Annotated in this window: 47 protein-coding genes, 1 tRNA gene and 2 pseudogenes; 27 read left to right on the forward strand and 23 right to left on the reverse strand. The window is 48.8% G+C overall.

Annotation, left to right across the window (positions count from 1 at the left end):
- Nucleotides 1-359: 359 nt before the first annotated feature.
- The 4 genes from leuS to RIF25_RS14090 are packed head-to-tail and all read left to right on the forward strand — an operon-like array spanning nucleotide 360 to nucleotide 6,305.
- Nucleotides 360-2,939: a leucine--tRNA ligase gene (leuS, locus tag RIF25_RS14075; protein ID WP_322879163.1), complete on the forward strand. Its 2,580-nt coding sequence runs from the start codon at nucleotides 360-362 to the stop codon at nucleotides 2,937-2,939.
- A 10-nt stretch (nucleotides 2,940-2,949) separates the two neighbouring features.
- Complete coding sequence (locus RIF25_RS14080; protein WP_322879164.1) at nucleotides 2,950-3,378, forward strand: hypothetical protein; 429 nt, start codon at nucleotides 2,950-2,952, stop codon at nucleotides 3,376-3,378.
- Nucleotides 3,372-4,100, forward strand: a complete 729-nt coding sequence (locus RIF25_RS14085) for an HAD-IA family hydrolase (RefSeq protein ID WP_322879165.1) — start codon at nucleotides 3,372-3,374, stop codon at nucleotides 4,098-4,100. The genes RIF25_RS14080 and RIF25_RS14085 overlap by 7 nt, the downstream gene beginning before the upstream one ends.
- Before the next feature lie 15 nt (nucleotides 4,101-4,115).
- A complete protein-coding gene (locus tag RIF25_RS14090; protein ID WP_322879166.1) occupies nucleotides 4,116-6,305 on the forward strand; it encodes an O-linked N-acetylglucosamine transferase, SPINDLY family protein in 2,190 nt (729 codons plus the stop codon).
- Between the two features lie 79 nt (nucleotides 6,306-6,384).
- Here RIF25_RS14090 and RIF25_RS14095 read toward each other — a convergent pair whose 3' ends face one another.
- The 8 genes from RIF25_RS14095 to efeO form a co-directional block, all read right to left on the reverse strand.
- Complete coding sequence (locus RIF25_RS14095) at nucleotides 6,385-7,290, reverse strand: glycosyltransferase family 2 protein (RefSeq protein WP_322879167.1); 906 nt, start codon at nucleotides 7,288-7,290, stop codon at nucleotides 6,385-6,387.
- Nucleotides 7,280-8,494, reverse strand: a complete 1,215-nt coding sequence (locus RIF25_RS14100) for a glycosyltransferase family 4 protein (protein WP_322879168.1) — start codon at nucleotides 8,492-8,494, stop codon at nucleotides 7,280-7,282. Before RIF25_RS14100 ends, RIF25_RS14095 begins: the two co-directional genes overlap by 11 nt.
- Before the next feature lie 34 nt (nucleotides 8,495-8,528).
- Complete coding sequence (locus RIF25_RS14105) at nucleotides 8,529-10,991, reverse strand: glycosyltransferase family 4 protein (protein ID WP_322879169.1); 2,463 nt, start codon at nucleotides 10,989-10,991, stop codon at nucleotides 8,529-8,531.
- Nucleotides 10,988-11,929 carry a glycosyltransferase family 2 protein gene (locus RIF25_RS14110; RefSeq protein WP_322879170.1) on the reverse strand — a complete coding sequence of 314 codons (942 nt, stop codon included), beginning with the start codon at nucleotides 11,927-11,929 and terminating at the stop codon, nucleotides 10,988-10,990. The genes RIF25_RS14105 and RIF25_RS14110 overlap by 4 nt, the downstream gene beginning before the upstream one ends.
- 606 nt (nucleotides 11,930-12,535) lie before the next feature.
- Nucleotides 12,536-13,402 (reverse strand): alpha/beta fold hydrolase, encoded by an 867-nt coding sequence (locus RIF25_RS14115; protein WP_322879171.1) that lies wholly within the window; start codon nucleotides 13,400-13,402, stop codon nucleotides 12,536-12,538.
- 77 nt (nucleotides 13,403-13,479) lie between these two features.
- Nucleotides 13,480-13,737, reverse strand: coding sequence for a hypothetical protein (locus RIF25_RS14120; RefSeq protein ID WP_041431235.1), 258 nt, complete (start codon nucleotides 13,735-13,737; stop codon nucleotides 13,480-13,482).
- 77 nt (nucleotides 13,738-13,814) lie between these two features.
- Nucleotides 13,815-15,056: an iron uptake transporter deferrochelatase/peroxidase subunit gene (efeB, locus tag RIF25_RS14125; RefSeq protein ID WP_322879172.1), complete on the reverse strand. Its 1,242-nt coding sequence runs from the start codon at nucleotides 15,054-15,056 to the stop codon at nucleotides 13,815-13,817.
- A gap of 19 nt (nucleotides 15,057-15,075) precedes the next feature.
- Nucleotides 15,076-16,062: an iron uptake system protein EfeO gene (gene efeO / locus RIF25_RS14130; RefSeq protein WP_322879173.1), complete on the reverse strand. Its 987-nt coding sequence runs from the start codon at nucleotides 16,060-16,062 to the stop codon at nucleotides 15,076-15,078.
- A gap of 359 nt (nucleotides 16,063-16,421) precedes the next feature.
- Between efeO and RIF25_RS14135 the strand changes: the two genes are divergently transcribed.
- From RIF25_RS14135 to RIF25_RS17385, 11 genes and pseudogenes are all read left to right on the forward strand, one after another.
- Nucleotides 16,422-17,093, forward strand: coding sequence for a Fe2+-dependent dioxygenase (locus RIF25_RS14135; protein WP_322879174.1), 672 nt, complete (start codon nucleotides 16,422-16,424; stop codon nucleotides 17,091-17,093).
- Nucleotides 17,094-17,189: 96 nt separating this feature from the next.
- Nucleotides 17,190-20,132, forward strand: a complete 2,943-nt coding sequence (gcvP, locus tag RIF25_RS14140; RefSeq protein ID WP_322879175.1) for an aminomethyl-transferring glycine dehydrogenase — start codon at nucleotides 17,190-17,192, stop codon at nucleotides 20,130-20,132.
- A 124-nt stretch (nucleotides 20,133-20,256) separates the two neighbouring features.
- Nucleotides 20,257-20,724, forward strand: a pseudogene (locus RIF25_RS14145) (DUF29 domain-containing protein).
- A gap of 90 nt (nucleotides 20,725-20,814) precedes the next feature.
- Entirely contained in the window at nucleotides 20,815-21,414 is a 600-nt protein-coding gene (locus RIF25_RS14150) for a thylakoid membrane photosystem I accumulation factor (protein ID WP_407682435.1), read from the forward strand.
- 160 nt (nucleotides 21,415-21,574) lie between these two features.
- The gene (locus tag RIF25_RS14155; protein WP_322879177.1) at nucleotides 21,575-22,534 is read left to right on the forward strand and encodes an orange carotenoid-binding protein; all 960 of its coding nucleotides are present in this window, start codon (nucleotides 21,575-21,577) and stop codon (nucleotides 22,532-22,534) included.
- Nucleotides 22,535-22,783: 249 nt separating this feature from the next.
- Nucleotides 22,784-23,572 (forward strand): fatty acid desaturase, encoded by a 789-nt coding sequence (locus RIF25_RS14160; RefSeq protein ID WP_322879178.1) that lies wholly within the window; start codon nucleotides 22,784-22,786, stop codon nucleotides 23,570-23,572.
- 220 nt (nucleotides 23,573-23,792) lie between these two features.
- Complete coding sequence (locus tag RIF25_RS14165; RefSeq protein ID WP_322879179.1) at nucleotides 23,793-24,122, forward strand: hypothetical protein; 330 nt, start codon at nucleotides 23,793-23,795, stop codon at nucleotides 24,120-24,122.
- Between the two features lie 494 nt (nucleotides 24,123-24,616).
- A complete protein-coding gene (locus tag RIF25_RS14170) occupies nucleotides 24,617-25,258 on the forward strand; it encodes an LON peptidase substrate-binding domain-containing protein (RefSeq protein WP_322879180.1) in 642 nt (213 codons plus the stop codon).
- A 264-nt stretch (nucleotides 25,259-25,522) separates the two neighbouring features.
- Nucleotides 25,523-26,422 (forward strand): ion channel, encoded by a 900-nt coding sequence (locus tag RIF25_RS14175; protein WP_322879181.1) that lies wholly within the window; start codon nucleotides 25,523-25,525, stop codon nucleotides 26,420-26,422.
- Between the two features lie 90 nt (nucleotides 26,423-26,512).
- The gene (gene ispE / locus RIF25_RS14180) at nucleotides 26,513-27,451 is read left to right on the forward strand and encodes a 4-(cytidine 5'-diphospho)-2-C-methyl-D-erythritol kinase (RefSeq protein ID WP_322879182.1); all 939 of its coding nucleotides are present in this window, start codon (nucleotides 26,513-26,515) and stop codon (nucleotides 27,449-27,451) included.
- Nucleotides 27,452-27,706: 255 nt separating this feature from the next.
- Nucleotides 27,707-27,844: pseudogene (locus RIF25_RS17385) on the forward strand (IS630 transposase-related protein); the annotation flags it as partial.
- A 14-nt stretch (nucleotides 27,845-27,858) separates the two neighbouring features.
- Here RIF25_RS17385 and RIF25_RS14185 read toward each other — a convergent pair.
- Nucleotides 27,859-28,866 carry a WD40 repeat domain-containing protein gene (locus RIF25_RS14185; protein ID WP_407682438.1) on the reverse strand — a complete coding sequence of 336 codons (1,008 nt, stop codon included), beginning with the start codon at nucleotides 28,864-28,866 and terminating at the stop codon, nucleotides 27,859-27,861.
- 28 nt (nucleotides 28,867-28,894) lie between these two features.
- Entirely contained in the window at nucleotides 28,895-29,881 is a 987-nt protein-coding gene (locus RIF25_RS14190; RefSeq protein ID WP_322879184.1) for a WD40 repeat domain-containing protein, read from the reverse strand.
- A 209-nt stretch (nucleotides 29,882-30,090) separates the two neighbouring features.
- Between RIF25_RS14190 and RIF25_RS14195 the strand changes: the two genes are divergently transcribed.
- The 3 genes from RIF25_RS14195 (at nucleotide 30,091) to RIF25_RS14205 (ending at nucleotide 33,141) form a co-directional block, all read left to right on the forward strand.
- Nucleotides 30,091-30,867 carry a class I SAM-dependent methyltransferase gene (locus tag RIF25_RS14195; RefSeq protein WP_322879185.1) on the forward strand — a complete coding sequence of 259 codons (777 nt, stop codon included), beginning with the start codon at nucleotides 30,091-30,093 and terminating at the stop codon, nucleotides 30,865-30,867.
- A 77-nt stretch (nucleotides 30,868-30,944) separates the two neighbouring features.
- Entirely contained in the window at nucleotides 30,945-32,066 is a 1,122-nt protein-coding gene (locus RIF25_RS14200; protein ID WP_322879186.1) for a DctP family TRAP transporter solute-binding subunit, read from the forward strand.
- Between the two features lie 67 nt (nucleotides 32,067-32,133).
- Complete coding sequence (locus tag RIF25_RS14205; protein WP_322879187.1) at nucleotides 32,134-33,141, forward strand: WD40 repeat domain-containing protein; 1,008 nt, start codon at nucleotides 32,134-32,136, stop codon at nucleotides 33,139-33,141.
- Between the two features lie 115 nt (nucleotides 33,142-33,256).
- On the opposite strand, the gene RIF25_RS14210 is transcribed toward RIF25_RS14205, so the two are convergent.
- Nucleotides 33,257-33,790: a GlcG/HbpS family heme-binding protein gene (locus tag RIF25_RS14210; protein ID WP_322879188.1), complete on the reverse strand. Its 534-nt coding sequence runs from the start codon at nucleotides 33,788-33,790 to the stop codon at nucleotides 33,257-33,259.
- Nucleotides 33,791-33,902: 112 nt separating this feature from the next.
- On the opposite strand from RIF25_RS14210, the gene RIF25_RS14215 reads away from it, so the two are divergent.
- Complete coding sequence (locus RIF25_RS14215; protein ID WP_407682436.1) at nucleotides 33,903-35,267, forward strand: UDP-N-acetylmuramoyl-tripeptide--D-alanyl-D-alanine ligase; 1,365 nt, start codon at nucleotides 33,903-33,905, stop codon at nucleotides 35,265-35,267.
- Here RIF25_RS14215 and RIF25_RS14220 read toward each other — a convergent pair.
- Complete coding sequence (locus RIF25_RS14220; RefSeq protein WP_322879190.1) at nucleotides 35,264-36,220, reverse strand: pentapeptide repeat-containing protein; 957 nt, start codon at nucleotides 36,218-36,220, stop codon at nucleotides 35,264-35,266. The genes RIF25_RS14215 and RIF25_RS14220 overlap by 4 nt on opposite strands.
- A gap of 262 nt (nucleotides 36,221-36,482) precedes the next feature.
- Between RIF25_RS14220 and ftsH3 the strand changes: the two genes are divergently transcribed.
- Both ftsH3 and RIF25_RS14230 read left to right on the forward strand, forming a co-directional pair.
- Nucleotides 36,483-38,321, forward strand: a complete 1,839-nt coding sequence (ftsH3, locus tag RIF25_RS14225) for an ATP-dependent zinc metalloprotease FtsH3 (protein ID WP_322879191.1) — start codon at nucleotides 36,483-36,485, stop codon at nucleotides 38,319-38,321.
- A gap of 237 nt (nucleotides 38,322-38,558) precedes the next feature.
- Nucleotides 38,559-39,794 (forward strand): hypothetical protein, encoded by a 1,236-nt coding sequence (locus RIF25_RS14230; RefSeq protein WP_322879192.1) that lies wholly within the window; start codon nucleotides 38,559-38,561, stop codon nucleotides 39,792-39,794.
- A 160-nt stretch (nucleotides 39,795-39,954) separates the two neighbouring features.
- Here RIF25_RS14230 and tilS read toward each other — a convergent pair whose 3' ends face one another.
- Together tilS and ccsB are read right to left on the reverse strand one after the other, a co-directional pair.
- A complete protein-coding gene (gene tilS, locus RIF25_RS14235; protein ID WP_322879193.1) occupies nucleotides 39,955-40,944 on the reverse strand; it encodes a tRNA lysidine(34) synthetase TilS in 990 nt (329 codons plus the stop codon).
- 21 nt (nucleotides 40,945-40,965) lie between these two features.
- Nucleotides 40,966-41,973, reverse strand: a complete 1,008-nt coding sequence (ccsB, locus tag RIF25_RS14240) for a c-type cytochrome biogenesis protein CcsB (RefSeq protein WP_322879194.1) — start codon at nucleotides 41,971-41,973, stop codon at nucleotides 40,966-40,968.
- Between the two features lie 191 nt (nucleotides 41,974-42,164).
- Between ccsB and RIF25_RS14245 the strand changes: the two genes are divergently transcribed.
- From RIF25_RS14245 to RIF25_RS14260, 4 genes are all read left to right on the forward strand, one after another.
- Entirely contained in the window at nucleotides 42,165-42,656 is a 492-nt protein-coding gene (locus RIF25_RS14245; RefSeq protein WP_322879195.1) for a DUF29 domain-containing protein, read from the forward strand.
- Between the two features lie 71 nt (nucleotides 42,657-42,727).
- Nucleotides 42,728-43,618, forward strand: a complete 891-nt coding sequence (locus tag RIF25_RS14250; protein WP_322879196.1) for an alpha/beta fold hydrolase — start codon at nucleotides 42,728-42,730, stop codon at nucleotides 43,616-43,618.
- Nucleotides 43,619-43,680: 62 nt separating this feature from the next.
- Nucleotides 43,681-44,016 (forward strand): photosystem II reaction center protein Psb28, encoded by a 336-nt coding sequence (psb28, locus tag RIF25_RS14255; RefSeq protein WP_172636078.1) that lies wholly within the window; start codon nucleotides 43,681-43,683, stop codon nucleotides 44,014-44,016.
- Nucleotides 44,017-44,054: 38 nt separating this feature from the next.
- Nucleotides 44,055-44,465, forward strand: a complete 411-nt coding sequence (locus RIF25_RS14260; RefSeq protein ID WP_322879197.1) for a hypothetical protein — start codon at nucleotides 44,055-44,057, stop codon at nucleotides 44,463-44,465.
- A gap of 468 nt (nucleotides 44,466-44,933) precedes the next feature.
- Here the strand turns inward: RIF25_RS14260 and RIF25_RS14265 are convergent.
- Nucleotides 44,934-45,005: transfer RNA gene (locus RIF25_RS14265), tRNA-Val, on the reverse strand.
- Between the two features lie 199 nt (nucleotides 45,006-45,204).
- A complete protein-coding gene (locus tag RIF25_RS14270) occupies nucleotides 45,205-45,624 on the reverse strand; it encodes a hypothetical protein (RefSeq protein ID WP_322879198.1) in 420 nt (139 codons plus the stop codon).
- A gap of 380 nt (nucleotides 45,625-46,004) precedes the next feature.
- On the opposite strand from RIF25_RS14270, the gene RIF25_RS14275 reads away from it, so the two are divergent.
- Together RIF25_RS14275 and RIF25_RS14280 are read left to right on the forward strand one after the other, a co-directional pair.
- Nucleotides 46,005-46,304: a BMC domain-containing protein gene (locus RIF25_RS14275; RefSeq protein ID WP_407682437.1), complete on the forward strand. Its 300-nt coding sequence runs from the start codon at nucleotides 46,005-46,007 to the stop codon at nucleotides 46,302-46,304.
- A gap of 94 nt (nucleotides 46,305-46,398) precedes the next feature.
- A complete protein-coding gene (locus RIF25_RS14280) occupies nucleotides 46,399-48,069 on the forward strand; it encodes a Ppx/GppA phosphatase family protein (protein WP_322879199.1) in 1,671 nt (556 codons plus the stop codon).
- Here RIF25_RS14280 and RIF25_RS14285 read toward each other — a convergent pair.
- The 7 genes from RIF25_RS14285 to RIF25_RS14315 form a co-directional block, all read right to left on the reverse strand.
- Nucleotides 48,066-48,584: a chemotaxis protein CheW gene (locus tag RIF25_RS14285; protein ID WP_322879200.1), complete on the reverse strand. Its 519-nt coding sequence runs from the start codon at nucleotides 48,582-48,584 to the stop codon at nucleotides 48,066-48,068. The two genes, RIF25_RS14280 and RIF25_RS14285, sit on opposite strands and share 4 nt — an antisense overlap.
- 23 nt (nucleotides 48,585-48,607) lie before the next feature.
- Nucleotides 48,608-51,664, reverse strand: a complete 3,057-nt coding sequence (locus RIF25_RS14290; protein ID WP_322879201.1) for a hybrid sensor histidine kinase/response regulator — start codon at nucleotides 51,662-51,664, stop codon at nucleotides 48,608-48,610.
- A gap of 4 nt (nucleotides 51,665-51,668) precedes the next feature.
- A complete protein-coding gene (locus tag RIF25_RS14295; protein ID WP_322879202.1) occupies nucleotides 51,669-54,536 on the reverse strand; it encodes a methyl-accepting chemotaxis protein in 2,868 nt (955 codons plus the stop codon).
- A gap of 43 nt (nucleotides 54,537-54,579) precedes the next feature.
- Nucleotides 54,580-55,125 carry a chemotaxis protein CheW gene (locus RIF25_RS14300; RefSeq protein WP_322879203.1) on the reverse strand — a complete coding sequence of 182 codons (546 nt, stop codon included), beginning with the start codon at nucleotides 55,123-55,125 and terminating at the stop codon, nucleotides 54,580-54,582.
- Between the two features lie 21 nt (nucleotides 55,126-55,146).
- Nucleotides 55,147-55,506, reverse strand: coding sequence for a response regulator (locus RIF25_RS14305; protein ID WP_015124094.1), 360 nt, complete (start codon nucleotides 55,504-55,506; stop codon nucleotides 55,147-55,149).
- 91 nt (nucleotides 55,507-55,597) lie between these two features.
- Nucleotides 55,598-56,785 carry a response regulator gene (locus RIF25_RS14310; protein ID WP_322879204.1) on the reverse strand — a complete coding sequence of 396 codons (1,188 nt, stop codon included), beginning with the start codon at nucleotides 56,783-56,785 and terminating at the stop codon, nucleotides 55,598-55,600.
- Between the two features lie 461 nt (nucleotides 56,786-57,246).
- Nucleotides 57,247-57,573 carry a 2Fe-2S iron-sulfur cluster-binding protein gene (locus tag RIF25_RS14315; protein ID WP_322879205.1) on the reverse strand — a complete coding sequence of 109 codons (327 nt, stop codon included), beginning with the start codon at nucleotides 57,571-57,573 and terminating at the stop codon, nucleotides 57,247-57,249.
- Between the last annotated feature and the right edge of the window lie 98 nt (nucleotides 57,574-57,671).

Consider the following 57,671-nt stretch of genomic DNA (forward strand, 5'->3'; position numbering starts at 1 on the left):
TAGGGTTATCCAAGACACATTCTTATTTTCTCATATTTGAAAACGGATTGCTATAGGGAACTAGAATTTGACTAGTCCGATTAATGTTCTTGCTCGGCTTTGATGACTCCCCTAGTGAAGATTGGTTTAAGAAAAATGCGAGTCCAGAACTTACGGAAAAGATTTATGGTTATTTGTCGGACGCTGAAAAAGTGAGATTAGTTGAGAGCTTGATGAACGCACTGTAAAACCGATTGGGAGCTTGTTCTCAAAAAAATTTTAAGCCTCAACCAAAAACCTTTGTGTGAGTGGATACTATTCCCCCGTACCTTGTACCCTAGAACCTAGACCTTAAACATTTGTTGCATTAGGACTTAGGCGTGGAGAATCGGTATCAGCCCCAAGAGATTGAACCTAAATGGCAAGATCACTGGCACCAGTCAGGCTTAGACCAAACGGGAACGGATACCAGTCAGCCGAAATTTTACGCACTTTCGATGTTTCCTTACCCCTCTGGGAATTTACACATGGGCCATGTGCGGAACTACACCATTACCGATGTGATCGCCAGGGTCAAAAAAATGCAGGGCTATCGGGTGCTTCATCCAATGGGGTGGGATGCCTTTGGCTTGCCGGCCGAAAATGCGGCGATTGAACGGGGAATTCCACCGGCCCAATGGACAGAAGCCAACATTACCCAAATGAAAACTCAACTGCAACCCCTCGGACTTTCCTATGATTGGTCGCGAGAATTAGCTACCTGTCGCCCGGATTATTACCGCTGGACGCAATGGTTATTTCTCCAGTTTTTTGAAGCCGGGTTAGCCTACCAAAAAGAAGCAGCGGTGAACTGGGATCCGATTGATCAAACGGTTTTGGCCAATGAACAGGTGGATAGTGAAGGGCGATCCTGGCGATCCGGGGCCATCGTGGAACGGAAACTCTTGCGGCAATGGTTTTTGAAAATTACGGACTATGCCGAGGCTCTGTTACAGGATTTAGAAACCCTCACAGGCTGGCCGGAACGGGTGAAATTGATGCAGGCCAACTGGATCGGCAAATCCACGGGGGCTTATTTGGAGTTTCCAATTGTCGGCTCTGAGCAAAAAATTGGTGTCTTTACGACCCGGCCCGATACCGTTTATGGCGTGACCTATGTGGTGCTGGCTCCCGAACATCCTTTGACGCAAACTGTAACCACGAAAAAACAGCAAGCGAAGGTCAAAAAATTTATCGAGTCCATCAGCCATGAATCGGAACTAGAACGGACGGCGGAAGATAAACCGAAACGGGGCCTGGCCACAGGGGGGAACGCCTTAAACCCATTCACTGGTGAGGAAATTCCGATCTGGATTGCGGATTATGTCTTGGTGGAGTACGGGACTGGAGCAGTGATGGGTGTGCCAGCCCACGATCAACGGGATTATGAATTTGCCCAACAGAATCAACTGCCGATTAAGACCGTGATTATTCCCGCCAATCCAGAAGTAGTGAAATTGGATCAGGCCTACACGGAATCGGGAATTCTGATTAACTCGGGGGAATTTGATGGCCTGGAGTCACCCATTGCTAAAACTAAAATTATTGAATTTGCCGAATCGCAAGGGTGGGGCAGAGCCAGGATTCAATATCGCTTGCGTGATTGGTTAATTTCTCGTCAGCGTTATTGGGGTGTACCGATTCCGATTATTCATTGCCCAGATTGTGGCGCAGTTCCCGTTCCCGATGCAGATTTACCTGTGGTTTTGCCGGAAAATGTTGCATTTACAGGCCGGGGGGCTTCTCCTTTGGCACAACTAGAAGATTGGGTGAATGTCAAATGTCCCACCTGCGGCAAACCGGCCAAACGGGAAACCGACACGATGGATACCTTTATTGATTCCTCTTGGTATTTCTTGCGCTATGCCGATGCCCGTAATCAAGAAAAACCCTTTGATTCGGCCTTGGTCAATGACTGGTTGCCGGTGGATCAATATGTCGGGGGGATTGAACACGCCATTTTACACCTATTGTATTCCCGCTTTTTTACCAAAGTTCTCAAGGATCGGGGTTTAATTAACTTCAGTGAACCCTTCCAACGGCTATTAACCCAGGGGATGGTGCAAGGGAAAACCTATAAGAATCCCCAAACGGGCAAATATGTCATTCCCAGCCAAGTCAAAGACCCCAATAATCCCGTAGATCCCGAGTCGGGGATTGCCTTGGATGTGGTCTATGAAAAAATGTCCAAGTCAAAACACAACGGTGTCGCGCCGGGAGATGTGATTGCCAAATATGGTGCTGATACGGCCCGGATGTTTATTCTGTTTAAAGCTCCCCCCGAAAAAGATTTGGAATGGGATGATGCCGATGTGGAAGGACAATTTCGCTTCTTAAATCGGGTCTGGCGGTTGGTGACGGGCTATATCGAGAAAAATCCTCAAGTGCAATCCGCTCATGGAGAATGGAGTCCTGATGAGAAAAAACTCCGGCGCGCAATTCATACGGCCATTAAGGAAGTTAGTGAAGACCTGGCCCAAGACCATCAGTTCAATACGGCAATTTCCGAGTTGATGAAACTGAGCAATGCCTTGGGGGATGCGGCGGATTTAATCACTAGCCCCATCTATCAAGAAGGGATCAAAACCTTATTATTACTTCTCTCACCCTTTGCGCCCCATATTTCCGAAGAACTTTGGCAACAGCTACCTAATCAGACGTTAGAAAAATCCATTCATCTCCAGGCCTGGCCCAAGGTTGATCCCACTGCCCTAGTTGCGGATGAGATTTCCTTAGTGATTCAAATCATGGGCAAAACAAGGGGAGTGATTCAAGTTCCCGCCCAGGCCGAGGCCAATGACTTAGAAACCTATGCTCGCAATTCAGAGGTGGGAGAACGATATTTAGCTGGCCAAACAGTGAAAAAAGTCATTGTTGTCCCCGGTAAATTAATCAATTTTGTCCTGGTAAATAAGGGCTAGGCAACTGCTTATGTTTGACCCCCTGCGGAGTTTGAAGTTTTTACCCTGGCGTTCCCTGCTTTCGGCGGCGATTACGACACTTACCCTGGCGAAGATTTTTGATCTGGGTTTAATGGTCGTTGCGGGACAGTCTCCAGAGATGCGGGACTTTTTGCAAACGGTTTTAACACCCCCCTGGGGCCTCCTGATTGTCATTCTCTTGAGTGTGGGCTTGGGGGCCTTGGCAGTCCTGTTTTTGGAAACCTGGTTTTCGCCGGGACGAATTGTCGGGGCAACTCTTTGGGGCCTGGTGCTGTGCTTGTTATTAACGTTAATTGTGATTGCAATTATTTCTGGATTAACGAGAGTCCCCGCTGGGCTGTTGGATGTGAATGAAAATGTCCTGATTGGCCTGGCTGTGGGAGTCTTTTGGCGTGGGCGGCGGTATTGGCGATGGTAGGGATTGGGAAAAATCAGCGGCCCGAGGCCATATTCTTAGACGCGGTTGGGACACTCTTTGGGATTCGGGGGAATGTTGGGGAAATTTATGGGAATTTTGCCGCCCAGGCCGGGGTGATTGTTGATTCAACTCAATTAGACCAGGCCTTTATGATTAGCTTCTCTCAAGCTCCAAAACTGAATAGTTCTTTGGCAATGGGAGAGGAATTAGTGGCTTTAGAGCGGGCCTGGTGGGAGTCGGTGGCGGCTAAGAGTTTTGCAGCAGTGGGGGCCTTAGGGGAATTTCCAAATTTTTCAGCATTTTTTCAAACTCTCTTTGATCACTTTGCCTTGGCCGATCCTTGGTACGTTTATGAAGATGTTCAACAGGTTTTAGCATCATGGCAGCAAATGGGGATTAGGCTGGGGGTTTTATCCAATTTTGACAGTCGCCTTTATCCGGTTTTAGAAGCCTTAAAACTTGCAGATTTTTTTGATTCTGTGACTATTTCTACCCATGTTGGGGCGGCTAAACCAGACCCGGATATATTTAAGATTGCCTTAGAGCATTATGATCTAGAACCGATTCAGGCCTGGCATATTGGCGATAGTTGGTCGGAGGATGTGGTCGGGGCTGAACGGGCGGGATTGGGGGCTATTTGGTTGAATCGTACCGGAAAATCCACTCCCAGGCCTGGAGTTGCCTTCAAAGTCGTGACGCGTTTAACCGAGTTATCCCTGTGAAGGTGTTGGTTTTCGATGATTGACCAAGAGATTGCGGATCAGTGGTTGGCCAGTGGCTTTTATGCTCCAGCAGTGACAGTTTATGAATGTCTGATTGCAGAAAATCCAGATCAACTGGCCTGGTATCAAAACCTCGGATTAGCTTATTTACTCCAGGGAGAAGAAGTTTCAGCACAGGTAGCTTGGTTTACTCCTTTGGATTTTTTATCGGATGAAGAAGCTGAGAGTTATCAACAGAGTTTACTCAATCGTTTAACAGACATTACGGCTCACCTAGAATCACAGCAAAAAGACTTAGAGGCCTGGTTAGTTCGTCAATATTATCGGCAATTTGAACCGGAACATCTAGAGAATTTAATTGCCCTGATTCAATTAGAAATTAAACTCAATAAATTAACACCAGCATCCCTCTTGGCCTGGGAATTCATGGAGCTTCTGGAGCTATTTGGCGCAACTCTTTCACCGGAAACTTTAGAGCAATTTCTCCTCGCCCTCTTTCCCTGCTACCCTGACCAAGAAATTATTACCGACTGCCTCAAAATTGGCCTAAGGTTTGTGGCTGATGTCACTGGCCTGGTCCTGAAATTTTCCCAATCAGCCTATAACCATACCTATCTGCCCAACTATGAGGCGGCAATTCAACTTACCCAACGCTGCCTAGTCTTTAGCCCGAAAATGCTTCCCCTGTGGCGACAACTCTCTGATTTTTATACGGATATAGGTCAGTTTGCCCCCGGCCTGGTCGCAGCCCAAAACTATAACGACTATTGCCAAATTCTGGCGGAAAAAGTCTTTGGTCAACGGGTTTTACTGCGGGCCCTCATGCGCCAAGGAGATCATGGCCCCGAAGTCCAGGCCTGTTTTAGTCGCCAAGCCCAACTGATCCAAGAATTGTTAGCTGAACCTGCCCTCAACCTCACCCGTGGCCAGGCCCGGTCTTTAATTGTGGCTCTGTTCCATTGGCCCTATGTTCAAGATCAACCTGCACAATATTGGGCCTGGCAAACCCCCTTAGCAGCCCTGGCTCAACAAAATCTCCTTGGAACTGAAACCGGCCAAAACCTGGCTCCCTATTCCTACCATCAACAACCGATTACCCCAACCCGCAAAACCCGCCACGGAGATTGTTTGCACATTGGCTATCTGGCCCATACCCTGCGGCAACATTCAGTCGGGTGGCTCTGTCGCTGGTTGTTTCGTTACCATGATCGGCAAAAATTTAAGATCCACCTGTATTTTCTCGCCCAAGGTGTGACTCCCTTTACCCAGGCCTGGTTTTTACCCCATGCAGACTCTTGGTGGGCGGGCAATTTAGTCACAGATCTAGTGCCGCAAATTTTCCAAGACGAAATTGATCTTCTCATTGACTTGGACGGTGGAACCTATGAAGATAGTGCTGAAGTTTTAGTCCATAAACCCGCGCCAATTCAGGCCACATGGTTAGGGTGGGATGCAACGGGTGTTCCGGCTGTGGACTACTTTATTGGCGATCCCCATGTCTTACCCCCAGAGGCAGAACAGTATTATTCCGAAAAAATTTGGCGTTTACCGGAAGTTTATTTAGCTGTAGATGGCTTTGAAATTGGCGTTCCAACCCTGCGGCGTAAAGATCTAGGGATTCCGGAGGATGCGGTGATCTATTTCACGGCCCAAAATGGTCTGAAACAACATCCCCAAACCTTGAAACAGCAGTATCAGATTCTAGCTCAAGTTCCCAACAGTTACTTCTTAATTAAGTTGCGGGGGGAAAAAGAAATCTTACGGAACCTATTTGAAGCGATTGCCCAGGCAGAAGGGGTGAGTGTATCCCGGTTGCGTTTCCTAGACTTTGATGACGATGAACCCACCCACCGCGCCAACCTCCAACTGGCAGATATTGTTCTGGATTCCTATCCCTATAACGGTGCGACCACAACTCTAGAAACCCTTTGGCTGGAGATTCCCCTGGTGACTCAAGTTGGCCAACAGTTTGCGGCCCGCAATAGTTATACATTTATGGTCAATGCCGGAATTACCGAAGGCCTGGCCTGGTCTAGTCAAGAATATGTGGATTGGGGGATTACACTGGGCCTGGATGCTCAATTACGCCAACAGGTAAAGGACAAACTCCGCCAGGCCAAGCAAACCTCGCCCCTTTGGGACACCCGCAGATTTACCCGTCACCTAGAACAGGCTTATCAAACAATGTGGGCCCAACTGAGCTAGTCATGGCCAGGGGAAATTAGGCAACACCTCAGGAAACTGATGTTTACGGGTCTAACCCTCGGCAATAACCTCTAAGAGATTAGAGTTTTGATTTCAAGCGGATCAACACCCACACCTTAAACAAGGACGGAAACTGATGCCAATCCCAATATTGTTGCAATATGAAAAAAATTAAGATACACCAAAACCTCAAATCAAATTTTGGCACAGGTCGGTTGTGCAGCAGTTGATGACTGGCCGATAAGTCTAAGTTGAGTTGTGATTCTGTCTGGACGCGTGCATAGTTAATGAGGTGACGATCTGGAACATAGCCAAGTTTTTGCTTCAACATTTGATTCACTTCCCCATGGGCTTTCACTCGACTACCGATGGTTTTATTAAGGGAATATTGACGAGATCCAGCTAACACCTTGGGTAAATAGTAAAACTTAGTCTCTTTTCCCCAGCGCAACCATAGTTCATAATCTAAACAAAAATGTAAGTCGGTGTTTAAGTTCCCCCATTGTTCAATACAAGTTCGCCGAAAAAACACAGCCGGCTGACAGAGATAGCAAATATCCTTCAGGGCTTCATAATTCCAGGCCTGGGTCGGATAGGGTTCGATGATTTGATTATTGGCATCAATATAATTGGCCAGGCCATACACCACTAAAACATTTGGATTGGTTGTGAAGATTTGGGCAACTGTCGCAAAGGCCCCCGGATAATAAATATCATCAGAGTTAATCCAAGCAATAATCTCTCCAGTGGTTACGGTAATAGCTTGATTCACCGCATCGGCCTGGCCCAAATCCGGCCCAGAATGCCATCGAAAGTTGGGATATTGATCTGCACTGGCCTGGAGAATATCTATGGTTTGATCCTGGCTGCCCCCATCAGCAACATAACAGTCAAACACGACATCAGATTGTTGATAAATACTGGCAATTGTCTGCTTAAGATAGTTGCCTTGGTTAAAGGAGGGGATAACAACACTAAACATCATCACCAAGAGCCGCCAAAGTAGTGCAAATGAGTTGGATATATTTTTGAGCGGTGACTGTGGGAGAAAATAGCCTTAATCTCTGCTGTCCCTTGGCGATGAGTTCATGGACTAACTCGGTATCCGTCTGAATGGCTAGTAACTTTTGCACCAGATCATCAACATCATCAGGATGGAAATAAAGAGCCGCGTCTCCTGCCACTTCCGGTAAACTTGCGGCCTGGCTACAAAGAATTGGCTTATGATAGTACATTGCTTCTACCAATGGCATTCCAAATCCTTCATATCGTGATGGAAACAAGAGACAAAAACAACCTTGCCATAAACTTTCCAGAGTTTGGGCATCAACATACCCGAGAACATGAATCTGGGGATGAGACCGATAAATTTTCTCTTCTTCACTTGATAAGCAACTAGGCTGAAGCCATGCCCCAGTCAACACTAGATCAATGGGATTCTGACTATGCTGATGGTACTGACTAAATGCCTTCAGAAGAGTTCGATGATTTTTGTGGGGCCAGTTATTAGCCGGATAAAAGAAATATTTATTTTGCTCTAAACCATATTTACTTAAGGCCTTTTGAATCTCTGTAATTTGGGGCACTCCTTTGGCTCGATAATTACCATGATGAATCACTTGAAGTTTTGGTTTAGAGTTGGGAAATGCTTGCGACATGGATTGACGGGTAAACTCTGAAATACAAACAATATGTGTAGATCGATGGGTTAATTGATAAAAAAAGAGTTGACGATATAACCATTCTTGCCAACTAAAGGCCTGGGGCATGGCTAAATGCTGAAGATCATGCACAATGGTAATAGTTGGGATGCCTGACTCTTGAAAAGCTGGATTCGTATAAGGACAAAGCAGTAAATCCACCTTCAGCTGATCAAGTATTCGATTCCATCCCATCACCTGCCGAACAAAATGCCAGAGCTTCACACTATAGGTTACGATTCTATTGGCATAACGAATTGGCGGTTTCAGGCAATAAGTCTTGACTCGCTTTTGATAAGTCTCGGTCAGATAGCCATGATTATTACTGGATGTGAGCAGGATAATGTCCCAGTGGGGTGCTAATTTTAGTAATGATTCCAGTAAAAAATGACTAAATACATTCACGCCACCATTTTCACCAGTTGAAATTAGGGGTGTCAAATCAATGGCAACTCGATAACGCCGCTGTAAATATTCATTGATGATCATGTTTCTGAAACTAGATTTTCGTTTTGCTTCTGGTTTACACCAATGGACTATCGGGATCATCCCCAGGCAGGCCTAGATTTTGACGGAGTTTAAGCCAACGTTTCCGCAATTGCCAAAACTTACTGGTTTTAATCCAGTTAATGCGTTGCTTTGCTTGGAGAAGTTGTAACTCTGGGGGTTTGGCTAGATCAATAATCACTTCATCCACCAGGCCGGGTCGGCCGATCAATTTTTGCAGCTTGTGGGCCATCCGCCGGAGTTGCCAGAATTTACTACTTTCCATCTCTTGAACTAAGAAGAGTAAATGTTCTAAACCAAAGGTATCTTGGCCTGGTGCTTGAGTTTTCGCTAATTCCGCTTGTAGGTGACGAAATTTCTGCCAAATTAACTTTTGCTTGAATGACGCTGGTGTTTCCCCCTGTTCTGCCTGTTGTTGAAGAACTCTGGTCAGGACATTGGCAACTTCTTCGGCCATAGTTGTCCAGGAAAACTGACGACTTTGGGCCAGGCCAGCCTGAATTAAACCAGCTCGAACTTCAGGTATCTGGACTTTTGCTAAGGCTTGAATCATATCAGTGGGATCATCTGCACTGACATAAAGGGCCGCCGTTCCCGCAACTTCAGGAATCGCTGAATTATGACAGGTAATCACGGGGCAACCACAGGCCATGGCCTCTAAAACGGGTAAACCAAACCCTTCATAGCGAGAGGGATATACTAGGGCAATGGCACCACTATAGGCAATGGCCAATTCTGCATCAGTTAAGCGGGCCATTTTTATAGATTCGTGGGAAACGATTTGGGCTAATTCCGGCTCTAATTTTGACTGACCACCAACACAGAAAATCTGCAACTCTGCCTTGTTAGGTATTTGATTAAAAGCTGTAAAAAATAGTTGAATATTTTTGTAGCCGTCAAAGCCAACCCGGTCCCCAACCACCAAGAAATAGGGTTTCTCCAGGCCCATCCTCGTCCGAAACGATTTGATTTGCGTCTGATTCGCAGGTTGAAATGTAGAGTCTAGGCCGTTATAGGTGAGATAAATTTGCGACTGATCCAGGCCTGGAAAAAATCGGATTAAATCTTTCGCCGTATGCTTAGATACCGTCAAATAGGCAGATGCATAAAGAATCGCCAATTGTTTTTCCCGCCACCCGGAAACCGTCAAATCAAAGCCCAAGACTTCCGGAATCATATCGTGGACAAGCAACACCGTTGGGGTATGAATGGGGGTGGTGTAGTAGGTAGAAATAAATAACTCAATCCCGGCCTGGTCGCAAATAGCTTGGAGTTTGAGACTATCTTCTCCAGCCGCCTCTTGGTTATAGGGATGAATCAGACGATAGCGCAGGCCAGGTAGGCGGGGGGCTGTTTGGGCCCGGTCTAAAATTAAAACGTTCTCTGCAAACCCTGACTTGACCCACGCTTGAAAAATCGAACGCCAAACCCGACCAATGCCACTGTGAAGTAGTTGAAAAAAGACGGCATCAACGGCAATCTTGGGAGCTGCGTTCGGGGTGGGGCGGGGAATTTGCGCGAGTTCTGACTCGGTTCTAAAGTGCCAGGCCGGGCGGGACTCCTGAGCCTGATCAGCCACAGCAACCGGGAGGACACCACAATGAGCGGCCAAATCCACAACCGTATCATCCGTCACCCAAGCAAAATAATTCCTTAAAAATACCGGAAACCCCGACTCAGATTGCAAACGCTGCCATTGACTGAGGGCATCACGATACCCATAATATTTTTCCTTAAATGTAATCTGCTCAGGCAGGACATAGGCAAAATGTTGAAAAACCAGGCCCAATGCTTCCGTATCATCATGGTGGATAGGGTTGATCCGGCTGACATCTTCGCCCTTGAGATTGACTAATTGGGGTGGCTCATGTTTGGCCCAAGACATCCCTGGCTGATATCTCCAAGTTCGTAACCACTCTTGCTCAGGGTTTTGGGAATAGCAATAGCGAGAAGCAACCACCAGATGGGGGCCAACAAAATAATGACACCAGTAAAACGCTGCCGTCAGATCCGGGTTACGGACAAAGTGAGCATGGGTTGTGGTGATTTGGCCTGCTGTCCAAAGCTCATCCGCATCTATCTGCCACAGTAAACAGTCTGCTTGGATGTTCCGTAAAGGGGCATTCACCATTTCCCGTTTGCCATCCCAAAACTGGCCGGGTGGAGGGCGGTAGAGAGTAATATGCTCAGGAAAACGAGCCGCGATACCATCCAAATACTCAGTTGTGCCGTCAATACTTAAGCCATTGCGATGCAAGCTCGGATCAATGCGTCCCCCTTGGGCCACACTCCAGGCCGTGTCATGTTTGAGTTCCGCAACTCCTTCAATAACGTGCCAATGCCAAGGTAGCTCAAGGGCCTGGAAGACTTGCAGGTGGTACTCAATAAAGGGTTGGCCATTCAGAACAATGGTAAAAAAGTGGATCGGTAGCTCAGTTGGGACTCCCATTTGGCCTAAGTTCTGCCCGATGCTAGTCATGACTCCATATCCCCAGGCCAGCCCAAACGCTTTTTGACCTGGAACCACTTCTGCCGCAAAGTCCAAAATTTACTGGTTTTCATCGCCGCAATCGTCGCCTGGGCCGCTTGTAATTTTGCAATTAGGGTTTGGACTTCAACTTCTTCAGAGCCTCCTGTTGTCAGTTGGGCCAAGGTTTCAGACCACTGGGACTCCCGTTGCCGCAGCTCAGTAATTTGCTTTTGATAGGCCAGGATCCGGCGTTGCTGCCATTCAGGGGTTTGATAGGGGGGAAATTGATTTTGAATCCGATACACTTCGGGCAGAACTTTAGTCATCTGGGCGGATTGACCATCAATGGCATAGGAGGCAACAGTAATCGGCATATAACCAATTTTGACATTGGGCTGTTGGGTTAAGCGCAAGAACCAATCATAATCGGCAGCAATTTTATATTGTTCATCAAATCCTCCCATCGCCTCTAAAACGGATCGGCGGGCAAAGGTGGCCTGGTGCGGCAAAGCCCCGCAAATTAATTCATCTAAAATCTGCTCTGGGGGCGGTGGGCGGTGTAAGGATGGCTCACGCTGGGGATAACGGACTTGCAGATTACCATAAACAACATCAATCTGAGAATATTTGATTAAGAAATCCGTCACGGACTGCATCACAAACTCATTCACTAGATAGTCATCGGCATTTAAGAAATAGACATAATCACCGGATGCCTTCGCAATTCCCTTGTTCATCGCATGATAAAGCCCCCGATCCGGCTCACTCACAACAAGAGCAATGTCTGACTGATAAGCCTGAATGATGTCTAGGGTTTTATCTTGAGATGCACCATCAATAATTAAATATTCAGTCTTGGTATCTTTTTGGTTTATAACACTTTGAATCGTTCTTTCAATGGTTTTCTCGGCATTATAGCAAACTGTGATAATCGAAATTTTAAGCATTGCAATGAATTCGGGAATGTTATATTGACAGGCTTCTATCATTCACTACTCAGGGATATTTATGAGTGAAAGACCACCAGTTAACGAAGAAGAGGGAAAATGGTCTTTTTCAGAAACAATCTATTCAAGGGGAAAACAAACATCAAGAGAACTCTAGTTCATGAGGCAGCACTTGAGATCTATCATCAGAATCTTAACGCTGACGTCAATCATCATGCCAGAAGCAGCGGGGTGACTCACCATCCTTGACCAGGAATATATTATGTGGTTTTGATCATTTTGATATCCTAAGAAACAGGACTTCCCGCTTGTCAATAATAAGGCCATCATTAGGAGTTAAGAGAGTTCTATCGCAGTCCGTTTTCATTTGTAAGAATACTTGCTTATCACTACTGATACCAGAAATAAGGAATAGCCTTTCCTTTGGCGGAGAGTGACATAAAAATTCTTGAATCAAAAATACTGGCTCACTCGATCTCACAAATCATTACGGCTTGCGATAGTTCATTAGTTCGATGATGGGGGTGCAAAGCCTTTCACCTCTGGGAGATGCTTGATCGTTTTTCCTGGGGCCGATGTATTTATCTGTGGGGCCAGTATTTTGCCTTAGGGGTGAGGTTGCGGGACTTTCAGGAAATTGTTGACCACAGCCAAATAGGTTGCAGCATCTTCCAACATCGGAAAGTGGCCGGTTTTGGGGATAACGATTTGCTTGACGCGGGGGTTTAACTGGGCGGCGGTTTGGCCGAGGGGGGCAGGAATAATTTGATCGAATTCTCCTGAGATGAGCAATGTGGGGGTTTGGATTCTGGCAAAGGCCTGGGGAATCTGGATTGCAGCCCATTCGCTCACGGCAGAGTACATTAACCCAAGGGCGGCCGTTGCATTGGCCTGGAGAAAGTCTTCTAGAAATTCCTGTTGCCAGGCCTGGGGAATAGGGCGATCTAAAAATCGACTCATAAATAAACGGGCCACACCGGGAATTTGACTGAGCCAGCGGGGCCGAAACTGGACAACATAACCGCCCATCAGGTGAAAGAGGGCAAAGGGCAAGGGTTCATACGTAAAAATACCGCTACAGGTGAGGATGGCCTGGTAAACCCGGTCGGGATATTGGCTGAGGAAGAGGGCGGCAATGGAGGCCCCGGTGGAATGGGCATTCAAATAAACTTTTTCCAGGCCCAGGCCATCTAAAAATTCCTTGAGGTCTGTAACATAACTAGGCAAATTGTAGGCTTGGGGGTTGTCCTGATCCTTTGGAGCTGACTGGCTTTGTCCAAATCCCCGCAGATCGTAGAGGAGGCAGTCAAAATCTGGGGCTAAGGCCGTTGCAGTTGTTTGCCAATAGGCACTAGAGCCACCCCACCCATGCAAAAACACCATGACAGGTTTGGGGTGTTCAGAACTGGCAGAAGCATCTTGACAAATCCACTGGTAATAATGGGAGACCCCGCGCACCACCACATCGGACATAGGACAGGCTCACGGACAAAAAGAGACAACGAAAGGGGAGGACATTTACGGCAGAATCATGAATAAATTAGCCAGAGTTAAGAGGAGAAGCGATCGACACTGGAGCTAAAGACAGGTTCGACACGAATGGCGAGGATTTTGGCCGGGCGAATGACCATATATTCCCCTTGGATGGTTTTGATTGGCACGGAGATAAACTCACTGGAGTCAGAACGGGGGATGACTTCGTTGCTGTACCATTTTTGAAAGTCTTGAATAGAGGGAAATCTAACTTCTTCTTTGTGGCCGCCTTCAATAAATAAGTGAACGGAAAATTCTGAGGGTGTTCTGGGCATGACCATTATCTCTCACTGCACTCCTATTATCAGCGTAGTCGGCCGTGAGTTGGGCCCTCCTGGCACATCTGAAATCGTCAGGATCTAACCAACGCCATCAATAAAGGCTGTCCTAAATAACTGTTTTTAGTTGGAACACCCGGTAACGCAAAAAAGTAGCCCCCCCCAATGGGTTTGATATATTCCTCCAGGGGTTCACCATTGAGGCGATTTTGCACGGTTTCAAACCCCCGCTCTAAATCCTGTTGAAAAGCCATAAATAATAGCCCCATATCCAACTGTCCGGCTTTATCAACGCCACGGGAATAGTGAAAGCCCTTGCGAAGAATCCGGTTGGCCTCTGTGGCAGAGGTGCGCGGGTTAGCCAGGCGAATATGGGCATCAAGAGCAATGATGTTACCTTGAGGGTCTTGGCTGTAATTAGGAATATCCTCTTCATGTTTGTATCCTAAGGGTGCGCCAGAATCCCGCGACCGGCCAAAAATTTCTTCTTGTTCTTCCAAAGCGGTGCGATCCCAAAACTCGACAAACATCCGAATCACCCGCACCACTTGATAGGTTCCCCCCACAGCCCAGGCCGGTTCGCCACTATTGCGCTGTACCCAAACCAAGTGGTTCATCAGGTTTTTATCTTGGGGGTCTAGATTTGCGGTTCCATCCTTAAAACCCATTAAATTCCGCACGGTAGTCCGATGCGGGTGTGGGTCTGCATCCGGTTGTTGAAATCCAGAGATTTGCCACCGGAGAACCACCAGGCCGGCCAACTGCTTCAAAATATCCCGCAAGGCATGAATATTGGTTTCATTATGGTTAGAGCAAAATTGCAGGAGTAAATCCCCATGACACAGGTGTGGATCCAGGCGATCATTGGGAAAATTCGGCATTTGCTTGAGATGAATCGGTTTTTGAGCCACCAGGCCATAGCGATCATCAAACAGCGAGGCTCCCACCCCCACCGTGACCGTGAGGTAATCTGCCGGAAATTCAGGCCCAAAAATTCCAGATCCAGTCGGCGGATATTTTGGCTCTAGGGGTGGCCAGGTTCCCCCGGCGGTTAAAAATTCAATCCGCTGGGTGAGAATTTGAAATAATTTTTGTAATTCCTCAGTGGAGCGGGCGGTGACATCCAAAGCTACAACCAAGGCTGAAGCCACATCTGGAGTGGTAATGCCAGCTTGATGGGGGCCTAAAAATGGAATTACATCACTGGGGACGGTCTTGGCCTGGGCCTGGTTGAGGGAAAAAGCCCCCATCACTCCTACCCCAACTAAAGTCACCATGCCGCCAAGAAATTGCCGCCGCCCCAAATGTAACGACATTGGCCGAGAGCTACACCCTTTAGACACCAATAACCCCCCGTAATTTTGCTAGGTTTTCTGCCAGCCGAGCCAGATCCGCTTGGAGCCGTTGCTTATCTTGGGGGGTTAACTGGTCATAGCTCTTAAAGCCACCCCCAGGGAGAGCATATTTGGCTAAAACCTGATTGACCGCTGCAAAGTCTTGATCAATTTCCCCAAGAATCGTTGGGTTAACCCGTTGAATCAGCGGCCGGAGAATCTCAACAATTTTTTGCGATCCCTCCACATTGGCCTGGAACGCCCAAAAGTCTGTGCGACTATAGCGTTCTTCTTCGCCCGTAATTTTGCCTTGGGCGACTTCTTCAATTAGCTCTGATGTCCCCCGCACCATATCCCTGGGGTCAATCTCAAGGGCGACAATACAGGTTTTTAACCCCTCTAAGTCGGTCATGAGCTTCTGCGCGAAACCTTCATAGCCTTTGGTGGTGTTGTACTTAAATAGGCCCATCTCAATCCGGTGAAAGCCAGTAAACTCTGGATCATCTTCACCCTTAAAATCATCCACTCGCGCATCAATGGAGCGATCAAACTCAGCAAAGGACTCAGCAATCGGCTCAATCCGTTCCCACCCCAAACGGGAGGGGGCATACATGGCCTGGGCTCCGGCTAAGTCTCCAGCCATCACCCGCTCCGTAAAAACCTGACTATCCGTGAGGAGGCGATTGGTTTCTGCCAAAACATAGGCTTTATATTGATCTACCGCTTGCTGCAATTCTTGGGGCTGAATGGCGGGATTAAGGGTCGCTGGCTGACTGGCAGATGTCCCCCCCTCACCTCCTTCTCCCCCCTCACTACCCCCTCGGCTTCCTTCACCACCCAGGCCCTTGCGACAGGGATCAACCACGACTGGGGCTGATTGAGCCATTGCTGGAGAGAGGGCGGCATCTAGGGGCAGTTGCAGAACGGGTGTGATCCCCGTCAATACATAGGTTCCGACTCCCAACCATAGTTTTGTTTTTCGAGTCATCATATTTTCCAGCACAAATACTAAGAGGCCAACGACTATGTCATTTTTTAAGTAAGAATTATTTGCAATAATAACTCAACCTTTAATATCTGTAAACCGTCATTCCCTTGAGGAGCATTGGGGCGGGAATGAATGGAACCAGGCCCAGGCCAGGAGTTTATTCAATGTTCAATGTCAATCTATCCGTTGATATATACCTGATAAAATTTAAATCAATATTATACCTAGATTGCGTTTACAGGACTCGACCTGAACGTTGTTCGCAACCCGTTTGCTGAGAGTGCCATTGGCGACTCCAGAGGCTTTGATTTACAATTCTCCTGTAAAATATTTTCATCTACTTCTCTAGAACTATAGCTATGATAATTAATCTTGCTAATGTGCTTTCAGAGCATGAGCTAGAGTCAATAAATTTGCAACTTGCAGCGGGGGAATTTGTCAGTGGTGCGACGACAGCAGGCTGGTATGCCCGTTTGGTTAAAAATAATACCCAACTCTCTAGTCAGGCCCCGGCCCAAGAAAATCTCGAGGCCATGGTTAAAACAGCCCTGAATCGCCATGAGCTTTTTCAAATGGCTGCCTTGCCGAAAACCCTTAGCCCAATTTTGTTTAGCCGTTACGGGCCGGGAATGCACTATGGTCTCCATGTGGATAATGCCATCATGGGAGAGTCTTTGCCCCTGCGATCGGACTTAGCGTTTACCCTTTTCCTCAGTTCTCCCGCTAGCTATGGGGGCGGTGAGTTGGTGATTGAAACCCATCAGGGGGAACAGGCCATTAAGTTAGACATCAATCAAATGGTGCTTTATCCCGCCTCAACTCTCCACCGCGTCGAACCCATTCGCACAGGAGTTAGGTTGGCGGCCATTGGCTGGGTCCAAAGTTTAGTCCGAGATGCCAGTTACCGGGAAATTTTATTTGATTTGGATACAGTGCGGCGGGCCATGTTTGGGAAAGAGGGCAAAACTCCAGAATTTGATCTCCTGACCAAAACCCATGCTAATCTCCTCCGCCAGTGGGCAGAACTTTAAGGTGCAGCTCTGGGATCTTGCCATCGCCCATTTCCCGGCCTGGGAGCTACACTGTAACGATAGATTAACAATTCATTTCTTTTATTTACGACTCCCATGACACAAGCGGTTCCCCACAGGCAGCGGCATTCTTTGGATCTAGAACAGTTAATCAGTTTAAATTCCGGTTCCTTTATCCCCCGCCACATTGGCCCAACCCAGGCAGATGTTGCCGCAATGCTGGCTGTAGTGAGTCCCAATCAAGGCTTGAGTCTAGCTGATTTAATTTCCACAACCATCCCCGCTGATATTTACCACCAGGCCAACCTGAATCTACCCCCGGCCGAAAGTGAAGCCCAGGCCTTGGTAGAACTCAAAACCATCGCGGCAAAAAATCAGGTGTGGCGGTCATTCATTGGCCTGGGGTATCACAACTGCATTACGCCGCCAGTCATTCAACGTAACATCCTCGAAAATCCCGGTTGGTACACCCAATACACCCCCTACCAGGCCGAGGTTGCCCAAGGTCGCTTAGAAGCCCTGTTTAATTTTCAGACGCTTGTTTCAGATTTAACCGGCCTGGAAATTGCCAATGCCTCCCTCTTGGATGAAGCCACCGCCGCCGCCGAAGCCATGAGTTTAAGTGCTGGGATTTCCAAACATAAAAACTGTCACCGCTTTTTTGTCGATGCGAATTGTCATCCCCAAACCATTGCCGTGATTCAAACCCGGGCGAATCCCTTGGGCATTGAAGTAGTTGTGGGCGATCCGGAAACTGAAGATTTTACGGTTCCCACCTTTGGCCTGGTGCTGCAATATCCGGGCAGTGATGGGCGAGTCTGTGATTATCGTGCCGTGATTGCCAAAGCCAAAGCTCAAGGCGTAATTGTGACGGTGGCGACGGATCTCTTAGCCTTAACCCTTTTGACTCCTCCCGGTGAATTAGGGGCTGACATTGCCGTGGGCAGTTCGCAGCGGTTTGGAGTGCCTTTAGGGTATGGCGGGCCTCATGCTGCCTTTTTTGCTACGAAAGATGCCTACAAGCGGCAAATTCCGGGCCGGATTGTCGGACTTTCCCATGATGTGACGGGGCAACCCGCTTATCGTTTAGCCCTCCAAACCCGCGAGCAACATATCCGCCGGGAAAAAGCCACCAGTAATATCTGCACGGCCCAGGTTTTATTGGCGGTGATGGCCAGTATGTATGGGGTGTATCACGGGCCCCAAGGCTTAAAAAATATTGCCAGTCGGGTGCATGGACTCACGCAAGTTTTAGCTAAAGCTCTCCACCGGGCCAGGTATCAGCTAGTCCATCAGCAGTTTTTTGACACGATTCAAGTTGCTGTGACTCCTGAAGCTCTGGGATTGATTAAACAACGGGCCGAAAACACTGAAATTAACTTGAACTATACCCAGGCCACGGTTGGCATCAGCTTAGATGAAACGACAACACTTAAGGATATTCAAACCCTCATCCAGATTTTTGCTCCAGAACATAACATTGATGTAGAGGCGTTGATTTTAGAGATCAAGGACTGGGCCTGGGATGAGGCGTTAACTCGGAAAACTCCCTATCTAACCCAACCCGTCTTTAACAGCTACCACTCTGAACACGAACTGTTACGCTACATTCATCGCCTCCAGGCCAAGGATTTATCCTTAACGACCTCGATGATTCCTTTGGGGTCTTGCACGATGAAACTCAACGCCACTGCGGAGATGATTCCCGTTACTTGGCCGGAGTTTGGTCAAATCCATCCCTTTGCCCCTTTAACCCAGACCCAAGGCTATCAACAGCTTTTCTCAGAATTGGAAACCATGCTGGCGGAAATTACTGGATTTGCCGGAGTTTCACTGCAACCCAATGCCGGATCCCAAGGGGAATATGCCGGACTTTTGGTAATTCGGGCCTATCATCACCACCGCCATGAACCCCAGCGCAACATTTGTCTGATTCCCACCTCAGCCCACGGAACCAACCCCGCCAGTGCTGTCATGGCCGGAATGACTGTTGTGACGGTGAATTGTGATGACCAGGGCAATATTGATGTGGCTGATCTGACCGCAAAGGCCGACAAATACCAGGCCAATCTGGCAGCCTTAATGATTACCTATCCTTCGACTCATGGGGTGTTTGAAACCGAAATCCGTCACATTTGCCAAATCATTCATCAGTATGGCGGTCAGGTCTATCTCGATGGGGCCAATATGAATGCGATGGTGGGCCTGTGTCGGCCGGGGGATTTTGGCGCGGATGTTTGCCATCTCAACCTGCACAAAACCTTCTGTATTCCCCATGGGGGCGGTGGGCCTGGGGTGGGGCCGATTGGGGTGGCTGCCCATTTAGTTCCGTTTTTACCCGGTCATCCCTTTTTGACTGAAGCTCAAGCACAACATTTGGGGCCGGTGACCGCCGGGGCCTGGGGAAGTGCCAGTATTCTGCCCATTTCCTGGATGTATATCAAGATGATGGGGGCTGAAGGCCTAACTCAAGCGACAAAAATTGCCATCCTCAACGCCAACTACATCGCCAGCCGTTTAGCCCCCTATTACCCGATTCTTTATACCGGAGCCAAGGGTCGGGTTGCCCACGAATGTATTTTGGATTTGCGCCCCCTGAAAAAGTCCGCCGGGATTGAAGTCGAGGATATTGCCAAGCGGTTGATGGACTATGGCTTTCATGCTCCCACCGTTTCTTGGCCTGTCGCTGGCACGATGATGGTTGAACCGACAGAAAGTGAATCCCAGGCCGAGTTGGATCGGTTTTGTGAGGCGATGATTGCGATCCGGGCGGAAATTGCAGAAATTGAAACTGGAATTGCCGACCGTACTAATAACCCCCTGAAAAATGCTCCCCATCCTGCCTCAGTGATCACCTCAGATCTTTGGGATCGCCCCTACAGTCGGGCAAAAGCCGCCTACCCGGCCCCTTGGACAAAAGACTATAAATTCTGGCCGGCTGTGAGTCGGATTGATAATGCCTATGGGGATCGGAATTTGGTCTGTACCTGCGCCCCAATGAGTGACTATAGCGTTACGCAGACTGTTCTGAGAGAGTAGAAATGTCAAAAAGACTGCTGCTCATAAAGTATTTTCTGACTTGCCCCCACCTCACCCTAAATGAGTAACGCTATATACCCCAAGTTTAGAATAGGCTTACCCCAGGCCAGGAATTTGGATCATCATGTCAGAGCTATTGCCCATTAACTTAGCAACGAGTCTCAATCTTTATGATCAGGATTTCTACGGTTGGACAGAGTTACAAGCAAACTACCTCCGAAATCAGCAATGGCAGCAGCTTGACTTACCCCATTTGATTGAGGAAATTGAGTCCTTAGGAAAGCAGCAACGTCAAGAACTCCGCAACTGTTTAACAATCCTGATGGGGCATCTATTGAAATGGGAATATCAACCGCAAAACCGAAGTCGCAGTTGGCTGGCCACCATTCGGATTTAACGCCGAATGGATAACCCTAGTCTTAAACCCGACGTTGACGAGGACTTAAATGAAGCCTATGAAAATGCCCGAGATTTAGCTATGGGAGCAACCAACTTACCTGAGCAAACATTCCCCATCACCTATTCCTACAATACCCAAGACATTTTGGACATCTCTTTTTACCCAGGCCCACCCAGCGAGTTAGTCAATTAGCCCTAAGCTACTCTCAAAAGTCCTCCCGGCTCCGAACCAGCAAAGCTCTACAGTAAAATGGAAACAATGTCGGCCAAAACTAGGTACTCTATGACGTTTCCCTGGCAATTTCCACAACTTTCATCCCACTTGCATAGATGCACCAGAGCCATCATGACCCTACTCCTTTGTGTTGTGATTTGGGGAATAGCAAGCATCAATCACCCGGCCTGGGCTGGCCTAACCGATGATCATTTTGACGGAAATATTTTTGCCCTCTACGGTGGAAATGGCTCCCTTGTTCCGCCCCGCGTCACCTTAGCCCAATCCCTCCAACGTCCTCAACCCACCTTACTGGTTTATTACATCAATGACAGTAGTGATTGTAAAGCCTATACTACGGTGGTTTCCCAACTCCAGGCCTACTATGGGCGGGCTGCTGACTTTATCCCGATTGATGTGGATTCAATTCCCCCCCAAGATAGCTATAGTGCCAGCGAACCGGGCTATTACTACCAAGGCCTGGTTCCCCAAACTGTGTTACTAGATGCCACAGGCAAAATAGTATTCAACCAGGCCGGTAACATTGACTTTGCCGTGGTTGATGACCAGTTTCGGGAAGTCTTTAATTTATTGCCCCGCGCCCAATCCTTAGAGCTAAAACCCCGTCCAGTTAACGAAATCAATGTTGAACTTTCAGGGCGTAGCTAAGCAATCCGACCTCCCTGAAATCTCCGGTTTTCCCTCAATCACCCCCCAGCGGATAAGTTTATCTGGCGATATGGCGGTTCTGTGCTGATAGCCATGAGACAATACACATAGTGTGAGGCTTAGGGTTTATCGAGAGTTAATGTTCATCAAGGTCATCACTATGCCATATACAGTTGATTCAGCCCGAGGCATTTTTTCAAAAACACTCGCTGCTGATATTGTGCCAGCTACGATTGCTCGGTTTAATCAGCTCAGCATCGAAGATCAACTCGCATGGATTTGGTTTGCCTATCTGGAAATGGGTAAAACAGTCACCATTGCTGCTCCTGGGGCTGCCAGAATGCAATTTGCCGAGCCAATCTTAGCCCAAATCCGGCAAATGTCTTTTCAGGAACAAACCCAAGTGATGTTTGATCTAGCCAACCATGCAGATACGCCCATCTGCCGCACCTATGCTACTTGGTCAGTGAATATCAAGCTAGGCTTCTGGTTTCAACTGGGTCAATGGATGGAGCAAGGCATTGTCGCCCCAATTCCAGCCGGGTATCAACTTTCTGCCAATGCTGCAGCCGTGTTGCAAACCCTCAGGGAGGCCGATTCTGGCCAGCAGATTACGATTTTACGCAATTCCGTGGTTGATATGGGTTTTGATATCAATAAACTCGGAACCTATACACGGATTGCTGAGCCACTTGAGGCCCCCAAAGATGTATCCCAGCGCAGCCAAGTCAAAATTGAGGGGGTGAATAATCCTGTCGTTTTGGCTTACATGAACAACCTCAATGCCAATGACTTTGACACATTGATCGGCCTGTTTGCTGAAGGCAGTGCCCTACAACCCCCCTTCCAACGTCCGATTGTGGGGAAAGATGCCATTCTCCGGTTCTTTAAGGAAGACTGTCAAAACCTAGTCCTACTTCCAGAACGAGGCGTTATTGAACCAGCAGACGAGGGTTATACCCAAATCAAAATCACGGGAAAAGTGCAAACTCCCTGGTTTGGGGCCGGAGTCGGGATGAATATTGCCTGGCGCTTTCTGCTCACCCCTGAGAATAAAATCTTCTTTGTGGCAATTGATCTCCTCGCCTCACCCAAGGAACTGTTAAACCTGTCCCGTTAAGTCCATTTTCTCGGGTCATCCACAATTGACAGGCGCACCATCAGCATAGAGGAAACTTGGATGCACACAACGCTGAAGTCATCTATGTAAAGGTTATTGGCCTGATCAATTGTGGTCAGTCCAGAGAGGGCGCTCCGAATGAAGAGCGTCCTTTTTTACATCATTTTGCTGCTTTGACCAGTGAGAATTAAGGCTGACTATATCTCGAAATATATTCAGCAGTGCCGAGCAGGACAAAAACAAGACCTTATGCAACAAAATTTAGGTGGGTTATTTGTCGCAATTGGCCTGATTGGTCTTTGGTTCAGTAGCTTCGGCTTGACCCTAATGATGCCTCTTGATCAGGTCTCACCCGTTTTGATTGGCGCGGCTGTTTGGGGGCGGACATTCTTGCATACAGGCCTATTTATTACAGCCCATGACGCAATTCACGCTAGTTCTTTCCCCCAAGAGCATCAGTGGCTTAAGGTCTGGATTGGGCGCATTGCGGTTGGTTTATATGCCTTTTTGCCCTATGACCAATGCTGTCGTAATCACTGGCAACATCATGCTGCTCCAGGCCAGGTTGGCGACCCAGATTTTCACAATGGGGTTGATGTGTATTTGGTGCAGTGGTACCGAAAATTTATTGGCGAATACCTATCCGGTGGGCAACTGCTGATTTTCGGGGGGCTGAGTCTGGGAATTGGCTTAATGTTACATTTCTGGTTTCAGGTAGCCTGGCTAAACTTGGTATTGTTTTGGGGTTTACCCCTGATTCTGAGTTCATGGCAGTTATTTTACTTTGGGACTTATCTCCCCCATCGCCAGGGGCCCCTGCCCAGGCCAGAAACCAATAACCTTGCCCTCTTCCCCGCCAGGCCAGTTAATAAGTTCCAGCAAACCTCCTGGCTGATGTACTCTTTTCTTTCCTGCTATCACTTTGGCACCTTTCATCTGCAACACCACCAGGCTCCCCATATCCCTTGGTATCGTCTACCCTTAGTCCGTACTGAGCCAGAAACGGTTGCCAGGACGACAAACACCGTTAGCCAATAAAAGGCTCCTCGACATAGCCGTTCTCAACCTTAAACGTAGTTAGAATTCTCGCCACCTATTGGAGCAACTGACATCCCCACCCTGGTTCATAGCGGTTCTGGCATTAATTTTGACAAGGTGCTCTCTATGAACACCATAGAATTATGAGACGAAACTTATTATAATTTAACAACTCAGCCTACCTGACTGAATATAAAACAATTTATGGACGATAAAATTAATGCTTCAAATAAAAGATACTGGTTGGTCGGAAAAGGAGAAAGCAGTTGCCCAAGCCAGCCTTAAGTTAGCCCGTGAGCGAGAAATTGCATCCCTCATGCTGGAGGTTTCTCACCAGGCCAATGGCATGACCACCTTAGACGATCTCTGGAAGCTCCACGACTTTTTAAGTGCGAGACGCTATGACATCGAAGGGAAATATGAGGATGAATACTCCGTTCTCATCTTTGTCTTGGCCCGCCTAGTGAAGGAGGGGTGGCTGCTGGCTGAGGAACTCAAGGGGTTAGAGGAGGATAAATTAACCAAAGTGACGGTTCTGGCCCGGATGTGACCCTAAATCCAGCCCAGACTGTTTTTGGCCAATAGACGTTTGATTGAATTTTACCCCAATCTGATTCTGGCTAGATACAGTAACGGTGTTTAGCTTGTCTCTTGGTCAAAGCCTCGATTATGGATAGGGCGTAACACAGATCTCTTTCAGAGCCATAGAACTCTATCGGCATTACTGATGGGGCAAAATCTTGGTTTATTCCGTTCTTTAGAGGGCTGCCTCGCAATGGGTCAGGCTATAGCGTTACTCATTTAGGGCTCTTATTGGGACAAGTCAGGAAATGCTTTATGGGCAGTCTTTTTACGATTTTCACTCTCTCAGAATAGTCTGCGTAACGCTATATCGGCTTATCTGTGACCAGAATGGACGGTGTTTTCAACCCATCATTCTCAACTAATCCGTGGTGGAGACTCTGTCTGGCCGAATCCACCGATGCCCTTGAATTAAATGCGATAGAGTAAGAAATATGTCCTGTTTTCGGTCGCATCCTCGGTATGGCGTTTTCATCCATTGCTGTGCGTGAATTGCCCCTGTTTCCCCTGCCGGAAGTTGTCCTATTTCCCGGTCGCCCCCTACCACTCCACATTTTTGAGTTTCGCTACCGGATTATGATGAACACCATTCTCGAGGAGGATCGCCGCTTTGGGGTTTTAATGTGGGATCAACAATCGGGTCGCCCGGCCAATGTGGGTTGCTGTGCGGAGGTTCTCCGTTATGAACGATTACCTGATGATCGCATGGTGATTGAGTGTCTAGGGCAGCAACGGTTTCGAGTTTTAGATTATGTCCGGGAAAAGCCCTATCGGGTTGGCCTGGTGGAGTGGATTGAAGATGAGCCAGTTGTTGAGGATTTAGCTCCCCTGGGCCTGGAGGTGCGGCAGTTACTCGAGGATGTGGTGCGTTTATCTTCCAAACTAACCGAGCAGAGTATTCAACTCCCCCCCGATCTACCCCAACTCCCGCGGGAACTATCCTTCTGGATTGCCAGTAATTTTCATGGCGTGGCTGGGGAGCAACAAAAACTCTTAGAAATGCAAATCACTGCGGAACGATTACAACGAGAAGCCGAGATTTTGACCACAACCCGGAATCATTTGGCAGCCCGCACTGTTCTCAAAGATACTTTTAACGCCTAAGGACTCTAGTTGGCAGCTATTTTGGGCCGACCTAATTGAAGGGCAATGGATAAGCTTAGTTTTTGCCAGTTCTACTCGCTCAGAACAGTTTGTGTAACGCTATAGCTTGAGGGATTGGGTTAGGGGGTGCTGGTGCGTGGCAGGTAAAACGGACAAACTGACTTGGAATATGAAGCCCAGCTCAATTAGGGGCCAGCTTTCGGGATCAAAAACCTATTTGATGCATACCGGCTGCGGTAGAGATACAGGTCATGGAGGTGTAAGTTGACGAGGAGCATTGTCGGTCAAACCAATACGCCCTTAACTCCCGATGGCAGAATTCGGATTCCTCGCCGCGGGGCACCCTCTCCCTTGGCAGATCCCTATCATCTGCTACTGTCTATTTCCTGGCCGATCTTTTTTGTTTTTGCCGTCAGTTTGTTTTTTCTGGTCAATTGTCTGTTTGCTGAACTATATCTTTTGGGGGGAAATTGTATTAGCAATTCCCGGCCGGGACACTTTGGCGATGCCTTTTTCTTTAGTGTGCAAACGATTGGTACTGTTGGCTATGGGGTCATGGCTCCAGTCACCGACTATGCCCATATTGTGGTTTCGGTGGAGGTATTAACGGGATTATTGGGTTTTGCCATCATGACAGGCCTGGTTTTTTCCCGTTTTGCTCGCCCCACCGCTCGAGTTCTCTTCAGTCAAGCTGCTTTGATTGCAAATCACAATGGTGTGCCAACTTTAATGTTTCGGATGGCGAATCAACGGGGGAGTCATATCCTCGAGGCCCAAATAAAATTAGCTGCTCTTCTCAATGAAGTCACCCAAGAAGGAGAAAGTCTGCGCCGCTTTTATAATTTGCCCCTGATTCGCCATCAATCGCCAGTGTTTGGTCTCACTTGGTTGGCTCTTCACCCGATTACCGCTGATAGCCCCATCGCTGCCATTAGCCCGGAGTGGATGGAAAAATATAGCCTATCTTTGCTAGTGACCTTAACGGGTGTTGATGAAACCCTGGTCAATAATATTCATGCTCGCCACGCCTACTTACCAGAACGGATTCTCTGGGGGCAACGTTTTGAAGATGTTTTAGTCCGCAATCGCCAAGGACAGTTGTACTTGGACTTACGCCGCTTCCACCAAACTCGCCCGGATTTGAGCAGTCCCCCACTGGTCTGATGCAATCCGGTCAACAACTATGGGAGGATAATCCAGGAATGACTGGGAGAATCCCCAGGCCCGCCCCCTAATCTGTGTGATAGAACTGCCGTGTATCGTCTGATTGCCCCTGCCAAAATTAATCTGTTTTTACAAATTGTGGGTGACTATCTCCCAGACCCCCGCTACCACGAACTCGTCATGGTAATGCAGGCTATAACCTTGGCGGATGGAATTAGCCTCAGCCCCCTGTCTCAAGAAGTGATTGTTCTCACCTGTGATCATCCCCAAGTTCCGACTAACTCCCATAATTTGGCCTACAAAGCTGCGGCCCTGATGCAATCCCAGTTTCCCGGCCAAGGGGGGATTGAGATTCATATTGATAAACGAATTCCGATTGGGGCGGGCCTGGCGGGGGGGTCTGCGGATGCGGCGGCTGTCCTGGTGGGTCTGGATATTTTGTGGGATTTAGGCTTAACCCAAGGCGAATTACAAGGCCTGGGTGGGCAGTTGGGGGCCGATGTCCCATTCTGTATTGGTGGAGGTACAGCCTTGGCCTTGGGGCGGGGGGACGATCTTACACCCTTGCCGGATTTAGACCATGTCGTGCTATTACTGGGCAAGTTCACCAACATCAGTGTTTCGACACCCTGGGCCTATCAAACCTATCGCCAGACCTATGGAGCTAGTTATGCCCAGACACCAGTCCAGCAGGAAAAAAAACGACAACAAGGCGGCTCTCGGGAACTGCTCCAGGCCCTGAGTCAGAAAGATATTCCCACCTTGGCCCAGGCCCTCCATAACGATTTTGAAGCGATTGTTTTGCCTGAATATCCCTTAGTTGCCCAATTACGCCAGGCCTTTGTTGATGCTGGGGCCATGGCCGCGATGATGTCCGGTTCGGGGCCGACCGTTTTTGCCATTGCCGAATCTCAAGGGCAAGCCGAAACTATCAAAACTCAGGTACAAGGGCAATTTGCGGATCAGGGCCTGGATATTTGGCTGGCTCAGACTTGTCCCCATGGGGTGCGGTTGGTGGCCCAGGCCTAAGTTAATCAGATTACTAGCTGGCTTGAGTTTATAGTTTGGCTGCTGGTCAAAGGCTATGGGTTAAGTGCACGAGGGTAAGCTCTCGTAAGGGTATTATTGGGCAGGCGAAGCATTGCTTTTGTGATATGGTCATTCCAGTTAATAGTGAGACAATGGAGATACAAGAGCGATAACTTCTCCTATCTCCAACAGGGTAGTCAGGTTACTCAAGCTGCGAAACTCTTCTTCGAGCGTTAGCGTTAGCCTACCGGCGGTGCAGCAAAGCTCTTCCAAGTCGGTCGTGCAACTATCTATCGTTGGCTAGGACGGGATAATTGAGCCCCAATCGTGGTCACCCGTTATCCCCGGAAACTCGATTGGAATGCCCAGGAAGCAGATCTCAAGGAACATCCCTAGAGCTTTGCTCGTTAGTTATTGAGTTTGAGCAAAATAATAGTCCCGTGGTAGGCCGCTACGGCTAGATCCTGGCCATTGGGATGAAATGCAACACTGCCTAAGCGTTCCAAGTTGGGATTGTAGCTGTCGAGTAAGGTTCCTTGAACGTCCCAAAGCCGTAAAACTCCGTCATCTGAAACGGTGGCAATTAAGTTATCGCGGCTAAAAGCGGCTCCAGTGACCCAGCCTTTTTCTAGGACTTTGAGTTTGAGAAGCTCTCTACCATCTAAGTTAAATACCCTGGCTGTGCCGTCAAATCCAGCCGTAACTAAGCGTTGACCATCCGCACTAAAGTTGACACTATTTAAGCGTCCCTGGCCAGTCTGAATGGTCTTGACAACCTCAGCCTTAGGATTGAGCAATGTAATGGTGCCAATGTCTTGAGTGACAGCAATTAAGTCACGATTGGGAGACAGATCCATATTGCGGCTCACCCCAGGCCGGGTTAGGGTTGACCAAGCGGTTCCGTCCATTGACCAAAATTTAATACTGCCATCATCGGAACTGGAAACCACCCCTGGCCCCAAAAATCGGACATCCGTGGCCCCGGAAGTATGGCCGCGCAGTTCTTTTAAGGCCTGGCCTGAGAAGTTCCAGATCCGCACCGTCCCGTCATAGCTGGCCGTCACTATCTGAGTTGCATCCTGGTTGAATTGACCGTTAAAAAGCATAGCGATGGGTTGGCCCGCCAGTTCTCGCACTAAGTCGCCATTGGCCGACCAAATTTTAGCCAGGCCATCGGTAGCTGTAGAAAGTAGGTATCGCCCATCCCGACTGTAATGAATTTGAATAATGGCTTCCCCTGTCAGTTGATGGCCCTGAAACTGCTTTATGACTTCTAACTTGGCCTGGGGGTTGCGCCGACTCAGTAGTAGCGGGGTTGAGGTGGCCGGCAATGGGGCAAAAGCAGGTAGCCCCCCCACCATTCCCAGGCCAAAGGCAAACCCTAAGGCGAATTTAGTCCAGAACTTTTTATTCACGGCTTGATTCACAGCTATGTTGACCACATCATGACAACGAGATGTCCAAAATCCATACTTGCCCTTTATTACTGGTCACGGCCAGGTGCTTGCCATCGGCGGAGAAATTTAAGCTGGTTAATTTGTTGTTTTCTCCAAGAGGCAAACTTTGGATTAAACGACCATCCACAGCCCAAAGCCGTAAAACTCCGTCATCACTGGCAGTGGCAATATACAATCCTCGCAAATAGAAATCAGTACCGTTGACCCACCCCGAGTTAGTCGCCTTAAATTCCACCAAGAAAGAACCATCTATCCCCCAGAGTTTAGCTGAGCCATCTGTCCCGGCGGTGAGAATAAAGTTACCATTTGGACTAAACCGGACATGATTCATCCGCCCCTGGCCCGTTTGAATTTCCTGTTGAATTTCACCATCAGGAGCTAAGAGATAGAGCATCCCACTATCGGAGACACTAGCAATCAGTGCGCTGGTGGGGGAATAGGCTAAGTTGCGGGCCGTGCCTGGTTTAATGATCCCGGCCAAGCGCGTCCCCGTGGGATTAAAGACAAGGGTTTGCCCATCATCTGAACAGGTGACAATAACCTTCCCATTTGGACTAAGGAGAGCATCGGCAGTGGCAGCCCGGTGAGGTTCAAATTTTTCCAGCACCTCGCCCTGGGGATTCCAGAGCCAAACCGTGCCATCATAGCCTGTTGTGAGAATGACCTTTCCATCGGGAGAAAATCGAGCATTGAACATGGGGGGTTTTTGGCCAGATAATCTCGCCAAGGCCTGGCCCTGTAAATTCCAGACAGAGGCAACCCCATCGGCGGAGGCGGTAACTAGGGTCTGGCCATCGGGGCTAAAGTAAATCCGGTTTAAGCCCACCCCACTGGCCTGGAATTGGATTTTAACGGTTAAGGGACTTTGAGCAACCGCAATCTGCTGGGGCATGGGCGTGATCACCTTAGCTAATCCCGGCCCTGCGCTGCCAACTCCAGGTAATAATAAAGAAAGAATCAAATAGTGTTGCAACTGCCGACTCCAAAATTGACACAATCAATAACAACGAATGCCAGATCAAACGTGTAGAGACAGTATGGTAATCCTAAGTTATTGTTAGCTTACCCCAGGCCTGAGTCCAAAGTTAGCCATCACAGGTTAAGAAGTGTGACTGAGTCTTGCTGGAATTCAGATAATCTTCAATGATCAAAACATCTCGCTGGAGACTTTGAGAATCTTCCATGAATACCAGTAAAACCACAGATGCCACCACCAGATTTTCTAATCGAGTTAGTTATTATGTCAAGTATCGTCCTTCTTATCCCACAGAAATAGTTGAATTTTTGTCCCAACGGTTAAGCTTATCCCCCACCTCAGTTATTGCCGACATTGGTTCTGGGACAGGCATATTATCAGAACTATTTCTCAAAAATGGGAATCCGGTTTACGGGATCGAACCCAACCCAGAAATGCGCCAAGCGGCTGAGTCGTTATTAGAAAACCATCCAAATTTTATCAGTATCAATGGCTCTGCTGAAATCACAACCTTAGAGAATCATTCTATTGACTTTATTGTCGCTGGCCAGGCCTTTCATTGGTTTGATCGGGTTAAGTCGCGGCAAGAATTTCAGCGCATCTTAAAACCGGGGGCCTGGGTGATCTTGATTTGGAATGATCGACAAACGGAATCAACTCCCTTTTTAAGAGCCTTTGAAGCCTTTCTCCAAGAATTTAGCACCGATTACCAGCAGATTAATCATAAAAACGTTGATGATCGGATACTGAGTCACTTTTATGGCAGCAGTCACTATCAACAGCAAACCTTTCCCAATCAGCAAATTTTTGACTATGAGGGTTTGCTTGGTCGGGTTTTGTCATCGTCTTATATTCCAATGTCTGGCGATCTCAATTACGACTCAATGCTGGCAGCTTTGGAACAGTTATTTGCTCAGTATCAAGAACAGAATCAAGTAAGTTTTATTTACGACACGAGATTGTTTTATGGACAATTACTCTAAATTCTATTTGACAGGATGAAGTCAATCACGGTAGTCTCAAGCCTTGCATAGTCTGAGTTAGAGGAGTCCAAAAACTAGTGGCGAAGATCTCTCGGCGTAAATTTCTTACCCTTGCCAGTGCCACCACATTGACAGCCATGGGTGCATCGCGCTTACATGCAGCGGAATCTGGGCAAACCCTAGAGCAAGCCTTAGATCAACGATTACCCTTTCCAGGCCAATATGGAAAAGACTATAACCAGGCCAAAATTAAAGCCTTTCATCTCCATAATCAATCCCTCACCAGCCCACTACACCAATCCCTCCTCGCCCTCTGGCAAGATGTATATCAAAAGACCAATGGCGAGCTACTAGTTACCCCACTGCACTATGATGCCTCGTTGCCCGCTGGAGATCCCCAGGCCGTGCGATTGGTGGCGGAGGGACGCTTTGAACTGGTGAGTGTGGCCGGGCCGATTATTGATAAGCTCTGTCCCCAGGCCATCAGTATCCAAAATTTTCCCTTTCTCTATCAGTCCCCGGAAGATGTCTATCGGATTATTAATCAGCCCCAATTTCCCCAGGCCTTGAATCAAGCAGTGGCCCGATACAACCTCACCTATCTCCGCTATGGCACCTTTGATAATGGAATGCGGGTGATTACCTCGATTGAGTCCAGGCCAATTCGGACGACCCAGGATTTAGTTAATCTGAGGATTCGGATTCCCCCCTCCAATGACATGAAAGCAACCATGGAGGCTTTGGGTGCAAAAACAGAGGCCTTTACGATGAACCAAGTCTATGGGGCATTGGCCAAGCAATTAGTCCAGGCCCAGGAAAATCCCTATGCGGTGGCGATGGATTTTGAGTTGTATAAAGTCACTAAATATTTGAATCTCACGAATCATGCCTGGTCGGGATACAATATATTTTTTAATACTAAATTCTGGCAGAGTTTATCCCAATCTACCCGCAGCATCATTACTGAGTTAATGCCCATTTACCAGGCCAAAAATCTGCAAGCCCAACAAGACTACAACAAAAAAGTTTATCAGCAGCTCATCCAAGACAAGGGAATGATTGCCACTGAACCAGATATGTCCCCCGCCCCGCACAAGTTAATTGGAGTCTATCAGTCAATTTATGGGCAACTGAATCCCCTACTCCAACTCTTAGTGAAAGATAAACTGTCGGCATTAACTGGCTTGCGGTTCTCCTAGGGTGATCTAATTCTACATTTTGCTTTTTTTCGCTTGTTGATTTGCCGTGACTTTCCCCACCTTCCCCATGCCCCAATTCCGATTCCAGCTTTTTTCTCAGGTTTCATTGGCGATTTTGCTCAGTTTGATCGGGTGGTTGGCTGGTTCTCCCTCGGCCTGGGCGGATCTGTCCCCTACAGTAACTAAAGTAATCACCATTTCCAACTATGGCGCTCCAGTCTCCTTCGATGAGCATCCTCAGGGCGGGCAATATGTGGTGGCGTTTCGGGATTGCGAATTAGTTTTCCTTGATGCAACCTTTAAGATTACCCAAGCGGTAAAAATTCCCAACTGTCGGAGTTTGTTTGGGGCCAAATATGGCTATCTCAATAAGCAACTGGTGGTGGTTTCCCCAGTCTATGTGGGCGAAAGTGTGATCTATGATTTTTCCGCCATTCACCGGCTCAGAACCCATAATGCCGCAGTCACCGGCTCGTTATTAGTGAACAATGACCTGATCTCCACCTCTGATGATGGCTCAGTCAGAATTACCGAAATTCTTAATCTGGCGGAACTAAAAACTCAGCAACAGGAGCTATATAAGTCGATTGGTGTCGCCCGTAAAATTGCCATTTATCCCGATCTGGGAGGGCCGGTGTCGCGCCTGGCCATCAGCTATGACACGGGTGAGATTGTTGTTTTTCCAAATCAGGCCAACCTTCGCAGTCCTACCCTGAAACCCCAAGTTTTTCGCCCGCTTCAAAGTCGGATTAATATGATTCGCTTTACCCCCGATGGCCAGAGTTTAGTGGCGGGGTATTTTACGGGGGAATTACTGAAACTGGACTTGAGGACGGGGCAATCTCAGGTGTTGGGTCGGGCCGAGTTTTGGTTAAATACGATTGATATGATTCCTGAAGGGCTACTGGTGACGGGCAATAACCAAGGAATTGTCAAACTATTTACCATCGCCACTGAACAGGAAATTCTGGCACAGCAGATTGGCCCGGCTCCGATTGTTTCGGTTGAATTTATCAATCCCCATACTGTGGTAGTGGTTGATGCCCAGGGAAATCTTTATCAACTGCAATTTTAAGGCAACCTGATCGCGTGACTCATTGAGGGTGAGACGGGAACAAGTCAGATAATGCTTAATGGGCCCCTCTGTTTGGCCGTTCTCCCCCCTCTGAACAGTCCGCGTTACGCTCTGGTTAGGGTTTGAGGCGAGGCGTAATTTTCTCAAGTCCTTTTAATGCACAGGCCTGGTCAAAGTTACCCCCCGGCCCGCCAGACACTCCAATCGCCCCAATCAGTTCATCACCAACTTTAATTGCTAACCCACCGGTACTAAAGTTAATGCCATAGAGGGGATTGGGGGGCAATGGTACATTCCCCATCGGCAAAGGGGTGGGGGTCATTTTGGCCGTAATGGCTGCCGTTGAATCCACTTTGAAAATTGGCCCGAGGGTGATCACCGTGTAGGCTTTGTCATGACTCATCTGAATAGTATGGGGGGTGGCATTATTACCCCGAATCACAGCCTGAACTACCCCATCCCGATTCACCACGGTTGCCGTAACGTTATATCCCTGTTGCTGGCAGGTTTGTACCGCCGTCATCCCCGCTTCCACCGCCAAGTCCACAGGTAACTGATAATAACTGGGCAGGGCAAGGGCAGTGGCGGAAAACCCGACCCAACAGCCAAGGTTCAGGCAAAGGAGCAGCAGGGATTTGGGGTAGGGCATAGGTTTAATAACTCTTAGGATGACATCGATCAAATTTAAGCTGGCAAATTTAAGTTGGCTCGGCAGCATCAAAAGATTATAGAATGCCGGAGATTACTCGCATAGGCCTGGCATGGGGATGACACCATTTGCAACACCGACCCAATTGTTAAATATCCTTTCTCCCCTGGATGCCACTGCCGAAAACTTTGAGTTGATCGCCCCTCCAGCCTCTCACCCGACTGTTTCCACGGATACCCGCACCTTACAACCAGGGGATATTTTCCTCGCCTTACGGGGTGAAACCTTTGATGGCCACGGCTTTGTTCAGGTTGCCAAACAGCAAGGGGCTAGTTTAGCCATTGTTGACCAGGCCATGACAACCCCCATCCCCCAAATTGTTGTTCAAGATACCTTGGCCGCCTATCAAATCTTGGGGCAGTGGTGGCGACAGCAATTTCAAATCCCTGTGATTGCCATTACCGGCTCGGTGGGGAAAACCACAACTAAGGAACTGATTGCGGCGGCCTTGGGTTGTTATGGCAAAGTTCTCAAAACAGAGGCCAACTACAACAACGAAATTGGTGTCCCGAAAACCCTGCTGCAATTAACCGATGACCATGACTTTGCGGTGATAGAAATGGGGATGCGCGGGCCGGGTGAAATTGCCCTCTTAAGTCGGGTAGCCCAGGCCACGGTTGGAGTCATTACCAATGTCGGTACTGCCCATATTGGCCGCTTAGGATCCCGAGAAGCCATTGCCCAGGCCAAATGTGAACTCCTCGCTCAACTCCCCAAAACCAGTACAGCTATCCTCAATGGTGAACAACCCCTTTTATTGGCGATGGCAGAAAAAGTATGGGCCGAAAAAACCATCACCTATGGCCTGGAAACTGGGAAGTTACGGGGGACATTGCTACCCGACAACCAGATTGAGATTAACGGACAAGTTTTTCCCTTACCGCTTCCCGGCCGGCACAATGCTTTGAACTTCTTAGCGACAATTGCTGTCACCCAGGCCCTAGGCTTAGACCTGATGCCGTTGCAATCTGGGATCACAGTCCAACTCCCCCCTGGGCGGGCCAAACGCTATACCCTTGAGACTGATATTGTCCTGTTGGATGAAACCTACAACGCTGGCCTGGAATCCATGTTAGCCTCCTTGCAGATTTTGGCAGAGACTCCGGGGACGCGGCGAATTGCGGTTTTAGGGCCGATGCGGGAACTGGGGGATTACGCGGTGGCCTTGCATCAAGAGGTGGGGGCGCGAGTCAAAGACTTGCAATTGGATCAGTTGTTAATTTTGGACACCGAAGCAGAAGGTCAGGCCCTCGCCCAAGGAGCTACCCCCATTCCGACTCAGCAATTTAGCCAACATCAAGACTTAATTGAACATCTTAAAACCATCATTGGGCCTGGGGATCGGCTGCTCTTTAAGGCTTCCCATTCGGTGGGCTTGGATCGGGTGGTCAAGGCCTTGCGAGAGTCAGGAGATTAACTGTGAATCCGACCATCGGGCATAATCGCTCCAGCTAGTTTGGCTCCGGTGAGTTTGACTAAAATCCGATCTCCCTGGCCAACTTTTGCCCCCCGTAAATCGGCCCCCCGTAAGTCGGCTCCACTAAAATCAGCTCCGATTAAATTAGCATCACGCAAGTTGGCATTGCTGAGGTTGGCATTTAGTAAGTTGGCCCGGAAAAGCGTGGCCTGGGAAAGGTTAGCCCGGTAAAAACTGACCCGATGTAAAAACGCGTCACTCAAATCTGCGCCAGTTAAATCCGCATAACTTAAATTCCGACCTTCAAAATCTTTTTCGCGTAAATCGGCCCCCCGTAAATTTGCACCACTGAGGTCTTTCCCACGGGGATGATTTGTGCCATCAGGTTCTGGATGGGAAGTGGATTGTTTGGGGGGGTCTGGCGGTCGTGGTGGGGCCTGGTAGGGGGGGGGCTTGGGAGCAGATTGGGGGGGACGATGGGTTTGATAACTCCGATAGTCATAGGGATTAGAGGTATAGTCCTGGGCCGGGTTGTGGCGATAACCAGCATGGGTTTGATTGTGGGCCTGGTTTGGGGTTTGGCGGTGATTTTGGCTTTGCTGATGGCTGTGGGCACCATTGTGATGGCCATTACTCTGGTGATTGTGGGGTGACTGGTGGGACTGAGTTGAATAGGTAGAGCGCGGATAGCCGTTTTGATGGGAACTTTGGTGAGGCTGAGTTTGGGAACGGGTGTGGACTTTGCCATTGCGATGCTGTTGGCGCAAATGATCGCGGGCCTGGTTAATCTGCTTAATTTTATCGTGAGCTTTTTCTAATAAACGGTCATTATCCTTAGGAACCCGATCCGGATGCCAGATAAACACCAAATCTTTGTAGGCCTGGTTAATTTCCTCCAGAGTTGCCCCCGGCTCCAATTCCAAGACTCGATAGCAGGCCGCCAAATCTAGCATCCAGTTGCAACCCGTCTCACTTTAGCTAAAAATTATTGGGACATTATCCATAGCTCACATTTTATAGCGTTAGCCAGTCAGCGCGCCGCTAGGAAACATCACGCAAGGATCCATAAACCGTGATGACCCGGCTTTCCGCATCAAAACGACCAGGCTAAATGCCATAATCTAAGCCCACCCACCCACACAGCTTCCCAGAGAATGGGCTAACATTAACTTATGTAAATTAAACTCAGTTTTCACAAAAGGAGGGCAGGGCCCAGTGAATAAGCGGTGGCGCAATGCCGGTTTATATGTTTTGTTAACCATCGTGGTTTTAGCGTTGGCCACGGCCTTCTTTGATCGTCAACCCACGACTAAAGTGACTTGGCGATATAGCGAACTCATTCAGGAAGTCGAAAATCATCAGGTTGCCAAACTCAACATCAGCCCGGATCGAACCCAAGCCCAGGCCGTGACTCAAGATGGAACGCGCGTCCTCGTTAACCTGCCGCCGGATCCCCAACTCATTGACATTTTGACGGCCAATAACGTGGATATTTCCGTCATGCCGCAAAACAATGATGGCTTTTGGTTCCGGGCCCTTAGTAGTTTGCTTGTTCCAGTAGCCTTGCTTGTCCTGCTATTTTTCTTACTCCGGCGAGCCCAAGGGGGTGCAGGCAACCAGGCCATGAGTTTTGGCAAGTCCAAAGCCCGTGTCCAAATGGAACCGCAAACCCAAATTACGTTTAATGATGTCGCCGGGATTGACCAGGCCAAGCTGGAACTCACGGAAGTGGTGGACTTTCTTAAAAATGCCGATAAATTTACCGAAATTGGGGCCAAAATTCCCAAAGGTGTTTTATTGGTGGGGCCGCCGGGAACAGGGAAAACCCTCTTAGCCAAAGCTGTAGCTGGGGAAGCTGGAGTCCCATTTTTCTCCATCTCTGGGTCTGAGTTTGTCGAAATGTTCGTCGGGGTGGGTGCTTCTCGCGTCCGTGACCTCTTTGAACAAGCCAAATCCAATGCCCCTTGTATCGTCTTCATTGATGAAATTGATGCCGTTGGTCGCCAACGGGGTGCGGGTTTAGGCGGTGGTAACGATGAGCGGGAACAGACCTTAAACCAACTGCTGACCGAAATGGATGGGTTTGAAGGTAATACCGGCATTATCATCATTGCGGCCACCAACCGCCCTGATGTTTTAGATGCTGCCCTGATGCGGCCCGGCCGGTTTGATCGCCAAGTGGTTGTGGATCGCCCGGATTATAAAGGTCGCTTGGAAATCCTCAAAGTCCATGCCCGTGGGAAAACCCTGGCCAAAGATGTGGACTTGGATAAAATTTCCCGCCGGAGTCCTGGATTTACCGGAGCCGATTTATCTAACTTGCTGAATGAAGCGGCAATTTTGGCCGCCCGCCGCAACCTGACCGAAATCTCGATGGACGAAATTAACGATGCCATTGATCGGGTCATGGCGGGGCCGGAGAAGAAAGATCGGGTCATGAGCGAACGCCGGAAAACCTTGGTTGCCTATCACGAAGCCGGTCATGCCTTGGTAGGTGCGTTGATGCCCGATTATGACCCCGTCCAAAAAGTCAGCATCATTCCCCGTGGCCGAGCTGGTGGTTTGACTTGGTTTACCCCCAATGAAGAGCAAATGGATTCTGGCTTATACAGTCGGGCCTATTTGCAAAACCAAATGGCGGTGGCTTTGGGTGGTCGGATTGCCGAAGAAATTGTCTTTGGTGAAGATGAAGTCACCACTGGCGCGTCCAATGACCTCCAACAAGTCGCCCGGGTTGCTCGCCAGATGATTACCCGCTTTGGCATGAGCGATCGCTTGGGGCCTGTGGCTTTGGGTCGGCAAAATGGCAATGTTTTCCTGGGGCGTGACATTATGGCTGAACGGGATTTTTCTGAGGAAACTGCCGCCACGATTGATGATGAAGTCCGCAACCTAGTGGATCAAGCCTATCGCCGGGCCAAGGATGTTTTGGTGAGCAATCGCCATGTCCTCGATAAAATCGCTGAGATTCTGATTACTAAAGAAACCATTGACGCTGAAGAACTCCAGGAAATTTTGGACAATACCGAAGTCAAAATGGCGGCCATTGCTTAGTTACTTGCTTTTCTAAGGCCGAAACTCTAATTCTCAAGATTAACGGTGGGGTTTTATTGCTCTGCCGTTTTTTTATTTTGAGTATTCATAGGTTTCTTCACATCTGAGCTATTGAAGCATTGACTATACTGAAATTTACTGGGTTAATCACTTTTCAAGGAATACTAGATAGATAGATTCCGCTTCATCATGTTAGGTGTATATAGGATTAATCTCTTGTTAAGAGGACACAATATTGTGGCTGAGGCAGTAAATAATTCTGAACAATTTGTATACGATATGTGCTCAAAGTCATTTTTATCTTTGTGGAGTTACATTAATCCTCAAGGAAAAACATCAGACAAAGAGTTATGTGATGTATTAGTAGTATGTGATCCCCACGTAATTGTCATAAGTGTTAAAGACATTCAACTTAAGAAAACAGATAATCCAAGTGTTGATTGGAAGCGCTGGCAACGAAAAGCTATTGAAGCTTCAATAAAACAGATTAAAGGGGCTATCCGATGGCTTGATCAGTCAGAGTATGTCATCCAGAAAGATGGATCTCAGGGATTAAAGCTGCCATTACAGGGCGAAAGAATATATCACCGCATAGCAGTTGCTTTTGGCGGCAAAAGAGAAGTTCCCATCAGTTCTCATGCTGAGGAGGATGAGTTTTTTCATGTCTTAGATGAACAATCAGTTTTCCTGCTTCTTCGTCATTTAGATACCATAAGTGATTTTGCTAACTACTTAATTAACAAAGAAGCGTTTCTGTTTAATACCTCAACTATCATCAATGGTGGTGAGGAAAATCTGCTTGCAATTTACTTGCATAATGGTCGCCAGTTTCCCTCAGAAGTAGGCATGATGATCCTTGAAGATGATCTTTGGGAAGGAATAAGCAACAAACCTGAGTTCAAGGCAAAATTGCAGAGAGACACTGCAAGTTATGTCTGGGATAGATTGATTCAAATCTTGTGTCAAGGTGGATTCAACGGGGAAGACTGGCTCGGTCCAGATATGTCTGAGTCTGAACTAGCCATTCGTGTTCTCGTTAAAGAAAATCGGTTTTCAAGGAGGATGCTAGGCGGTGCTTTCAACGATTTTCTTGAACTCAGTAAGATGGGGCAACTAAGTTCTCGGTGTGTGCAATCAATAAGTGGTGTTGGATACGTTTTCTTTGCCTATGACAGTGACAGCACACTCGAAGAACGAAAAAGTGAACTTTGTGCCAGATGTTATGCTTCGCTGTGTCAATTCCAGGAGTGTTTTACAGTGATTGGTATTGGTGTCAATGTTCCAGGGCAGAAACCTAGACACGGATATTCAAGCGATCTCGTCTTCTTACAGGCTCAAAATAATCAATGGTCGGAGGAAGATGTAAGGCAAGCACAACATTATAGAGATAAATTTGGCTTTTTCAAGAATCCAAACAAAACGCATTGTCACGAAGATGAGTACCCTGTAACCGAGAATACTGACAACACCTAAAAATATTAATGTACCGAAATAAAGTTTAGTGTTCTGTTAGTATTTGAGTTCATAGTTGATGGGCCACCTGTATCACAACAGACTCGTAGGCATGAACGACTCAGGGCCTGGAACCTAGTGGTACGGCATTTAAGTCACTACTGCTCCCTTCAGAACCACCTTAGCCAAGGTCAGGAAATTTAATCCAGGGAGGATCAACCCAGGCCACGATCCCCTTAGGCAGAGGCGAAGATTGGCTATTCTTAGGAGCAAAAATGAGGTTCGAGATCACTTCGACGTGGTCAAACTGAGGTGTGATTTGAAATATATTCTGGAGGAAAGCCCGAATTAGACGGCGTTGGAGGGCAGGGTGCAGGGTTTGCAGTGGATTTACGGCCAGGCCGGGAATCGCCTCATTCACTATGGTTGTATAATGTTTCTGAGTTTCTTGATCTAAATAATCCTGCTCGGCCTGGCAGAGGGTGGCGGTTTGGGCGAGGACTCGATCGGCCTGGGGGTTAAAGTAATCTCGCAATTGGGGCATGATCTCCAGACGTAAGCGATTCCGGCGTAAGTTCAAGTTGGCATTGGTACTATCCAGCCAAATGTCCAGGCCTTGCTCCTGACAAAACTGGGCGGTTTCTGGACGAGTTAAATCCAGCAACGGGCGGACTAATTGGATATCGGGATAAGCACCACCTAAACTCCGGCTCCAGGCCATTCCCCCTAAGCCCCCCAGGCCAGTCCCACGGAACAGATGCAATAGCAGGGTTTCGGCCTGATCCGTTGCTGTATGGCCTGTGACAACATGGGTGCAACCCAATTCCCGCGCCAATTTGCCAAAAACTGTGTATCGCCAGGCCCGAGCTTGATTTTCACTGGTTAAGGGCTGCTCTGTGACTCGAACATGACAAGGGAGATCGAAACGATGACTAAGGGCCTGGACAAATTCTGCATTATCGTTAGCATCATCTCGCCAGCGGTGGTTACAGTGAATCACTTCTAGTCGCCAGGCCCAGTGGGGTTTGAGATCAACCAGTAGCTTGAGTAAACAGGCGGAATCTTGTCCACCGGAAACGGCAATTAAAATCCGTGCGGTGCTGGGGAGGAGAAGACGTTGGCGCAGGTTGGTATGGATACGGGCGTGGATATCTCCCCAGGCCTGGCTCATGGTTTACTTCCCAATGTCACCCTAGAAAAACCAACCGTAGGAATGCAGCCCCTTCCCTAATAAATTCACACCCAGGTAACAAACCCAAACCACCCCCAGACCACAGGTCGCAATAATTGCGGGTTTCCGCCCTTGCCAGCCTTTAGTAATCCGGGCATGAAGGTAAGCTGCAAATACTAACCAAGTAATCAAGGCCCAGGTTTCTTTCGGATCCCAGCTCCAGGGCGCACCCCAGGCCTCATTGGCCCAAACCGCTCCAGAAATAATCCCAATGGTTAACAGGGGAAAACCTAGGCCAATCATCCGGTAGCTGAGGTTGTCTAACGTTTCCGCCAAAGTCAGGCGTTGCAATCCCAAGGACACAGCGGTGGTGGCGGTCATCGCTGGAGTTAAAACCGCCGTCCCACCGGCCCCGCCATCAATCGTTGCTTCAGAATGAGACTCTGGCACAGGTGTTAAATTTGTTTTGGTTCCAAGAGCACGAAATCCCCCGGAACCGATGGAATTTCCCTTTAGCTCCACCGTCTTCCCCCGAGTCACGATTAGAAAGGCAATGGCCACCAACGCCCCGACCATCAATGTGGCATAACTGAGCATCATTACGCTAACGTGCATCATCAACCAATTGGATTTCAGGGCCGGAACTAAAGGAGCCGAGGTCTGCATTTCCGGGGGCAAAGTTAAGGTTGCAAAGGCCGCAATGCCCATTGCCAAAGGAGCCGTCACCACCCCGACTAGAGGATTCCCGCTCATACCCTCAGCAACTAAGTGCATTAGGGTGAGTCCCCAACAGAGGAAAAATAGGGATTCATAGAGGTTGCTAATGGGAAAATAGCCCCCCTCAATCCAGCGCGCGCCCAATAGGCCGACCAGGCCCAGATTTGCCAAGATCATTCCTGTCCGCCCCAGGCCAGCTAACCATTGTCCTTGCTGACGAAAGGCTGCCCCGACCCAATAGATCAGCATCGTGGCCAATAAAATCACAAAAACCGTATTATCAAGCCAGTTTTCAAGGGTAACTAAGTCCATGCCAGGGTTCCTGTATCAAAAGTGCTGCGGGAAGTGGGAAATCTCTGGGGGCCTGGGTAAGCTCACCTCAGAATCATCCCTATTTTATCTGGCATCCTCCCCAAATTTCAGCCAATTCCTGCCCCAAGCTTCTGCCCAAAATCCTAGACTAGATACTATGCCTTTATTCCAGTTCTTTCTGGGTCTTGCGAATGGTTTTGCTGCCTCAATCCCCAACCCACCCTACTCTTTATGACACTGATTTCTGGGCCTGGACACAAACCCAAGTCAAACTCCTCCAGGATCAGCAATGGGAGCATCTGGACTTACCGAATTTGATTGAGGAAATCGAATCTTTGGGCAGACAACAACGTCAGGAACTCCGGAATCGCCTCAGTGTCCTCATTGGGCATCTGCTAAAGTGGCACTTTCAACCGGAACAAAGAACTCGCAGTTGGGTCTCCACGATTCGGATTCAGCGCATTGATACCCTAGACCTTCTTGACGACAATCCCAGCCACAAACCCTACTTGGCACAGATCATTCCTAGAGTCTATGTAATGGGCTTAGAACTGGCGATTAAGGAAACTGACCTCCCCCCGGCTCATTTTCCTGAAAATTGCCCTTACGCCCTAGAGCAGATTCTAGACTCGAAATTTTTTTCTGGCGAACCATCTGAACTGTTAGCTAATTTTGAGAGATAACATACTAATGCCTGTTATGAGTATGATCAGCCCCTGGTTATCTGTCCTCTGTAGTTTTTAATGATTGGCCCATGACATTTCTCCCCTTTGGCTTTCAATCCCAGGCCCTGATTACTCCCTTGGGCAAGCTGATTTACTACACCCCCTATGCTGAAATTTGGGGCCAACCTAAACACCCCCAGAAGCTTTTATTTCTCCATAGTTTAGGGGGTGGTTCATCCCAGGCCGAGTGGGCCAGCATTTATCCAGCCTTTGCTAGCCGTTATCGGCTTTATGTCCCGGATTTAATCGGTTGGGGCGCGTCCGATCATCCGGTGCGGGATTACCAGGCCGGGGACTATTGGCAGATGCTGGAATTGTTGATTGAGCAAATTGGCGCGCCTGTGGCCGTGATTGCCTCCTCCTTAACCGCTGGCCTGGTGATCCGTTTAGCCATTCAAAAACCAGAGCTATTTTCAGGGTTATGTTTGGTTGGCCCCACCGGCTTTAGTGACTTTGGTAATGATTACGGGCAAGGTTTAGCGGCTCAGTTGGCCGGAACCCCAGGCCTGGATCAGCTAATTTATGCCCTTGGGGCGGGAAATTCTCTAGCAGTCAGGAACTTCTTAGAGCAGTTTATTTTTGCCCAACCGGAACGCCTCACCCCCGCCACTGTCAATGCCTATGTGGATTCTGCCCAACAGCCCGGAGCCGAATTTGCCGCCTTGGCCTCCTTACGGGGGGATTTATGTTTTGATTTGTCTCGCTACCTAGAACAACTGACGGTGCCGAGCATCTTGATCTGGGGAGAAGCCTCAAAATTTAACTCTGTTGAACTGGGCCAACGCCTCGCCGCTCTCAATCCCCAGGCCATTCAAGGGTTTTTCACCGTTCCCACCACTGGAGTCCTGCCCCACCTCGAACTGCCGGCCTCAGTCATTGCCTTGATCGAAGCCCATTTTCTTCCCTTGATCAGCAAATAATCCTGACAACACTGCCCCCGAATCCAGGTATTCTGAAGAAATACAAATCATCAGTTGGCATCATCATGGCAGACATTCAATTTATTCGGGGTATCAATGAAGAAATTGTTCCCGATGTCCGTTTAACTCGCGCCAAAGACGGCACCAACGGCAAGGCTTACTTTACCTTTGATAACCCCAAAATTGTCCAAGAAGGTAATTTGGAAATTAACGGGATGTATATGGTGGATGAGGAAGGGGAAATTGTTACTCGCGAAGTCAATGCCAAATTTATCAACGGCCAAGCCACGGCCATTGAAGCCACCTACACCATCCGCAGTGCCGCCGATTGGGATCGCTTTATTCGCTTTATGGATCGCTATGCAGCCACCCATGGCCTGGGCCTGAATCAGTCATAACCGAGGCAATCAATCTCAACTAACGGCGGGAGGGCAATATGGCTGAACAAGAACGCTTGCTGATGATGGCTGAAGATGAACTGACGCAGTACAGTACCGATGCCCGCAAAGTTGAAAAGCTCCGGCGCAAAATTGCCCTCTCGGTTCCTTTAGCAAAACAACGGGAAGTTAAAGACGCTTTAATGGCGGAATTTCCCACAGATTTTCTGAATCGCCTCATCCTCGAACAACGCCAAACAGTCGCCTTACCCTTTTGGGGCATTGCTGGCCTGGGGTTACTGTTGGGGATTTCTTGGCAACAACCCTTAGATTTTCTGGCTACGATCATTGGCGGTGGTATTGCTATTCTGATTCAACGCAAAGGCTGGCAACTGATGGCCAAACGTTTACTCATTCAAACCTTGGATGAACTAGATCCCCAATCCCAGACCCCGCCTAAGTCTGATTAATCTATATCTGTTTGCATTGCAAATAAAAAATAGTAGGTTGCAGGTTTTGGGGATCACAGGTTACGGCTATTCCTAATTAGCCCCTCCACAATCGAGGCATGGTGTTTTTGACATGGGACTCTTATCAAACTTAGGGTAGTGAAGGAACAGTCTCACGACTGACGCAAGAACCATAGGAGATGAAGATCGGGGTAGTTTGGCCTATCTTGAGACATCAGAATGTACCCACTGTAGCGTGACACCCACAGCGAGCGTGTATCGTTTCTCTAAATACTGCCAACGGAGCCGTAATCAGGATCCGTGTTTCTCAATCGTGACTTTAGACATCGGGGTAAATTTCGGGGTAAAACTACAACCCCAAACAACCCTTAACGGTCTTTGCTTGCTGTCTTATTGACAATATGACAATGACTTTCAGAGTTGCTTGGAACTCCCAAAAGCCTTACTATGTCCAGGTTCTCTAACCTATGGGCGATACTGGATTTGAACCAGTGACCCCTTCCGTGTGAAGGAAGTGCGCTACCCCTGTGCTAATCGCCCCATTGGGGAATCTGTTAATAACCCCCTATGCATAGCTTACAAGCAAAACGTCTCTAGGTCTAGGTATAAAAATCGCAAGAAATTAATCAGCCGACAACACTATCTTCAATGCATAACCAGAATGCCAGGAACACCTCTTTGCTCCAGGCCAGCCTTACCCAGAACCAGATTAATTCAGACAAAAACATGAGGGGCATCTTTAGTCGTCAGTATTAGCCCCCAGGCCCAGGTAGGTTTTACCAAGGTAGCGGCTGAGACGTTTTAAGGGATTGGTGACTTTTTCTGCATGATCCTCATCGGTTGTGGGGGGAAGTGCTGTCCCTAAGAAAGCCGTAAAGTCCTCATCGCTTAAGGAACCGGCCTGGTGCTTTTCAAAGGCCTCAACCACTGCCACCAAATCCGCTGCGGTAAAAGCAAAACCTTGGGATGTAGCAAATTCCGCCACCACTGGGGCCTGGGAACCCTTGAGAACCGCTGCTTCTTCAGCATCCAATTCCGACTCACAACTAATATTGCCATCCCCAACTCCCAGCAATGCTTCTAACTTGGCTTGGAGAGCTTCATCCTCAGCAGTTTTTTGCATAAAAAGTAGAATATTGGCTGTTGCCCTATCGGTCATGGATCACTCCTTACTTCGTGCAGATGTTTCGGGGGGTAAACTAAATCCAGGGAAGACCACTCTTAACCCATGGCCAAATTATGCCAAAACCAATTTGCAGCGTGTGTTCGATAGAACCTCATAAGGTTAAAAAAAGATTACGTTTATAGGGTGTTATTCATAACCAGTGACATCCTTCCTGCCATCATCAGATGATTTGCCTGCCCCCAATCCTCCTTTGGCCAAAGCAAGTTCTATAGGGTGGCGCGCACTGCTCTGAGAGAGTAGAAATGTTTAAAAGACTTCCCATCAAGCATTTTCTGACTAGTCCCCCTCTCACCCTAAAGTGAGTAACGCTATAGGATAGCCATGAAAGTTGTCGGCAGGAGTTGAGAACACTGATGGCAGAACTAGCAGTTGGGATGGTGCAAGTGTTAGGGTATCCCGCCGCCCTCAATGTTGCTGATGTGATGGTCAAGGCGGCCCAGGTGGTGTTGGTCAGTTGTGAAGGTATTGGCAGTGGCTATTGGACAGTGGTCGTGCGGGGAACAGTTGCCGATGTCCAGGCCTCGGTTCAAACTGCCCGCCATCTTGGTCAAGAGGTAAAGTCCTGGCAAGTCATTCCCCATCCACCAGGGAATTTAGCGGCGGTGTTACCCATTGCGGGGGGTGGGCGGGGCCTGGAAGACTATCTCTTGTAAAAAATATGGGGGAATTTGGCCGCTTTTAACCTGGATTGCCCCAGGCCAGGGGAGACTAGAAATGAAAATGTTTAGCCCATAGGTGCATTCCCCCATGTCAGGCGTACCTGTTCTTCAACTTTGGCGGAGTCATAACCCAGAACAGCGCATCTTAGCGGCGATTGATGTTGGGACTAACTCGATTCACATGGTAGTGGTGGACATTAATCCGACTTTACCCAGCTTTAAGATTATTGCGGCCCAAAAGGATACGGTTCGCCTCGGGGAACGCTGTGAACAAACAGGCCAACTGACTCCAGCCGCAATGGAACGGGCCCTAGGCTCCTTAAGACGCTGTCGCGAATTAGCCGATAGCCTCCGGGCAGAAGCCGTGATCGGTGTGGCGACTAGTGCAGTCCGGGAAGCTCCGAATGGCCTGGAGTTTTTACAACAGGTGCGAGATGAAACCGGCCTGGAGATTGCCCTCATTTCCGGGGTAGAAGAAGCCCGCCGGATTTATTTGGGAGTCCTCTCTGGCCTGGAATTTCAAGGGCAACCCCATGTGATCGTGGATATTGGGGGGGGATCAACAGAACTGATTCTGGGAGACGGCCATGAACCCCGCTACCTCAGTAGCACCAAAGTTGGGGCAGTCCGCTTAACGGATATGTTTGTCCAGAGTGACCCCATCTCTGAACGAGATTTTGAACGGTTGCGGGGCTATGTGCGGGGGATGTTAGACCGGGCGACGGAGGAATTGCGCTCCCATCTGAGGCCGGGGGAAGTTCCTAAGTTGGTCGGGACATCGGGGACGATTGAAAGCCTCATGAACCTGCATGTCTGGCAAACCTTAGGTCATGCACCCCCTTCCCTGCAAGGCTATACCCTGACCCAGGCCGATCTCAAAGGACTGATTCAAAAACTCCGCTCCCTCAACTACCCCCAACGCACCCAAGTTCCTGGAATGTCGGAAAAACGAGCTGAAATTATTTTGGCCGGGGCGGTTGTCCTCTTAGAGGTGATGAACTTACTGGAAATCAACAGTCTCAAAATCTGTGATCGGGCCTTACGGGAGGGGATTGTTGTTGATTGGATGCTCTCCCACGGTTTAATTGAAGACCGGCTTCGCTATCAAGGCTCAGTCCGGCAACGCAGCACGCTGGGGATGGCTCAAAAGTTCCGAGTCAACTTACCCTACAGCGAGCGAGTGGCAGCCTTTGCCCTCAGTTTGTTTGACCAGACCCAAGGAATATTACATCAGTGGGGTGAACTGGAGCGAGAACTACTTTGGGCCGCAGCAATTTTGCATAATTGTGGGCATTTTGTCAGTCACTCAGCCCATCACAAACATTCCTATTACTTAATTCGTAATGGGGGCCTATTGGGGTACACGGATACAGAAATTGAACTCATTGCCAACTTGGCCCGTTATCACCGTAAAAACACCCCCAAGAAAAAACATGAAAACTACCGTAATCTAACCAGTCGGGAACATCGCTTAGTTGTTGAGCAGTTAAGTGCCATTCTCAGGTTAGCCATTGCCCTTGATCGGCGACAGGTTGGGGCGATTCAAGATATTTCCTGCCGATGGCAATCAGAATCCCGAGAGTTTACCTTAATTTTACATCCCAGCAATGCCAATGATGCCTGTGAACTCGAACTGTGGAGTTTGAACTACAAAAAAGAGGCCTTTGAAATAGTCTTTAATCTCAAATTGGAGGCGCATTTAGAGCCATCTGATCCAGGGGTAAATACTCTAATTGAAGAAACGGTTACCCTTGCTTAAGGCTGATTTAAACCGGAGAAAATCTGGTTCACATCAATCATAAACAGCGGTTGAGTATTGGGAGCCTGTGTATCCATCATCAACGTGCTGACACAGTGGATATTTCCCAAGGAACGATAATGAGTGGGCAAGGGGGTAATGGCCTCTGGATTAATTCGAATTAGCTGGGGTGGGGCCTGAATTGGAATGCCCAGGAGTTCGAGATGAGTCATATCAGTGGCCTGGAGAATCAGAAGAAATTGATAAATAGTTTTCTTGATTGGGAGATTGTGGGGTAACAGAACGTTCTCAACATCAATCACAAGAACTTCCTGTTGTTGATAGTGAACCAGGCCAATGCCACGCCCAGCAGGATCACCATGGATAGTTGTTAGGGGAATGATCTTTAAGACCTGGGTAATTGGTAGAGCAAATTGTTGTTGGGCAATCTCAAACTGAAGCAATCGCTGGGTTGGGGCTTGCTCTGCCGTGGTGCGAGATTTCCGGCGGGATTTTAAGGAAGCAGTCAGAGCCATAACATCCTCTTAAATGACGAACATCAAACAGGTTGGGGTTGGGGGGAAGTGACTAGAGTCTTCAACGTAGCCAAGAGGTCAGCTTCACGGAAAGGTTTAGTGAAGTAAGCAGTTGCGCCTAAATTGATTGCTATTTGGCGGTGCTTCTCGCTACTCCTAGAGGTCAGCATCACCACAGGTAAGTTTTTCGGGATTTTTAAGTTTTTAGCATGGGACAAAAAGCCATAACCATCCAAGCGGGGCATTTCAATATCACAAATCACTGCTTGAGCAGAGAGGCCATTGCTGAGTAAATCCAGGGCTTCTTGACCATCCTTAGCTTGCTCGACTCGATAGCCCGCTTTTTCCAGAGTATTGGCTAAAAATCGGCGGACATTGATCGAATCATCCACAATCAAGACGGTTGTTTGTCGGCTCTGTCGAGATTGGCTGGAGACCAGGCCTGGGGATTTGGGTTTTAAGTTCGGGGCTTGGGATTGTTGGGTTTCGAGCCAGCGCCAGAGGCCATAGGTATCCACTAGCGGCACAATCCGACCATCACCCAAAATCGTACAGCCACTAAAGCCGGGGGGTAAGGGCAACGCGCTATCCACTTGCCGAATGGTTACTTCCTGTTCCCCCCAATAGCGTTCGGTTGGAATCCCGAGCAAATGGTCGCCTTGGGCAATGACAAGCAGGGTTGGCTGATCAATAATCGGGGCGGCTTCCATGGTAATCCGGGGACGGGGGCGGGGGAAGTTAAACCATTGCTCCAGTTGAATTAGGGGCATCAATAGGCCGTCCCAATCCAAGAGAGTCTGGCCCGCACTGTGTAACAGGTTTTCTGCTTCAAACAGGGTCATTTCTTCCACCGCATCTGTCGGGACGGCCACCAACATTCCGGCAATTTCCACCAGTAGCACCCGCACTACGGAAAGGGTAAACGGTACGGTAATTGTAAACGTAGTTCCCAGGCCAGGTTTGGTCTCCACCTGAATTTCACCCCGGAGTTTTTGTAGGTTTGTCCGCACCACATCCATGCCCACGCCACGCCCAGACAGTTCCGTTACCTGAGTGGCAGTGGTAAATCCCGGTTCAAAAATTAAATCTACCAATTCCCGTTCACTGGCCTGGTTTAGCATCATGGCATCTAAGCCCATCTCCAGGCCCCGTTGTTTAATTTTTTCCAGGTTAATGCCTTGCCCATCATCAGCAATTTGAATAATCGTTTGGCTGCCCCGATAGGCCGCACTAATGGCAATTTTGGCCGGATTGGGTTTACCCTGGGCGGTGCGCTCTGCGGGGGATTCGATGCCGTGATCAAAGGCATTACGGACCAGATGGAGGAGGGGATCTGCGAGGGCTTCTAAAATGGTTCGATCGACGAGGGTATTGCCGCCGTTAATCTCCAGTTGCACCTCTTTCCCATATTCATGGCAGAGATCTCGCACCATCCGAGGATAGCGATTGGCCAGATCAGCAAAGGGGCGCATTCGGACTTGGGTGAGGCGATTCTGCATTTGCTTGGCCGTGCGGTGTAAGTCCCGCTGAGTGCGCTCCGTATCTTCCAGGCCAATTTCGAGGTCGCTGGTAATTTCTTGGATTTGGACAATGGTTTCAATCACATCCTGAGACAACTGGTGTAGGGGGTTGTAGCGGTCAAATTCCAAGGCATCAAATTGATCCTGCCAGTGGGGGGCAATCTCTGACTTGGCTAATTTTTGCTGGAGATTAACAGTCGGGATCCCAAAGGTTTGGGTAGTGACGCGGTCATAGCCCTGGCGGAGTTGGAAGTTGGATTGCTCAAGGCGGCGAACTTTGTCCTTCAGAGCCTGCATCTGTTGTTGGAGGCGTTGAACGTGCAGGCCTAAGCCATTGCGCTCGATGGTTAATTCCCCAAACAAGTCTGCCAGTTCATCTAACTGTTTGACGGCGACGCGCACGGTTTTGTAGGCTGCGGCATTACCAGCAGATTCTGAGGCCCCTGGGGCTGGAGGGGCAAGCTCCCTGGACGGAATGGTCGGGTGGGCATGATCTGGCAACAAGCTGGGAGAAAATTCTAAAACCGGATCAAATTCCTGGCCATCCAGTGCGGCTTCGACATCGGCTAAGAGATTTTCCAGGCCTGCTAAGGCCGGTTTTGGCCCCACTTCTAGGAATGGTAAGGTTGCCTCAGATTGGTCGTGGGAAATGTCTAAGGGTTCGAGGCCGGGATAGTCTGGGACTGCATCTGGGGCAAAAAGGGCCTCGGCATCCAGGCCTAAATCTGAGAGTTCTGGGAGTTCTTCGAGGGCCATGAAATCGGTAGCCTTTGGCTGAGAGATAAACCGTTCGGGTAAGGCCTGGAATTGCCCAACTAAGACCATGGCCTGGCAGCGTCTCCAGCCTTGGACAATTTCGGTCGCGATGGCTGCCAATGGGTAGGGCTGATGCTCTAGGAGATTGCTCACCGAGGCGCAATAACTGATAAAGGCCGGCAGTTCCAGCATTTGCCCCAGGCCTTCAAGTTCTTGGGCAACAATTTTCAATTCCTCGAGCAAACAGAGTTGTTCGGGACTGGCCAAAACCGCCTCAAGTCGTTGTAAGCAGCCTTCCACTTCTGACTCGAACAGCAACGCCCGCATATCCCCACCCGCATCTTCCGACAGCAGGGCAATTTCACTTTCCGGTTGTAAATCCCCGAGCCGGGCCTGGAGTTGCTCAATCACCGGATCAACTTGGGTATTTAGCCAACTTTGTGGAGCAATCATCCCTTGCCGATTCAGAGAAATCAGATGTTGCAGACAATCTACGCCCCGGAGTAATTGCTGCTCCAAGTCGATCTCTACCGGAGTTCCGGCCCGGATCACTTTTAAGAAATCTTCCAGACGATGGGCTAGATCACTCAGTTGCGTAAACCCCATCATGGCGGCTCCCCCCTTGATCGAGTGAGCGGCCCGGAGAACCCCATCCACTCGGCCTCGATTTTGCCCATCTTGGCTGAGGCCCAATAGCCCCGTCTCCATGGCCTCGAGATAGTCTTGGGCTTCTTCCAAAAACTGTTGCCGGACAACTTCTTGCCCATCATTAGCGGGAATGAGTTGGGATTTAGGGGGAACCATGGCTTTAGCTGTCCTCTCTCACCGTAAAAGTATCCACCGAGGCCTGGAGTTTTTGGGCCACGGCCACTGTTCCTTCTAGGGATTCGGAAATTTGGCGGGAGGTATCGGACATCCCCTCGGAAACTTTGGCAATATCTTTCATCAGGGTGTTCACAGTCGTGGAAGTCCGGGTTTGGCTGACGGTGGTTTGGGAAATAGATTGCACCAATTCATCAATGGCCTGGGAAACGGTGACAATTTCTTCCAGGTTTTTCTTGGCTTCTTCCACTAGCTGTGTGCCTGTGACGACCTGACTCGTCCCTGTTTCCATGGCCATGACCACTTCATTGGTTTCCTGTTGAATCGCCTCGACAATTTGCTCAATTTCCTTCGTTGCTGCTGCCGAACGGGCCGCCAATTCCCCGACTTCCTCGGCAACCACCGCAAAGCCCCGCCCTTCTTCCCCGGCCCGGGCCGCTTCAATACTGGCATTAATGGCGAGTAGGTTGGTTTGGAGAGCAATTTGGTTAATCAGCGAAATCACTTTAGAAATCTGTTGGGAGGATTCCCCCAGACGTTTGACCTTTTTCGCCGTTTCCGCCACCGTTTCCCGCAGACTCAAAATGCTTTGCACGGTATCATCCATGGTTGAGCCACTGGTCTGGGCGGTTTCCGAGGCTTTACGAGCAACTTCGGCGGCTTGGTTGGCAGTGTCAGCCACAGATTGGATTGAGCGAGACATTTCTTCAACTGCACCCAACATCCGGTTGATTTTCTTGGCCTGGCGCAAAGAGTCATCGGCCAATTGCCGCATCGCCGTTTCATCTTCCCCCAGGGCCTGGTTGACTTGGGCGGTGGAGTCTTTCACCTGGATGACCACTTCCCGGAGGCTTTCAATCAGGGAGTTAAAAATGTCGGCAACCGTGCCAATCTCCCCCGCCGTAATGTCCGCTCGCACCGTCAGATCTCCTTGGGATGCCGCTTCCACTTCACTCAGGAGGTTAATAAGCTGGGATTGAATGCTTTCTGTGCGTTGTTGCTGCTGCCGGGCTAAACCCTCCGCCTCTTGTCGGGCGACTTCTGTTTGTTTCAGGAAGTTCAAGCGTTCTACAACCAGGCCAATTTGAGTGGCAAGTTGCCCAAAAAAGTCTATTTCCGACTGCTGCCAGGCCCGCGGCCCAGAACATTCATGGGCAATCAACAGCGCAACCAGCTTTTGCTCAACGATGATCGGGGCTACCAAATTTGCCCGTACCTTGAGCGGACTCAGTTGTTTGAGATGGCAGGGGGTTAAGCCAGCATTCAAAATATCGGGGGTGGCCTGAATTCGACCCTGGCTGTAGGCCTCAATCCAATTTTGACGAAAACAGGGGTCATCAATCCTGGTTTCTAAGGCAGCGGGCCAGGCCAGATCTACGGATTCCGCCACCACTGTCCCGACATAATCAGCGTCAAATTCATAAACAATAACCCGGTCTGTCTTCATGGCTTGACGGATAGCTGTGACAGCGGTTTGTAAGACCTCCTGCTCTTCGGTATAGGTTGCAAGGCGCAGAGTAATATCTCGCAACTGTTTCGCCCGCTCGGCCTCTTCGCTCTGTTGCCGCCGGGCTGCCTCGGTGGTATCCAGTAATTCGGCAATCTGGGCTGCCATTTCGTTGATGTTCACCCCCAGGCCAGTGATCTCATCATCTCCAGCCACCGCCACCCGCGTCCTCAGATCTCCCTGCCCCATTTTCTCAACCGCAGCCGTTGTCTCTAAAATCCGTTTTGTACCCCGTTGAGCGAAGTAGGCCGCAATCACCCCCACCCCTACGGCCGTCACCCCAATCCCAATCAGAAAGATCCAAAAAAGCTGACGGGTTGAGGCAAAGGCAACTTCTTGGTCGGTGGCTAGGGCGACTTGCCAATTCCCGGCTTTAACGGGTGCAGTCGCTAAAACCTGAGGAGTGCGATTCGTCCGTAGGGTTTCCAAGGCAACGGTTGGCTGGCCGGTGGCCTGAATCTGAGCAAAGTTAGCAAAGGCCTTACTTGCCGGTTGGTTAATTAAATCAGCAAGGGAGGACACAAAGACTGTGCCTTGCCGATCCACCAGGAGATAGTTACGGCCATTGCCAGCATAGTTTGCCACAAAGAAGTCCAAGCGATCGAGGGGAATCCGCAACCGGAGCACACCCACGATTCGGTTACTGACTGAATCCCGTACCGGCGCCGCCACAAAAACACCGACTGGCCGATCTGGTAAAGATAGGGTCGGCTCAACCGTCACCAAGGCCTGGCCAGTTTCGATGGCCGACTTAAAGTATTGATGATTTTGGAGAATATTGTTGGGCAGAGGTCTTCCCTGGGACTGAGCAACAACTGTGCCCCGCCCGTCTGTTGCAATCAAAGCCGCGCTGTCATAGGCTTCATAGGCGGTTACATAGCGATCTAACGTAGCCACCAGTTGGGAACTATTTTGGCGTTGTTGGGCATTGATGAGGGCTGGATTTTGGGAGAGAAGCCGAGCATCACTAACCCGGTCTCTGAGGAAAATCTGAAACTTGTCAGCAAAGTTAATCGCTGAATTTTTTTCAGTTGTCAGTGTTTGGTTGCTAATGGTGCGACTCCCCAGGCCAAAGGCAATAATCCCCACCCCCAAAACGGGTAAGACTCCCAAAGCAATACTGAACAACGTAAATTTTGTCCGCAAACTCCGCCGGGGAGACTGGTTTTTGCCAAGCCCCCGAGAACGTGGGGGTGAGGGTGGTTGTCCCGGTGGTGATGGGGTGCTGCGAGGGTGGTGTCCATGGCCATTGACTGTTTCTAAGTCATTTTGATAGGCATTGAGGACGGAATTGGGTAACTGGGGGAGGTCGGTGGGTTGGGGAGTAGGCCGTTGCGAGGTGGTCATAGTAGTTCCTAGTCAGGGTTAAAAATAAGTTTGGGTAATGGGTTTAAATTGAGGCATCCGGTAGAGACTGGGTAATGGCAGAGGCGGCCAACACCAAGAGAATCTCCTGATGGTTCAGACAACAGCCGCATAGATAGGGAATCAAGCCTGCAGCCACCGTCCCTACCGGAGATTGAATCGCCTCAGCTTCCAAACGCACCAGGCCCCGAATTTGTGGCACAGCTAAACCTAACGGTTTCTCCCCCTGAGGGCGGATAATCGCGACCGTTAATTGGGGAACCTCTAAACTCAAGGCGGGCAAGCCCAAGAGCAACGGTAAGTCAATCACCCAAATCACCCGGTTACGATGGTTTAACAGGCCCAAGACAACATTCGGCATATTCGGCATCACGGTGAGCTTAAAACCCGGCACGACTAACACTTCTTGGGTATCATCAGTAGCTAAAACAGCCGTGGTATCTGGGGTCAGTTGCAGGCGTAAATAGGGGTCTCCCAGGCGGCGTTGGGAGCGTTTTTCCCCCAGCCCTGGTAATTGCTCTAATCCCCCGATCAGGTTCACAGGTGCGGTTGTATTTCCCCTAGTTTGCATGAGCTTTGCCCAATTTCTCCATTAGGTCACTGATTTCACAGCCTTAACAATGTCATCTCGATTAAAAGGTTTCGTCACATAGGCATCAGCCCCTTGTTTCATTGCCCACAGCCGATCCAATTCTTGATTTTTGGAGCTACAGACAATAATCGGGAGTTTCTCGGTACCAGGATTTTTCTTCAGACTCCGGCAGAGTTCAAAGCCACTCATCCCCGGCATCACTACATCCGTAATCACCACATCCGGCCGGAGTTGGGTCGCTTTATCGAGGGCTTCCTTGGCATCACTGGCATTGATCACGGAATAGCCACTTTCTTTGAGATAACTGTTAATTAACTCCATCTCTGAAGGCGTATCTTCCACCACTAAAACCGTACTCATTCCCGCAACCTCAAAAAAATAAATTAGAAACCAAAGCTGTTCATCAAACCATCAACTTAACATTCAACATCACAACCGCCCCAATCCTGGCTCAACTGAGATATTGAAAGACCATTTTTAAGAGTTCCGATTGGGTAAATGGTTTAGTCATGTAATCTGTTGCTCCGACTAATTTGGCTTTGGCCCGATCAATCAATCCCGTATTGCCCGTGACCATAATGATCGGTGTGGTTTTCAATTGGACATGGTTGCGGATCACCCTACAGAACTTGTAACCATCAATATTGGGCATCCCGACATCAAGCAAAATTAAATCCGGTTGAATCCGCATCACCTCCATCAGCGCTTTAACCGAATCATTCAACGTGGTCACGGTAAATGTTTGATCGGACAAAAAGCGACTTAATTCTTGGAGCATCGTTGGGCTGTCATCAATACAGACAATTTTGAATTGCTTATGGGGGGCATCTAAACTAACTAAGCTGCGATCACTCCCTTCACTAATATCCTCTGGAGGAATAACCGGATCTATGGCCTGCGACTGGTGATCAAGACGCGGTAATAAGTCAAAGGGGGCTTGGGGTTCCCGCAGGAAAATTGTCCCATCTTGAATAAATGGATAGAGACTTTTGACAAGTTTTAATTCATTTTGGTTAGTAAGCACCGCCAAATGCCGAACACTGTAACCCCGGAGTAAGCTACCCAGTCGTTGTTGTTGCTCTAGAGTTAAGCGTTGATGACCACGAGTTTGGGTGAATAAATAGGGTCGTTGAAAGGGAGAGGTGACTTTATCCTGAAAGGCCCGCCAGTGATTGAGGGTTGTTTGGGCCCGGGTGATTAGCTCACTGAGGGGTAAGCTGGCCAAGATCAGCAAGGATGGGGCATTAATCAGTTCATGGTTTCCCGTGGTAATCAGCAAAAAGGATTCTAAAACTTCTAGAGCTAGATTTTGTAACAATGTCCCGGCTTGAGATGGCTCTAAGAATCCCTCGGCATTTAACCAACAAATCGCTTCGTAGCTGGCCGTTGGTCCCCCTAAGGCTTCAAACTGGGTACGGGCCTGGGTACGGACTTCTCGATTCAAGGCGGGGATGGTATGACTGAGACGGCGTAAGTGACGTTCCAAGCGATCAAAAGGATCAATGCTATGGGTGGCAAAAAACAAATGCCCGGCCTGGAAATAAAATGACCATGTCACCCCCTGGCTTTGAACAGCTAAACAACCCGAACTCCCCGAATCTAATAATTGCTGGAGTAAACTCGTTGGCTGAACTGCCATTGATTTTTTAGGAATAGACTGTACCATCAGAACACCGCATATTGGCAAGTCAAAAGACTATAACTCAGTGGAAACAGCATCTTGTCTGAGGCAAAATTACCAGAGACGTAATGTTGTCATTATTCCCAAGCAAGGAGGGTGATCAATTCATATCCCCCAAATCCAACTTCATCAACATCAAACACACAAGAAAGGGAAAATTGATGCATAACCCAGACTTAACTAGGCCTGGTTTCCTAAGAGGCGGATTAATCAATACCTAGCCTCACTCATGGCCATCAGGTAAGTAATTATTAAGAAAATCTAAATAACCACTTCATGTATAGCGAGCTACGGGGGGCATTTTTCAGTATCTTAACTAATCTTGACATTGATTAAAATTTCGAGATGTGAATATACCACAGCCTTACATAGACAACTCTCCAGGCCAACAGTCACCCTATCTATGTATGGAAACCGGATCAATAACCCAAATTTAAAATGGCATCTTCTTGATGAGTTGTAATCACGCTATCGGAGGTTGGATAAGCCGCGCAGATCAACGCAAAACCAGCTTTTAACTCCTGGGCTTTCAGAAAGGTGTGATCAGACTGATCCAACGTTCCGCTGACAATTCGAGCCGCACAAGTGACACAGGCCCCAGCCCGACATGAATAGGGCAAGTCAACCCCCTGTATTTCAGCCGCATCCAAGATGTATTCATCGGCTGGCACTTTAATTGTTTTCCGCAAGCCCCGTGCTTCATTCACTAGGGTGACGCTATAAACCCGACTGTGATCTCGTTTCATGAAACTTCTCCAAACTGTTAGATAGCCGTAACGAAAATGGTGCTGAATGTCCCATCTGAAGCATCAAGCATCCCCAAGGCAGGTATCACAAATTAATT

Origin of the sequence: Pseudocalidococcus azoricus BACA0444, assembly GCF_031729055.1 — a bacterium.
Taxonomy (GTDB): Bacteria; Cyanobacteriota; Cyanobacteriia; order Thermosynechococcales; family Thermosynechococcaceae; genus Pseudocalidococcus; species Pseudocalidococcus azoricus.

Excerpts from the sequence above, each read along its gene's own strand:
- RIF25_RS14080 (WP_322879164.1), top strand. The coding sequence starts at position 2,950 with ATGTTTGACCCCCTGCGGAGTTTGAAGTTTTTACCCTGGCGTTCCCTG.
- RIF25_RS14085 (WP_322879165.1), top strand. The coding sequence starts at position 3,372 with ATGGTAGGGATTGGGAAAAATCAGCGGCCCGAGGCCATATTCTTAGAC.
- RIF25_RS14090 (WP_322879166.1), top strand. The coding sequence starts at position 4,116 with ATGATTGACCAAGAGATTGCGGATCAGTGGTTGGCCAGTGGCTTTTAT.
- RIF25_RS14095 (WP_322879167.1), bottom strand. The coding sequence starts at position 7,290 with ATGATGTTTAGTGTTGTTATCCCCTCCTTTAACCAAGGCAACTATCTT.
- RIF25_RS14100 (WP_322879168.1), bottom strand. The coding sequence starts at position 8,494 with ATGATCATCAATGAATATTTACAGCGGCGTTATCGAGTTGCCATTGAT.
- RIF25_RS14105 (WP_322879169.1), bottom strand. The coding sequence starts at position 10,991 with ATGACTAGCATCGGGCAGAACTTAGGCCAAATGGGAGTCCCAACTGAG.
- RIF25_RS14110 (WP_322879170.1), bottom strand. The coding sequence starts at position 11,929 with ATGCTTAAAATTTCGATTATCACAGTTTGCTATAATGCCGAGAAAACC.
- RIF25_RS14115 (WP_322879171.1), bottom strand. The coding sequence starts at position 13,402 with ATGTCCGATGTGGTGGTGCGCGGGGTCTCCCATTATTACCAGTGGATT.
- RIF25_RS14120 (WP_041431235.1), bottom strand. The coding sequence starts at position 13,737 with ATGCCCAGAACACCCTCAGAATTTTCCGTTCACTTATTTATTGAAGGC.
- efeB (WP_322879172.1), bottom strand. The coding sequence starts at position 15,056 with ATGTCGTTACATTTGGGGCGGCGGCAATTTCTTGGCGGCATGGTGACT.
- efeO (WP_322879173.1), bottom strand. The coding sequence starts at position 16,062 with ATGACTCGAAAAACAAAACTATGGTTGGGAGTCGGAACCTATGTATTG.
- RIF25_RS14135 (WP_322879174.1), top strand. The coding sequence starts at position 16,422 with ATGATAATTAATCTTGCTAATGTGCTTTCAGAGCATGAGCTAGAGTCA.
- gcvP (WP_322879175.1), top strand. The coding sequence starts at position 17,190 with ATGACACAAGCGGTTCCCCACAGGCAGCGGCATTCTTTGGATCTAGAA.
- RIF25_RS14150 (WP_407682435.1), top strand. The coding sequence starts at position 20,815 with ATGACGTTTCCCTGGCAATTTCCACAACTTTCATCCCACTTGCATAGA.
- RIF25_RS14155 (WP_322879177.1), top strand. The coding sequence starts at position 21,575 with ATGCCATATACAGTTGATTCAGCCCGAGGCATTTTTTCAAAAACACTC.
- RIF25_RS14160 (WP_322879178.1), top strand. The coding sequence starts at position 22,784 with ATGCAACAAAATTTAGGTGGGTTATTTGTCGCAATTGGCCTGATTGGT.
- RIF25_RS14165 (WP_322879179.1), top strand. The coding sequence starts at position 23,793 with ATGCTTCAAATAAAAGATACTGGTTGGTCGGAAAAGGAGAAAGCAGTT.
- RIF25_RS14170 (WP_322879180.1), top strand. The coding sequence starts at position 24,617 with ATGGCGTTTTCATCCATTGCTGTGCGTGAATTGCCCCTGTTTCCCCTG.
- RIF25_RS14195 (WP_322879185.1), top strand. The coding sequence starts at position 30,091 with ATGAATACCAGTAAAACCACAGATGCCACCACCAGATTTTCTAATCGA.
- RIF25_RS14205 (WP_322879187.1), top strand. The coding sequence starts at position 32,134 with ATGCCCCAATTCCGATTCCAGCTTTTTTCTCAGGTTTCATTGGCGATT.
- RIF25_RS14210 (WP_322879188.1), bottom strand. The coding sequence starts at position 33,790 with ATGCCCTACCCCAAATCCCTGCTGCTCCTTTGCCTGAACCTTGGCTGT.
- RIF25_RS14215 (WP_407682436.1), top strand. The coding sequence starts at position 33,903 with ATGGGGATGACACCATTTGCAACACCGACCCAATTGTTAAATATCCTT.
- RIF25_RS14220 (WP_322879190.1), bottom strand. The coding sequence starts at position 36,220 with ATGCTAGATTTGGCGGCCTGCTATCGAGTCTTGGAATTGGAGCCGGGG.
- tilS (WP_322879193.1), bottom strand. The coding sequence starts at position 40,944 with ATGAGCCAGGCCTGGGGAGATATCCACGCCCGTATCCATACCAACCTG.
- ccsB (WP_322879194.1), bottom strand. The coding sequence starts at position 41,973 with ATGGACTTAGTTACCCTTGAAAACTGGCTTGATAATACGGTTTTTGTG.
- RIF25_RS14245 (WP_322879195.1), top strand. The coding sequence starts at position 42,165 with ATGGTTTTGCTGCCTCAATCCCCAACCCACCCTACTCTTTATGACACT.
- RIF25_RS14250 (WP_322879196.1), top strand. The coding sequence starts at position 42,728 with ATGACATTTCTCCCCTTTGGCTTTCAATCCCAGGCCCTGATTACTCCC.
- RIF25_RS14260 (WP_322879197.1), top strand. The coding sequence starts at position 44,055 with ATGGCTGAACAAGAACGCTTGCTGATGATGGCTGAAGATGAACTGACG.
- RIF25_RS14270 (WP_322879198.1), bottom strand. The coding sequence starts at position 45,624 with ATGACCGATAGGGCAACAGCCAATATTCTACTTTTTATGCAAAAAACT.
- RIF25_RS14275 (WP_407682437.1), top strand. The coding sequence starts at position 46,005 with ATGGCAGAACTAGCAGTTGGGATGGTGCAAGTGTTAGGGTATCCCGCC.
- RIF25_RS14280 (WP_322879199.1), top strand. The coding sequence starts at position 46,399 with ATGTCAGGCGTACCTGTTCTTCAACTTTGGCGGAGTCATAACCCAGAA.
- RIF25_RS14285 (WP_322879200.1), bottom strand. The coding sequence starts at position 48,584 with ATGGCTCTGACTGCTTCCTTAAAATCCCGCCGGAAATCTCGCACCACG.
- RIF25_RS14290 (WP_322879201.1), bottom strand. The coding sequence starts at position 51,664 with ATGGTTCCCCCTAAATCCCAACTCATTCCCGCTAATGATGGGCAAGAA.
- RIF25_RS14295 (WP_322879202.1), bottom strand. The coding sequence starts at position 54,536 with ATGACCACCTCGCAACGGCCTACTCCCCAACCCACCGACCTCCCCCAG.
- RIF25_RS14300 (WP_322879203.1), bottom strand. The coding sequence starts at position 55,125 with ATGCAAACTAGGGGAAATACAACCGCACCTGTGAACCTGATCGGGGGA.
- RIF25_RS14305 (WP_015124094.1), bottom strand. The coding sequence starts at position 55,506 with ATGAGTACGGTTTTAGTGGTGGAAGATACGCCTTCAGAGATGGAGTTA.
- RIF25_RS14310 (WP_322879204.1), bottom strand. The coding sequence starts at position 56,785 with ATGGCAGTTCAGCCAACGAGTTTACTCCAGCAATTATTAGATTCGGGG.
- RIF25_RS14315 (WP_322879205.1), bottom strand. The coding sequence starts at position 57,573 with ATGAAACGAGATCACAGTCGGGTTTATAGCGTCACCCTAGTGAATGAA.